This is a genomic window from Psychrobacter immobilis, from assembly GCF_904846065.1.
GTDB classification, from domain to species: domain Bacteria; phylum Pseudomonadota; class Gammaproteobacteria; order Pseudomonadales; family Moraxellaceae; genus Psychrobacter; species Psychrobacter immobilis_H.
Genome location: NZ_CAJGZV010000001.1, coordinates 2,306,860 through 2,364,530, shown reverse-complemented (window position 1 = coordinate 2,364,530; position 57,671 = coordinate 2,306,860). Strand labels below are relative to the sequence as shown.

Genomic DNA, 57,671 nt, shown 5'->3' with positions numbered 1-57,671 from the left:
GCGTGCCGCTGCCTGCAAAGGTCTTAATATTGTGATGTCCTGTGCCCAGCCTGCCAAATTCATCATGGTATAGCCATCTAAATGCTTCACTGACGTAAAGATGGACAGCAGACCTAAGTTCAGCTGGATGAATAACAGCACCAGTACCAGCTTGTCTGAGAATGATGAGGTGTTTGAGATACGGTCATCGGTAAAGCGTCGCCACATGAGCATGACCAAACCGAACCAACAAAATACCCCTGCGATACCCCCAACGACCACCGCTAATATCTGCTTATGCCCAGCGCTGATAAATCTGTCATAAAGAAAATGCGGCGTCAACATACCAAATAAATGACCGAGGAGCACCACGATAATGCCAACGTGGAATAAGTTGCTGGCAAGGCGCATGTTTTTGCTTCTAAGCATCTGCGTCGAGCCTGTCTTCCATGAATACTGAGATAAATCAAAACGTACCCAAGTACCAATGATAGCGATGGTCAATGCCACATACGGATAAACGCCAAAAAGGAAAATTTGTAGCCAGTTTAGGTTGGCTAAAGACTGCACACTAGGATCTGCGATATTCATGTCCTTTCTCCTTATTATGATTTAACCGGCTGGTTGGTTTTAAAATCTACCCAGTGCACTGGAGCATCGACCGCATTTGTAGCAGAGGCATTTTTTATACCAGCTTTTGCTGCAAGATTTTGGGTATTTGTCTGTGACGGGCAGCGCTCTTCTTGTTGCGCATCCAAAAACGTCACCACTTCTTCTTCCCATTCTTTGTCTAATGCCTCAAAGCTGTCATCACGCTTTTCTTTGCTGATTTTTTCTTGGTACTCTTCAACGATATCGAGCGGTTTACCAGCGATTTGCAATAGCGCATTGAAGCAGCCTTTATACAAGCTACCGCGACCCTCTAATCTGGCGGCAAGCAAAGCGAGGATATGGCTAACATCAGCGATATCCATACGAATTTGAATGTCGTCTTCAATAATGGTTGCTTGATACGCTAAAAATTCAAGATATAAAGGCAGATAATCAGGCAGCTCTTTGACGCTAATTTCAAAGCCCGCTTCTTGATATTGACCCATCAAATCGACCATCGCTTGACCACGGTCGCGCGATTCGCCATGTACATGCTCAAACAACCATAGTGATAAAGAACGCCCGCGCTCAAACAGACCGTCATAACGCGCTTGCGCCTCAAGAGAGCCGGTATCGATTAAATCTTCGATCAAGTCGATGATTTGCGTCCGTACTTCTGGGCTAATCAGCGTTGATCTGGCAACAATCTCTGTGCAATCAGCAAGCGTATCGCCTAAAAACAGCTCATTACTTGGATAGTCGATAAGTAGGCTGAGTACCTTGAGTAGCTTTAAGTCTGAAGCGCCAATCATCGGCGACTCAATCGCTGAATTAATTGGCTCATGCACTGAAGTGCTGTTATTGAGTTGAGTAGTTTGCATCTTATGACTCCCACTTTTGGACAGTATCGATGAAATCGCGGCGATTGGTTTTGCGTTGTCCAAACATGCTATTGTCCGAATGTCCTGAACAGCCTTCGCCAAAGGTGAATCCGCAACCATTACGCTCAGCGAATGCATCACTCAATGCTTCTTCACGATGCGCCGTTGGAATCACAAAGCGATCTTCGTAGTTGGCGATAGCCAAGTAGCGGTACATCTCTTCCACTTGCAGCTTGGTCAAACCCACATCATCCAAAATACTTTGGACTTCTTGTTTTTCGACCAATTGCATACGCTTGTAGCTACGCATAGCAAGTAGGCGCTTCAATGCTAGACGAACTGGCTCTTCATCGCCTGCGGTAAGCATGTTTGCTAAATAACGCAGTGGAATACGTAAGCTGTCGACATCTGGAATCAAACCATCCATACCGACTTTGCCTGCTTCAGCAGCATTTTGAATCGGTGATAATGGCGGTACATACCAAACCATCGGTAGCGTGCGATATTCAGGGTGTAGCGGTAGCGCAAGTTTCCAATCCATCGCTAGCTTATAAACTGGTGAGCGCTGGGCTGAATCAATGACCGATTGCGGTACACCGTCTTTTAATGCTTGGGCGATAACGGCAGGGTCGTTTGGATCTAAAAATACGTCTAACTGTGCTTGATAAAGGTCTTGCTCGTTAGGTGTGCTTGCTGCTTCAGCGATTTTGTCCGCGTCATAAAGCAGTACGCCCAAGTAGCGGATACGACCAACACAGGTTTCTGAACAAACGGTCGGCAAGCCAGCTTCAATACGTGGATAACAGAAGATGCATTTTTCAGATTTCCCCGACTTCCAGTTGTAGTAAATCTTTTTATACGGGCAGCCTGAGATACACATGCGCCAGCCGCGACATTTTTCTTGGTCAATCAAGACAATGCCGTCTTCTTCACGCTTATAAATCGCGCCACTTGGGCATGACGCCACACAAGTTGGGTTCAAGCAATGCTCGCACAGACGTGGCAAATACATCATAAAGGTGTTTTCGTACTCGCCATAAATCTCCGCTTGAATATTGTCAAAGTTCTTATCTTTGCGACGTTTTTCAAACTCTGAGCCAAGGATTTCTTCCCAGTTAGGACCCCATTCAATCTTTTGCATACGTTTGCCAGTAATGGCTGAGCGCGGGCGGGCGATAGGTTGATGGTTGCTGATAGGCGCAGTATGTAAATGCTGATAATCGAAATCAAACGGCTCGTAATAGTCATCAATCTCTGGTAGGTCAGGGTTGGCAAAGATATTGGCGAGTACTCTGAACTTACCACCGATACGCGGATTGATAGTGCCATTGGCATTACGTATCCAACCGCCTTTCCATTTGGTTTGGTTCTCCCACTCTTTGGGATAGCCGATACCGGGTTTTGACTCAACGTTGTTAAACCACGCATATTCCATACCTTCACGGCTGGTCCAGACGTTTTTACAGGTGACTGAGCAGGTGTGACAACCGATACATTTATCAAGGTTAAGCACCATGCCGACTTGCGAACGAATTTTCATGGATCTGTGCTCCAAATAATAGTAAAAAAGCAGCTTTATGTTCTTCCTAGATATCCTGAAATCAGGATATCTTTTCGATAGAAGAAACAGCTTTACCCTTCAATGCTGGTTGGTAATGGACGTGGCAATTCGTTATCGGGTTTGTCTTCTAGCCAGTCGATTTTTGACATTTTACGAATCACGACAAATTCATCACGGTTACAACCGACGGTGCCATAATAGTTAAAGCCATAAGACTGCTGGGCGTAGCTGCCAATCATATGCGTCGGTTTCAAAATCGTCCGAGTGACCGAGTTATGGATACCGCCACGCGTGCCTGTTTGCTCAGAGCCTGGAATGTTGACCAATTTCTCTTGGGCGTGATACATCATGGTCATGCCTTCTTTCACCCTTTGGCTGACGATGGCACGGGCAGTGATTGCCCCATTAGCATTGAACAGCTCAATCCAGTCGTTATCGACGATGCCGGCTTTTTGGGCATCGACTTCTGACATCCAGACACAAGGTCCACCGCGACTTAGGGTCAGCATTAGCAAGTTTTCAGAGTAGGTACTGTGGATGCCCCATTTTTGGTGCGGTGTTAAGAAGTTCAGTACAATCTCTTTATTACCATTTGGCTTAGCGTCTTTGAGCAGCTCAGTGGTCTTGGTATCGATAGGTGGACGATACTGCTGCATTTGCTCACCAAACGCCTGCATCCAAGGATGGTCTTGATAAAACTGCTGGCGACCAGTAATCGTACGCCATGGAATCAGCTCATGGACGTTGGTATAACCCGCGTTATAACTGACCTGATCTGACTCAATACCTGACCATGTCGGGCTTGAGATGATTTTACGTGGCTGTGCGACGATATCTTTAAAGCGGATTTTTTCGTGCTCGCTAGATTTGGCAAGATGAGTATGGTCGCGACCGGTGAACTCAGAGAGTGCAGCCCAGCCTTTTACCGCCACATGACCATTGGTTTCAGGCGCGAGCATCAAAATCATCTCAGAAGCATTAATGGCTGTATCGAGACGTGGTCTGCCTTCAGAGATACCCGTTTCAGTCACGCGGTGGTTTAAATCCCCAAGCTGTTTGACCTCGGTTTTCATGTCCCAATTCAAGCCTTTTGAGCCATTACCCAGTTTTTCTAAGGCAGGGCCCATAGAAGTGAACTTTTTATAAGTGCTCGGATAGTCACGCTCAACCACTTTAATCATCGGGCAGTTTTTACCCGGTACAGGTTTTTCGCCCGCTGTTTTCCAGTCAGTGCCACCAAATGGCTGTGCCAATTCACCTGGGGTGTCATGTTGCATCGGCAAGGTGACAACGTCAGTTTCAACACCTAAATGACCTTTTGATACTTCAGAGAAGCTCCTGGTAATGCCTTTATAAATTTCCCAATCGGTCTTAGATTCCCACGCAGGGTCAGTCGCGGCGGTTAATGGGTGAATGAATGGATGCATGTCTGAGGTATTCATGTCATCTTTTTCGTACCAAGTTGCAGTCGGTAGTACGATGTCAGAATACAAACAGGTGGAAGACATGCGGAAATCCAGGGTGACAACCAAGTCTAATTTACCAGTCGGGCCTTTTTCTACCCAATCGACTTCTTTTGGTTGCAGGTGACCTTCTGCATTTTCTTTATTGAGCAAGCCGTTTTTGGTGCCCAAGAAATAATGCAGCATATATTCATGACCTTTACCTGATGAGCCCAATAGGTTTGAGCGCCAGATAAACATGTTGCGAGGGAAGTTGGCTGGGTTATCAGGTGATTCACAAGCAAAGCGTAAGCTGCCATCTTCGAGAGAATCGACCACATATTCTTCCACGCCTTTGCCACTTTCTTTGGCTTTGGCAGCGATGGTCAGTGGGTTACGGTTGAGTTGTGGTGCTGAAGGCAACCAGCCTGCGCGTTCTGCTTGAATGTTGTAATCAAGCATATGCTCAGGGAAGAACTTTTTATCGACGAGAGGCGAGAGTATCTCATGGGCAGAAATGGTTTCGTGACGCCACTGTGAGCTGTGATTGTAGAAGAAGCTCGTGCCGTTCATATGACGTGGCGGACGATGCCAATCAAGCGCAAAGGCTAATGGCAACCAACCCGTTTGAGGGCGCAGTTTTTCTTGACCAACATAATGTGCCCAGCCGCCGCCAGATTTACCGATACAGCCACATAGCATCAGCATGTTAATCACGCCGCGATAGTTCATGTCTAGGTGATACCAGTGGTTCATACCCGCGCCGATGATAATCATCGATTTACCATGAGTCTTATGGGCATTTTCAGCGAATTCACGCGCGACTTGAATGACGCGCTCACGGCTCAAACCGGTGATGACTTCTTGCCAAGCAGGTGTGCCCGGTACGCTTGCATCGTCATAGTCGTCGGTGACGTGTTCGCCGCCAACACCATTATCCACGCCCAAGTTGGCAACGGTTAGATCAAAGACGGTCGCAACGATAGCGGTGCTGCCATCGGCAAGGGTAATGGTTTTACAAGGAACGGTTTTTTGCTGTATCGCTTCGCCCGGTACTGAGGTGAAATGTGGATGATCCACATGACCAAAGTAATCAAAGCCGACTTTGCAGGTCTCATTGCTGTCTTTTAAAGTCAATGTTAGGTCAATTTCTGCGCCTGTCGTACCATTTTTTTGCTCAAGGTTCCATTTGCCTTTTTCGCCCCAACGATAGCCAATCGAGCCAAGTGGAGAGACCAGTTCACCATCACTATTTAGACCGATGGTTTTCCATTCAGGATTGTTTTCTTGACCTAAATTATCGATTAAGTCAGAAGCGCGCAGGTAGCGACCAGCACGGCGCGCGCCTTTTTCACCTTCTAGCATCACAAGGACTGGTAAATCGGTATAGCGTTTGGCGTAATCTAAGAAATAGTCACTTGGCTGCTTAAGATAAAACTCTTTGATAATGACATGACAGAATGCTTGTGCGACCGCTGCGTCAGTACCTTGTTTTGGGTTTAGCCATAAGTCAGTTAACTTAGAAACCTCAGCATAGTCAGGGGTGATAGAAACGGTCTTAGTGCCTTTATAACGAACTTCGGTAAAGAAATGCGCGTCTGGTGTACGCGTTTGCGGAACGTTTGAACCCCACGCAATAATATAATCAGAGTTGTACCAATCGGCTGATTCTGGCACGTCGGTTTGCTCGCCCCAAACCATTGGCGACGCTGGTGGCAGGTCACAATACCAGTCATAGAATGACAAGCAAACACCGCCGATAAGTGATAAATAGCGACTACCAGCTGCGTAACTGACCATCGACATCGCAGGAATCGGAGAGAAACCGACGATACGGTCAGGACCAAAAGTTTTGGCGGTATAGACATTACTAGCAGCGATAATTTCATTGACTTCCGCCCACGTTGAGCGAATAAAACCGCCTAAACCGCGCTTGGATTTATACTGTTCTGCTTTGATAGGGTCTTGGACGATGCTGCCCCACGCATCGACTGGATCAGGATACTGCGCTTTGGCTTCACGCCATAATTTTAGAAGCGGCTTACGTACTTTAGGATATTTCACACGGTTTGCTGAATACATGTACCAGCTATAACTTGCGCCACGAGGACAGCCACGCGGTTCGTGGTTTGGTAAATCTGGACGGGTTTCAGGATAGTCAGTTTGCTGCGTCTCCCACGTGACCAAGCCGTTTTTTACGTAGATTTTCCATGAGCAAGAGCCGGTACAGTTGACCCCATGCGTTGAGCGCACGACTTTGTCATACTGCCAACGGCTACGATACACATTTTCCCAGTCACGAGACTCATCGCGCGTCTCACCATGCCCATCGGAGAATTCGCCCTTTTTACGTTTAAAAAAACGGAATTGGTCGAGTAAATGGCTCATTTCGCTATCCTCTGTATTATTGCCTATGGGGTATCTAAAGCTGAATGGCGTGGTAAAAACAACCCTTTGCCCAAGCTGTAAATGTTTTTCGATGGTATTATTTTAAGTAAGCCATCGCCCTCTTGCTATCCGCTAACATGAGCAGAGCACTACCACCTTAGTAGTAGCGGTAAATGATAAGATTTGCTTAAAAAATCGTTAAGTATTTATAAGTCGGGCTTATTTACAAGCAGAATATGGATTGGTGAAAATAAAAAAAGTGCTACTTACGCTGGCAAGTAGCACTATAAAGAGCGATGTTTTTAATTTGAAAATCTGTTTCCAAAGAATGATTTATACAAGGCTGCTTTAGCAAGGAATCTCAGCATTAGGGCGACTGTAATACCACCATGTCAACACAATACAGATCACATAAAAGACAATTAAAGCGATAAAAGTACCATCAACACCCAATCCTGAACCAAACATTTTTGGGACAAAGAATGCGCCATAGGCTGCTATCGCTGAGGTAAAGCCAACCACTGCTGCTGACTCTTTACGTATCTCGACAAACAAGTCCTCTGTACCTGCTTTTTGAGGTTCAAGGCGTTCATGAAAGGTTCTGAAGATAACGGGAATCATGGTAAAGGTAGAGCCGTTACCGATACCTGTGGTAATAAATAGCACCATAAAGGAGATGAAGTATCCGACAAAGCTGCCCTCATGGGTCTCGCTAGGGAGGAAATACATCACCGCCACTACCGCCAATACCATCACGATATAGTTCCAAAAAGTCACTTTTGCGCCACTGGTTTTATCAGATATCCAGCCACCTAAAGGGCGAAATAGCGCACCAACTAAAGGACCCAAGAAGGCAAACTTAAGCGCATCAATGGCAGGAAATGAGTTTTTAATCAGCATCGGAAACGCGGCTGAAAAACCAATGAACGAGCCAAAGGTTGCCATATATAGGATACACATGATCCAGTTATGTTTGCGTTTAAAGATAACGGATTGGTCTTTAAAGGAAGCTTTAGCAGTGGCAATATCGTTCATGCCAAACCATGCCAGTGCTGAAAATAGCAGAATAAAAGGTACCCAAATAAAGCCTGCATTTTGTAGATAAAACAGCTGACCGCTTGCAGAGACTTGTGGGTCGCCGCCTAAGCTACCAAAGGCTGCTACCAATATAATCATCGGTACAACGAATTGCATGACCGACACGCCAAGGTTACCCAAACCCGCGTTTAGCCCAAGCGCAGTGCCCTGTTCTGCTTTTGGAAAGAAGAACGAGATGTTGGACATGGAGGAGGCAAAGTTACCACCACCGAAGCCACAAAGTAGGGCAATGATGGCAAATATCATAAATGGCGTATCAGGGTTCTGAACCGCAAAGCCCATCCATAATGCTGGAATTAACAGGGATAAGGTAGATATCGCTGTCCAACGTCGCCCACCAAAGATAGGCACCATAAAAGAATAAAAAATTCGCAGCGTTGCCCCTGATAGTCCGGGCAGCGCGGCGAGCCAAAACAACTGTCCATCATCAAAATCAAAACCAATCTCTGGCAGACGGACGATGACGGCACTCCATACCATCCATACTGCAAATGCCAATAGCAACGATGGAATGGATATCCATAAATTTCTACGAGCGACTTTTTTGCCGCCTTCTTCCCAAAATTCTTCTACTTCAGGTCGCCAGTCAGTGATGAGCTTACCACCTTTGAAGTTGTAATTATTGCCCATGTTATTCCTCACTTAGTATCAGCTATGCCTAGTTATATTCAGTATTTTTTATCATCAAATGGCTGTCTAAACTTACAATAAACCGTAGCGCTTACTCTTGTTATTGTTGATAACAAAGAGCCGCCGTATTGGCTTATGAGCGCTATGAATCACTTGCTCTTTCAAAAAATGATAACTCACGGTACTGTGTTATCACGGTGAGTAGTATTCATACATAGTGGTATACTGATGACTAAAAGGGGTATATTGCGGACAGGTTTATCACTAAAATTTTGCGTGTCGATGGACTGCTAAGTGCGCTGTAGTATTTTTTATGCTGTATGTTTTTTGCTTTTGCGACGTTCAATTTTAAGATCTCAACTCTTTTGTGCAGAAAGTGTTTGATGGGAGCGCTATTAATCATGTCTAATCTACGACGGCAGTCTTTGTTCCTTCATACTTGGATTGCTATTACGATCATCGCTACTTTGTTCTTGATGTCAGCAATAGGCAGCGGTGCGCTCGCTTGGGTCGCAAAGTCTGATGCTGAGGCGATTAATACCGCAGGCTCGATACGCATGGCAACGTATCGCATTAGCTTTCAGTTAGCGACTGACTTTGCGGATAACCATCCCTTTAGCTCAAGCCTAAATATCAAACAAGATGGCTTAGATAGTGACAATGCGCCGCAGGTAGAAAAGCAAGACAGACTGGATTTCTCCAATAAAAGTGAGTCTGAAAAAATAGACATACTGGTTGAAGACATGGAGAGTCGTCTCAACAAATTACAAGCGTATCAACTGACCAGTGCCAACAGAGATAAGGCGATCAGTGAGCAATGGAGCCAGATAAAATCACAATGGTTTCGTGATTTAAAACCAGCATTGTTGGCACAAGACAAGCAAGGCTTTTATAGTGATTCAACCAAATATATTGACGATGTTAATCGTTTTGTTGGCGCGTTACAGGATAGAAATGAGCAGCGTCAGACATGGCAGCAAAACCTACAAGTACTATCACTGATACTGAGCATGATTATTATGCTGATAGGCGTACGGAGATTACAGAACTCAGTGCTAACGCCTATTCAACAACTCATTAAAGCCAATCGGGCGTTTAAAGAAGGCAAATATGATACGAGAGTGTCTATCAGTGGTTATAGAGAATTTGAAGCGCTTGGCAATTCTTTTAACGGTATGACCACTACCATTGAGAAATATCAGCGCTCACTTGAGAGTGAGGTACAGACAAAGACTCAGCATTTGGTCAAGACCAACCAAGCCTTATCATTGTTTTATGATTTCTCAAAGCAATTGACCAGTAGTCCTGTGAGCTTACATCGGCTTGATGAATTGATTACTGGCTTTGGGTGTATATTCCCATATTTAGATTTTACGCTGTGTATCCAAAGCAATATTCTCACCAATAAAAACTCTATAGCCCTGCACGATGATAGGATGAAGGAGCTATGTACCAAACTCACTTGTGACAGCTGCTCTATTAAAGAAGACGTTTATACCAAAACGTTTCCGATTATTCATCAAGATATAGAATTTGGTGAGCTAAAGGTCAGACCGAAATCTGTCTTAATGACCAATAAAGCTTATGCAGAAGATAAGAAAAAAAGCGAGGAAGATTCAACACGTATCAAGGTAGTAGAGGTGGATAGTAGTTATTTAATTGCTAAAAATAATGAGTTGATCGTTGTGCTGACCAATCTCGTCAGCACCGCCTTATCCCTACGCAGACAAAGGCAGCAAGACCATCAGCTTATTCTACTTGAAGAGCGCTCGACCATTGCTAGGGAGTTGCATGACTCTTTAGCACAGTCATTGTCTTATCTAAAAATACAAGTCAGCGTACTCGAAAAACATCTGCAACTGTCTGCTGATAAAGACAGTGGGCTGGTGGTATTTGATGAGCAAAGTCAAATCAAGGTTGGGCAGCATATTAGTCAAATAAAAATGGGTCTGAACTCTGCTTATCATGAGCTGCGAGACTTATTGACGACTTTTCGCTTGACGATTGATAGCGGCAATTTTGATGAAGCTTTGTATGAGGCGGCTGATGAGTTTGCTGTAAAAGGGCAGTTTGACATAAAGGTCAACAATCAAATCTTATCCTTGAATCTAACGGCAACCGAACAAGTGCATCTCATTCAAATTATAAGGGAGGCGCTGTCGAATATCAGTCGCCATGCCCATGCTAACAGCGTCACTATCGATTTGGTTTATGATGATGAAAGTAATTATGTAGCGATGATGGTTAATGATGACGGCGTTGGCATATCAGGGACTGTCAATCAGACCCAGCATCATGGTCTCATGATTATGAAAGAGCGTGCCTATAAATTAGGCGGTGATTTGATTATCTCTAATAATGTACCCGCAGGTACCAGCGTCATCGTCAGGTTTGTACCCAGTTTCTTTACGGATTATATGGCTGAGCAAAACTAAGTGAATCGGCTTAGTAAACGCTCTTAACCACTGCATTGTATTTTTTGTACCATTTTTCAATTTGTGAGTATTTTATGACTACTAAGGTTTATACGTCTGCTTCTCCGGCTCGGCTACTATTGGTCGATGACCATCCTATGCTGCGCCGCGGTGTCGCAGAACTGCTCAGTCTCGAAAGTGATGTAACGGTCGTTGGTGAGGCAAATAACGGACAAGAAGCGTTGGATTTTTTGGCAAACAATCCAGTTGATCTAGTCATTCTAGATCATAAAATGCCAGTGTTGACTGGTATCGAGACCCTAAGAGAAATCAAGGCCAGAAATATTGACGTGGCTACCTTGCTATTTACAGTTTCTGACAGCGGAGAAGACGTACAAGAAGCATTGAAATTAGGGGTGGATGGTTATTTGCTAAAAGACATGGAGCCTGAGTTAATCATCGTCGATATTAGAAAAGTGTTGCGCGGTGAGCTGGTTATCAGTCCCAATTTGGCCTCAATCTTGGCGCAAACATTACGTACACCAAGCATTGAAGATATCGCTGGCAATCTCACCACTAGAGAGTTGCAAGTGATTCAAATGATTGCGGAAGGCTTAAGTAATAAAATGATCGCCAACAAACTGGATATCGCAGAATCCACAGTAAAAGTGCATGTTAAGCATATTTTGAACAAAACTGGACTACGCACACGGGTAGAGGCGGCAGTATGGACCGTGAATCATTTGTCAAAGTAGTCGTTTGTCAAAATGGTTATTTATCGGAGTGGCTTTTTTTGAAATATCTACTTTCTGAAAGAGCTACTTTTCGAAAGAGCTACTTTTTATAAAAAAATCATGGGTCATCTGAATAACCCCTATGACATGTCTAGATAGTTCTCTATATCAGTCAAAAAGCCACCGAGCAGTAATGCTGGGTGGCTTTTTTATTTTATAAGCTAATCAAATTAGCCTTCTTCAGCGGCAATTTGACGATCGACCGAGGACATTTTGTATTCGTCACCAAAGGCATCTTCAGGCTCTTTTAACCAGAAGAAACAAAGTACCCAAGCGATAAATGCACCTATCGCAATGATAAAAAAGAACTGATTTGGTTCGACCAAGGTAAATATAAATAGGTAGAACACAGCGCCAACGTTGCCATAAGCCCCCGCCATACCAGAAATTTGACCCGTTAAGCGCCGTTTAATTGAGGGGATAATACCAAAAGTTGCGCCTTCTGCCCCTTGTACGAAGACTGAGCATAGAATCGTAAAGACGACCGCGATAAACAATGGCCACTCTGCATTCAGCAATCCCATCAATCCAAAGCCGATACCGATACCGAACATGTATACCAACATTACCAAGCGACGATTGCCAACCTTGTCAGAGATATAGCCGCCAAGTGGTCGCGCCCATAAGTTAACAAAAGCAAAGGTCGATGCGACTAACCCTGCGACGGTAGGGTCGAGCTTCCACGTTGCGGCAAAGAACATCGGTAGCATAGAGACGACCGCCAGCTCTGCGCCAAAGTTAGCAAAGTAGGTGACATTTAGGGCGGCAACAGAGGTAAAGGGGTATTTGTCATCCTCAGGGATACCCGCTTTGAGCATGGGTACGTTGACACTGATGGCTTTATAAATTTGATAAATAACCACCACAGCGATGAGAGTATAAAACCCCCAAGCGCCTGTTTCGCTCAGGAATCCCATGTTTTTGGTACGATAAACCAATACACCTAATACGCCATATAAAGGAATAATAAATAGGCAATATAATAATAAATCTCTCCAACTTGATACCTCTAAAGCACCCGCCTTACGTGCTTTTTTATGGGTATCTTGTGTAGGGCCATCGGTGATTAAAAACCAATAGGCCACCCCGTAAGCGGCCATCAGTAAGCCAGATAATGCAATTGCCCAGCGCCAACCGTCATCACCACCAAAGAACTGTAGCGCAACCGTGGGAATGGTAATCGCTGCGGCAGCTGAACCAAAATTACCCCAGCCGGCATAAAATCCTTCGGCAAAGCCAATGTCTTTTGGCTTAAACCAAAGGGCGGTCATGTGAATGCCAACGACGAACCCTGCGCCCACGATAGACATAAATAGGCGAGCGACGAACAGCTGCATCGCGGAATCACCAAACGCGAAGAACCATGTCGGTATCGCCATGACGACCATCAGTATGGAAAACACGCGACGCGGACCGAAGCGATCCAATGCCATACCGACCACCACTCGCCCTGGAATGGTCAAAGCAACGTTGGCAATGAGAAATAATTTGATATGTTCAGAAGTTAAATAGCTTTCGGCCTCTAGCATAGAAGTGGCTAGTGGCGCCATGTTGAACCAGACATAAAAGGTCAGAAAAAAAGCAATCCACGTATAGTGGAGCGCTCTTATATCACGGCGTTCAACCTCAAGTAGCTCTTTTGCATGCATGACAAGTATTCTCCACCGTCGAACTGGATAGTTTAGATGGAGTTAATGTAGCAATAAGTAAGCTCGCTAACCATTAGGCGAAAGCAGTATGAATGTCATTTCACATACTACTTAATGGGGATTAAAAAGTGGCTTTAATATCCTATATATTGATGGTTAACTAAGATGATATGAGGATAGCAATACATTTAAAAATATGATGCGCTATAGTAATAATAACCATTACTGTGCGTGCTTTTCTCGTTTATTAATAGAATTTTATTCACAAGTAAGCTGTTAATAAACAGGATTGGGATACACCCATCAAATTAGCCAAGGAGTTACCATGAGTCATACTGTCGCCTCAAACCCCGTCATACCCAGCCATTGGAAAATAAAGCGTTCGACCCACTTTTTTACTAAAGATAAAGTCCCAAAAGCCTTGTTGACTCATCACAATACAGCAGAGGGCGTATACGGCCAAATTTGTGTCATGCAAGGCACGGTTACTTTTTATGGCTTTGCTGATGAAGCCGCCACTGAACCTGAAAAAACCATTGTTATTAAAGCAGGGCAGTTCGCTGTCAGTCCGCCTCAATATTGGCACCGTGTAGAATTAAGTGATGATGCCCAATTCAATATTAATTTTTGGACAGAAGCGGATACTGGTAATAAGTCGCTGTTCAATAGCTCAAAGATACACAGCAAGCCTATCGAAAAGTTGTTTGATCAGTCGGATGAATCATAAGGGCTATATATATGCATCAGCTATTAAAAACATCATATTTATAAGCAAAAAAATAAGGCCACGAATGGCCTTATTGTATTAAGAGTTTTGATAATAAGGATAATCATTATAGCCAATTTCGGTGCCACCATACATCGTGGTAGGATCTGCCTCATTGAGTGGCCAATGATTGGCGATGCGCTCAGGTAAATCGGGATTAGCAATAAAGGGACGACCAAAAGCAAATAAGTCACCATAACCTTTAGCTAGCATATGAACCGATTTTTCCGTCGTGTATTTACCCGCATAGATAATACGTCCTGAAAACTCCGTTCTGACCGCTTGATAAAACGTCTCTGGTAAATCAGGAGCATTGTCCCAGTCAGCTTCTGCAATAGATAAATAAGCGATACCCGCTTGTTCAAGTACTTTAATCGCTTCAATATACGTATGATGTGGATCTGATTCCACTAGCCCTAAATACACGCGAGTTTCATCTGTGCTAGCAAACAGCGGTGCAAAACGTACGCCTAAGCGATCAGCACCAACCACTTCACTAACGGCAGCAACGATTTCTTTTAAGAAACGCAAGCGATTGGTCAATGAACCGCCATACTGATCATCACGTGTGTTGCTATGCTCAGAGATGAACTGATTCACCAAATAGCCATTGGCACAATGCAGCTCGACGCCATCAAAACCTGCCTCCAATGCATTGCGTGCTGCTGCCGCATACATAGCGACCAGTTCACTAACTTCATCAGTACTGAGTGCGCGTGGCTCACTAGGATCGGCTAACGCGCCTGCACCTGGTGCTGTTTCGATAAATACTTTTACATTATCAGCAGTGATAGCTGATGGTGCCACTGGCTGAGCGCCTTGTGGTTGTAAGCTAGTATGAGACACGCGACCCACATGCCAAAGCTGAGCGAAAATGATACCACCTGCTGCGTGTACCGCTTGAGTGACCTTTTTCCAGCCTTCGATTTGGGCATGCGAATGTATGCCTGGCGTCCACGCATAACCTTGACCCCTTGGCTCAATTTGCGTGCCTTCAGTGACCATAAAACCAGCTGAGGCGCGCTGTGTATAGTAGCTTGCCATTAATTCATTAGGAATATTGCCCGGTTGCGTGCTGCGAGAGCGTGTCAACGGTGGCATGACAATACGGTTTTTTAACGTATATGGTCCAAGTGTGACAGATGCAAATAACGGGCTGGTATCGATATTAGATGGTTCCATAAAACTCTCTTTTAAAACAAATAGACGGGGTTATTGTTTAAACCATTGAGCTTGTTTTGATGCTTTATTACTGCGTAAGTAAGGTTGGCAAGCATAGAGTTTTATGGATACAATTAGAAACAGGATTTTGTTGTTTAAGATACAACTATAAATGGTACATGTTATGAATGGCATTAACCGACTCGATATCAAGCAGTTGAGAGTGCTACATGCGTTGCTTGATCTAAAAAATCTCTCACAAGTCGCGCGCAAAATGGGGCTGACACAACAGGCAATCAGCGAACAGTTACGTAAGCTGCGTGATTTGTTTGATGATCGTTTGTTTATTCGTCAAGGCAATAGCATGGTAGCAACCCCCAAAGCGCTATCGATGCAGCAACCCATTAGTCGCATATTAGAGCAGTTAGAAGCACTGTTAGAGCCGGATGTGTTTTCGCCGCAGACTTATAAAGGCGTATTTACGATTAGCGCGACCGACTATGCGACGCAGGCATTATTACCGCAGTTGTTTCATATAACACGCCGCGACGCGCCTGATTTGAAGTTAATCGTACGTGATTTTGCCTCAGACAATGTCAATCAGCTTATTGCGGCAGGCGAGCTTGATCTGCTGATTACTTTCCCAGAATTTATTCCTGATAACTTGGCTTATGTGACGCTGCTTGAAGAACAACATTTTTGCATTACTGGTTGCAATAACGACTTTACAACAGAGCCGCTGTCACTGGCGCAAATTGCTGCACACTCGCAGCTGGTGGTGTCACCTTCACGCGCTAACTTGCGTGGTTCTCATGATCAGTGGTTTGCAGAAAAAGGTCTTAAACGAAATATCGTTATGTCTGTTCCTAGTTTTTCTGCAGTGCCAGATATCCTTTATACAACCGATATGATTGCATTTTATCCTTCGCGTTTACTGCCAAACAGTCGGGTTAAAGAGCTTAAAGTGGAAGCCCTGCCACCCACATTTAAGGTAATAGCAGCATGGCATCCACGTACCAGTCACAGTGGTATACACCGTTGGCTGATTGAGCAGTTACAGCAGTTATCCAAGTCTGACTAGGGCATGACCTCATTTCTATCTGCATTTTTAAAATGAATGCATCCCCTAGAGCGTTATCGCTTTTATTTTTCGTCATTAGTTTTACTAAAGCCATTTTCATCAAAGCTGCTTTTATCAAAACTAACATTACTGATGCCAGAGCTACTTATGCCAAAGCCCTTTGATTGCCTCCCACTGCTGAGTAAATATTGAGTCATTGCCGTTGGTGGATTGATTGGCTTTTGGCAATATGTGCTCGTAGTAAGTACCTTTAAGAAGCTTAGTTAATAGACCTTCGCCAATGAAGCCTTTACCATCGTTGAGTGTATTCGCGGCTTTCAATAATTGACGGATATCGTATTGTAATGGGTTTATATCGGGGACTTGTTTTTGCACATTTAGTAGCTCATAAACTGCGACACGAGCAGTACGAACAGAGCTCTCCATGGTAAATACCACATCATTATGTGTCTCGACGAACTGACCGACTAGAGCCATATTGACACAACCATCAGGGACTATCTCAGGACGATCGCCTTTAGCACGGGGCATAAACATCGAGGTAATGTAGGGCATATAAGCCGTTCTGACGATGGTATTGGCCATGATATTTTCTATATCATCGAGGATGCCAAGGTGATGACAGAGTTCGCTCAAGATCTCTTTGCCTGTACATTCTGTGATGGGTTTTTTGACATAATTGCCTTCTTTATCCATAAACAAGGCATATAGCCATACGACTAGCGTGTCTTCTGGCTGATCAGGGAAATGCGGTTGACGGTTACAAGTAAAGCTCATCAACCAGTTTGAATCCGTAATCGTAATGATGCCACCGGTCACTGTTTTACCCGTATAAGGATCGTTGACAGACAGAGTTTTGAGCTTATCAATAAAGGCAGACGGCTGGCAGGTCAACGTCGCCGACATCCAAGCAGATTTATCCACATGCTGATTAAATTTTTCTGGGTGACCAAAGACGGTAGATTGCTTAGCCAGATTATTCCATACTTTCCAACCAGACGATTGCCCCATGCTGTCTTTTTTGAAGTCTAGCGTCGGCGCAGTATTATCATCACCATAGCGGGTATCTTCGGTCATGGAGCCAGTCGTTACGATGACGAAATCATTGCTGCCCATAGGAATGGTGGTTTGCTCACTCGCTTTCTCCGTGATGATGGCTTTGACCTTTTTGGTGCCTGTTACCTTGTCAGCATGCTCAAATTCAATGTCTAAATCGGTAACGAGCGTTTCATACTGAAACTGCACGCCTTTATCTTTTAAATAATTTTGTAGTGGCTTAACAAAGCTATCAAACTGATTGTATCTTGGGAATACCAGCGCAGACATGTCGTTTAGACCGTCCAATGCGTGTAAAAATCGATGCGTATAAAGCTTAAACTCAAGTAAGCTGTGCCAGTTTTCAAAAGCAAACATGGTTCGCCAAAATGTCCAGAAGTTGCTACTCAAAAAGCTGTCATCAAAATAATCTTCAATAGTAATATCGTCTAGCTCTTCCTTGGGTTTTAATAGCAAACGAATTAAAGCGAGTTGGTTGGTTTTATTCAATCCCAGTTGACTGAAGTCTTTTATCTCACCTTGCTTATGGATCAGGCGTGCAATAGAGTAATTGGGATCGGTGTCATTTGCTATGCGATACTCATCCAAGGTGCTATAAGGCGCAGGCATTTCGAGAGCGGGGATATCTTGGAATAAATCCCAAAAGTTTTCGTAAGTGAAATCCATTTCACGACCGCCGCGCACCATATAACCCGTCTCAGGATTGCCGCTACCATCTAAGGAGCCACCTGCCACGTCAAGATGCTCTAAAATGGTAATGTTTTCAGCGGGTACTTTGCCATCTCGGATGCAGTAATAAGCACTGGCCAAACCTGCAATACCGCCCCCAACGATATAAACCTTACTGTCCTGATAAGCGTCAGTGGGCGTCCCAATATTGCGCTGATAATTACCAATTTGATCAGGGAAGGGTAAGCGTTTGCCTGGTATGTTTGCTACACGAGTTTTACTGGCATCAGGCTGATGGATAAATGTGTCGTGGTCTACCGGATTATTGATTTGAGTCTTTATAATTTTCATAGATTAATCCTTATTTAGTAAGACTGATATAAAAGGTTATTTGACTAAAATGAAGGGTTTATAGACAGACTATAGGGTATTTTTATTAAACAATAATGACATCGGTTGAAAGTAATATAAGTACTTATTTGCCAAATTATGCGTTATCCATTGGCTAATGGCTGGCTATTTATGATGGTTGCTAACCACAATAAATTCTATGCAATTACGTAGGCGCTGTTTCATACACTCCAGCAACGGCGCAACCTTGATAGCTTTTATTATCATAAGTTAACGTCACCGTAAATTCATTCTGATAGCCATTATCATCGGTACAAATCTGGCTATTTATATTCATAATAATAGGCTTGCCGCTAACGGTACTCACGTATTCCACACCTTCGGCATAGGTCGAACGAGAGACAACGATGGTCGTTGGTTTCAAGAAATCTGCTTCAATGCTGAGTTGGTTGCCATCAATTACTGTGCGCCAACTTTTTTCTGTATTACCAAAAGCGGTGAACGCTGATAACGGTTCTTCGGGGCTGGACGGCTCCATGCTTAGCTGTTCGTCAGCGTTCTCTTTTGCCGTGTTGTTAATGATAGCTGCTGATTCTTTTGCCGTGGTTGGTTGATGACTACTACAAGCCATTAGTGAAAGACTACTTGCTAAGCACAAAGTACTAAAAAACAAAGGACGCATCGCTTTTCCTTTAATATTTAAAAGAGAAAGACTTTGTGAGCGCCTTTCTTTAGGGTTAGTTGAACGGTATGAGCGAGTGATATTAAGCTCTGAGTGTACAGCAGACAGGCTTTGCAATCAGTGATAAGTGACGGTGCTCCGCGACATTATATAAAATACAAACACGCCCTCTATATTAGTATTATTAATATAACATATTTATAAAATTTCACAGTACAGAACAAGATAAACTTGGTAGACTCTATAATCATAGAAATATTGATGACATAAATAGAAAAATTAGCGACTGACTTGAATATGAAGAAGCCACTTAAACAATAAGTGGCTTTTTTGTGCCTTGCAATGGCTGATAGTACAGCTATAGTCAAGGAATTTTAGAATCGCTACAAGGCGACCGACCGCAGATAGTACACTGAGTACATATAGGGCGGGTAACACCGTAGCGGTTTAAAAGTGCTCTGACTATATGCGCTCAATAAGCTGCATGATGTTATTGATGATAAAAAGAGAGCAGCGCTAAATGAGTACAAGGTTGTATTTACCAACCGCAAGCTAATTGTTGTTAATTAAAAGATACTGGTCAACAGATAAGAAAACAAAACTTTTGTCATCATATTGTCATGACGGCATCGTATCCTTGAGCCCACTATAAATGGTGGTTTCGTATCACTGGTGTCTTTATTCATTAAGTGATGCATTGATGATGGTAGACGCATCAATATAAGGTTTATCTATGAGTGTTGCTGGTCGGCTTGGTAGTATTTCCACACGCATGCTGATTATTTTAGCATTGGCTTTTTTACTAATTATCCTGATGGTGTACTGGGTCATCGAAACCCAAGCTAAGCCGCGCATACTGGAGATGACCTCAGAGATAGTAGTTGAAACGGGTAACGAAGCCATTAATAGCATTATGGCGAATATCAGCCATGTCGACGGACTGGCAAAGGCAACCAGTGCGATGGCGGGCGGCTTGCCAAAAGAAGACAGCCTTTATAGAGAAACTTTTGGTAATCTCATGCAACAGACCGATCAACGGATTGTGGGCGGTGGCGTGTGGTTTGATCCAAATATGTACGCTCAAAACCGAGAGCGCCAGTCGTTTGTGTGGGCGCGGGATGACTCAGGCAACATGCAACCGTTAGAGCAGTATAATCAAGTGCGCCAAACGCCGAGTCTCTATTATAGAGAGTGGTGGTACATTCCTGCGATGTACGCACGTCATGACCACTGTGTCTGGAGCCGTGCGTATGTTGATCCGCAAAGCAATCAGCCGATGATGACGTGTGCCAAGGCATTGTATGACAGTCGCAATCAGGCTTTTGATGGGGTAGTGAGTTTTAATCTGCTATTAGATAACCTCGATGAAGCCATGAAAAAGTGGCAAGATAAGCTGGGTGGTTATGTCTTTTTGGTAGACTTGGACAATCGATTTTTGACCTTTCCTGATCAATCTATGGTCACGCAAGCGACTGAAGATAATCCCCAAGGCGAAATGGTAACCGCGCATCAATTGGCCGAGAAACATCCTAGCTTTGCCCCTATTGCGGACAGCCTAGATAGCATTAATCAAACACTCATCGATGAGGCTGTTGCCAAAGATGAGAGTCGTTATACGCTCGCGGCACGTAGTATTTTGAGTACGACCAATCTGAATAAAATCAGCGAACAAGAATCCAAGTTGCTGTCAGCATTGCTGCTATTGAATATTGACCAAACGTTTAATCTGGTAGACAGTCACTTGATTGAGACCATCGCTGTGCCCAATGACTTTGTGTTGCAGCAGCCCGCCACCGCCTTTGTGTTTCGCATGCCATTTACCTATTGGAAGATGGTCATCGTCAAGCCCAATAATGACATGATGAGCGTGGCAAATGCATTGTCGAACCAGCTGATTCAGACCATGCTACTGGGTTTTATTCCTATCCTGTTGTTGACCGCGTGGGTGTTTCGTCGCTACTTTACGCGACCGCTAAAGCATATGGCACTAGCAGTAGCGGATATGGGCGCATTGATTGAGCAAAAAAAATATCAACAATTAAGCGCGCTTAAACTGCCACATTCAAATGTCAGCGAGATTCAAATCATCAGTGAACAGACCAATCAATTGATCGACCGCGTCGTCGAAAATGAAGGCGCACTTGCTGAAATCAATGTTCATCTAGAAAAACAAGTCGCCGCCCGTACGCAAGACTTGCAGCAAGCCATGGATGAGTTAAAAGCCTCACAAGTGCATCTGGTGCGCTCTGAAAAAATGGCTACATTAGGTCAGATGGTGGCAGGCGTGGCACATGAGGTCAACACGCCGCTAGGCTATGTGCGTAGTAACATGGAGCTGGTCGGCGATAATCTCGTGCGTTTTGATGAACTGCTACAGCATACCGATCAATTATTGCAGGCGTTAAAAGCGCCAATTATCAATCAAGAGCAAGTCAAGATACTGATAGAAGAGACTTTACAATGTTGCGAGGAAATCAAAGAAGATGAAGTCAATGAAGATTTGGCAGATTTAATCAAAGATGGACTGTATGGCGTCGATCAAATTGCTGAACTGGTCGTCAGCTTGCGCGACTTTTCTCGAATTGACGAATCTAAGGTAAAAGATATCGATATCAATGAGTGCATCAATACCTCATTGATTATGGCTCGCAATAACTTAAAAACGCTAGACGTCAAAACCAATTTAGCTGAGCTACCGCTGATTCAATGTAATCCTTCGCAAATCAACCAAGTACTATTAAACCTATTTAATAATGCCGCCCAAGCCATACCGAGTGATCATAAAGGGACATTACAAGTCAGCTCGTCTGTCGATAAGGCGCAGCAATATGTAGTGTTACGCATTTTAGACAATGGATCTGGTATCAAAGAGGATGTCTTAAACCGTATCTTTGAGCCGTTTTTTACCACCAAAAAAGCAGGCGATGGCACAGGTTTAGGATTGGCCATTACGGCACAAATCATCGAACAACATAGTGGACGCATTGAGGTTAGCTCAGTCGTTGGCACGGGCACGACGTTTACCCTCATGCTACCGATACAGTCTATCGTTCATGAAAAGAAACCTTCACAAGCCTTATTTGAAAGTTGAGAGACTTCCAACCATTTATTTAAAGAGAGCGTCATGCAAAAACCAAAAATCGCTTTTATCGATGATGAGCCGCGTATCTTGCGCAGCTTAAAAATGCATTTTCGCCAGTCACATGACGTATTTATTACTACCGATGCCACTGAGCTAATGGAATATGTTAGCCAGAATGAAGTACAAGTGGTCATCAGCGACCAACGCATGCCAGATAAGCAAGGTACGGAAGTATTGAGTGACATCAAAGCAGCTTCACCAAATACTATTCGTATCTTGTTAACTGGTTATGCGGATCTAAATGCTGTGATGGATTCTGTGAATGAGGGCGAAATTTATCGCTATATCACTAAGCCATGGCAAAATGACGAACTCAAAAAAATCGTTAATAAAGCCACAGAAATTGCTCAGCAAACGCAAGAAATCACGCAAAATAATATGGAAAATGATGCAACTCAAAACTGTGTTAATAGTGGCACGGTTAGCAATCGCAATATATTGGTATTAGACGATGATGAGAGTGTCTATCAACAAATAAAAATTCATTTTAAGAGCGCTTATACCGTGAGCTGGGCGAGTAACCTTGAAGAGGCCGCAAAGTTATTACAAAAAAAACGCTTTGGTGTCACGATTACAGATTCGACGCTCAATAAAGAAAGTATTACGCCCATCGTTTATGCCTTAAAAAATATCCAGCCAGATCTGATGGTGCTGATGTTGACTGAATTCAAAGATGCCCATATGGTCATTGATTTAATTAATAAGGGTCAGGTATATCGCTGTCTACCACGTCCGACTAACTTCTCTATCATGAGTATCAGTCTTGATCGGGCTTTCGATCATCACGAAAGATTGGTGCAGCAGCCGATACTGGCAGCTCGTCATCATGTTGAAGAAGTGCCGGAGTCAGAGGCTTTTAACTTTTCTGAAAGGCTAAAAGGTTTCTTTGCTAAATTCAGAGGTTGGCGCATTAGTAGATAAAAAAATAGGGCACGCTAAAAATGCCCTATCTATGATTTAAACGTATCATTGCCTCCTATGTACATGAGAGACGTTTTTATTGCTCGTGATTCATTTGCTCGTGATTCATTTGCTCGTGATTCATTTGCTCGTGATTCATTTGCTCGTGATTCATTTGCTCGTGATTCATTTGCTCGTGATTCATTTGCTCGTGATTCATTTGCTCGTGATTCATTTGCTCGTGATTCATTTGCTCGTGATTCATTTGCTCGTGATTCATTTGCTCATGGTTCATTTGCTCATGGTTCATTTGCTCATGGTTCATTTGCTCATGGTTCATTTGCTCATGGTTCATTTGCCCGTGTCCACCATGCATATTGGCCATGACCATCGGCACCGCTATGACGGCTAAGCCAGATAGCATCATGATTGCGCCATTCACTTGCCTTAGGCGTAAACGCCCGATTTGATTGCGCATCCAGTTGACCGTTTCGTGCGTGGCGACGAGCATGGGTACGGTTCCTAGACCAAAGACAAACATTAACACGGCACCTGTGAGTGGGTCATGACCGACGACCGCAATAAGTAATGCGCCATAAACGAGACCACAGGGTAAAAATCCCCATAATAAACCTGCTGTTAATGCTCGAGGAAAGGTGTTTAAGGGGAAGACTTTCTGCCGCAGAGGTGATAAAGCTTGCCAAAAATGCATACCAAGACGTTCAAGCTTGTTTAAAAAAGGCAACCCTAGCATGGTTAATCCTACAAATACCAAAACCAACCCTAGTAGAATGCGAGGTGTGCTATTGCCAACCATCAGAGGGGTTAATACGGTGGTGCCAATCACTCCAGCAATTAAGCCCAATAGGGCATAACTGAGTAAGCGCCCCAAATGGTAAGTCGCAATGAGACCGCGTTTTTTTGCTGGACTGGTTTCTTTCATCGATAGCCCAAATGCGGTGACGATACCGCCACACATACCTAAGCAATGCGGCGAACCAAAAAATCCCATTAAGAATGCTGAAATTAATAGTGCCATAGTCATGAAGGTGCTTCCTAAGATATAAAATAAATAAAATCCGTTGAAGGTTTAATCGTTATGTTAGTCAGTTAATGACCTATCTTAATGACACCTAAAACTTATAGTTGACACCCATATACAATGATCGGCCCGCGCCAGGGACGGCAGTACCCCAGTTAGAACCGCTACCTATTTCGCCATTCATCGACATGGTTTTGCCTTGACCCATGTATGCGCCCCCTAGAGGTAGGGCATAGTTTTTATCGAATACGTTATCGATACCAGCCTCAATCGCTACCTCTTTAAACTGATAGCCTGTACTGAGATTTAAGAGACCATAACCCGCCGTTTTAATTTCGTTACGAGGGGTTGAGATATCATTTTTAGCCGCGACGCCCACCACTTCGATTTGGTTTGTCCAACCATTATTTTCCCGATTCAGGGCAACACTGCCATTGAATGGCATGATGTTATATAAGTCTGAGCCGCTGTCTTTATTTTCCCCTTTGGTATAGCTTAAGGAGCCTACTATATCCCAGTACCCCCAAGCATTTGCTGCCAGCTCCCGATTGGCTGAGATATCCATGCCATATATCTCAGCATCTTGATTGGTATAGCGCAGCACATTATATTGATTCGTTGTTTGAGTGCTAGCTGCTGTGTTTGCCATGGGGTTCCACTGTACGGCATCGACATAGTCATCAATTTTTGAATAGTAAGGAGTGGCTTTAACGCCCCAGCTATCATCAGCACCGCGCCAGTCTAGGGTGGCAGATAAGGTGTTGGATTTTTCTGAGCGTAGATTAGGATTACCAAAATAGCCATTGCCGTCACCAACGGTATTATTCATGATGGCCGCCATTTTCCAAGTGGACCAGGTATAGCGCTCATATAAGCTTGGCGTGCGCTCTTTGTGCGACAGACCTAAGGCTAGATTTTTTTGTGAATCAATGTCGTAGCGTGCGAGTGCAGTAATATCAAAGTTATTATCGGTGGTTCGGCGGTCACTGGCATTAAAGTTAGCGCTATCTCGCAGCTGATTGGTCATATTGTTTTGACCATCGATTTGATAGCCATGTACTTCATCAGCACTGGTACGTACGTTTTCATAGCGAGCGCCAAGCTGGGTGCTCCAGTCAGATGAGATGTCTTTTTCCCATTCGCCATAGATACCGATGCGCTGACGCTGACCATTGTTGATATTTTGAAAGTCGTTTGGCGACATCATACCGTCGCCAGATGCCGCCCACGTATCATCGAGCGTGTAGTCTTGATATTCAGCACCTATATTGAGCGTGCCTTGGTTGCTTAAATCGATAATACCTTTAAGATTGGCACCGATGGTCTCGCTACTGGTGTACATCGGCATACCTTTGGCATTACCGTACACGAACTGTTTGTCTTCCCCAAAGTTCATATAGTGATCGACATCTTCATGATACGCCTGTGCTTCTAGCTGCCCCCAATTTAACTCGCTTTTGTAGCGCAAATTAATGCGGTCAAGCTGATTGTCGAGCATGTCCATCCGCTGATTTGGATATAACTCTTTTGGGACGTTTTGCCACAAATAAGTGCCTTGTAGCAGATGATTGCCGTTCTTATAAGCCACATCTACTGACTGGTTTTTGCTTTCATAGGCGGTTGAACCAACTTCGTCTTTAGCTAAGGTTTTACCAGCGTTCCCTGTCTCTGTATAAGATTTAAAATCACCACCAGCTTTATAATTATCCGCCTGCGCAAAGCTGCCTTTATAGGTGAGGCTAAGCTGATCGTTTGCCGCTGTGGTAGATAAATTGGCACCATAAGCGTCACCATTACTACGATAAAATGTGCCAATTTCACCTGAGGTTAATATGTCGCTATCCGTTGAAAACATAGGCTCTGCTGTTTCGACAACGATAGTACCGCCAATGCTATTACCACCGACACTCACAGGCGTCACACCTGCATAGACGGTGGTCTTGTCTATAGCGCTTGGCGCAATATAAGACAAGGGTGAGTTCATACTGTTTGGACAGGAGGCGATTGAGTCAACGCCATCCACTAAGATACGCAGACGGTTGTCCGCCAAGCCTCTCATCACGGGCAAGTTCGAGATACCACCGGCACTTTGGACATTTAGACCAGGTATTTTTGTCAGTATGGTGGCCGTATCACTGCTTGCCACTTGTTTACTGTTAAGAAGTTTTTGATCAAGGGTGGCGGCTGTCCCGAGTGCATTGGTACTAGAGCGCTTATCCGCTGCTGTCGCATAAACGACGATTTCTGGCAATTGAATATGTGGCTCATCATCAGTAGTAGGCATGTGCGCCTTTACGGTTGTGGAATCCGCATAAGCGCTACTGATATGCAATAAAGACAAAGCTAAAACACTTAGTTTTAAAATAGGTACAGCGTTCATTGATGAAGATAACATCTTACTTTCCTAGAAATTCGCAAAAATATTTCATGAAATCGGTTATTCAGTTTTTACCAAGAGGTAAGCCAAGCCACTTATGGACTTAGACTAGGCACTTACTGAATATTTTCCGATATAAATAGATAGCATTTTGAGCACAATATTATGAGCACAGTTTTGAGCGCAATGTTTTAGGCAAACGCATACAAGTGCCTCAATCAGAGCTCAAATGAGCGCGTTGATTGAGAGCATTGTCACTAATGCTCTAGGGCGTGTCCTCAATTCAATTGATTACTTTCGAAATGGACTAAAAATGGCTAAATTTTGCCAAGCATCATCAAATAGCTTATTAATATCTCGATATTATTTGCGCTACTTTTCTTGTTTGACGGCAATTTATCTCATGTTTATCACCATTTTTAAAATGAGGACACGCCCTAAAAATATTGGACTATAAATGTAGATAGTTATGTGAGTGTGACTGGAGGAGCGCGTGCGAGGGGTCGTAAAAAATTACTAGGAGAGTAGGTATGTGAGCGATACAAAAACGTGACTGAGACAATAGACAGCTCAATCAAAGCCGAGTCAGTATGTGTAAAAGCGACTGGCAATAGTGCCGCAGACATGGCAGTGCAAAGGTCACAGCCAGTGTATTTTACGGTATCAGGGTTAGATTCAGAGCTTTCAACCTTATCTTTGCTATACAAAGCTTCGTGCGAAGGTGCGGCGTCAACCGTTATAACTGGCTCAACGGTCGCAGGCGATGCTAAAGATAAGGATGCATTATGATGAAGTAAATGACGGGCGGCACTATCAATGGGTATGTTGTGATTCGTTTGCGCAATATCAGTCTGTATTTGCTCATACTGCTTAGCTGCCGATACAATCGGTGCAAGCTCTGCACAGATACCATGACCTAAGTGGGCATTATCATCCCATAGAGGTGTGAGCAACAGCGTGATGTGCATGATCCAAGCAAAACATGCGACCAACATGCCGAACCACATCGTTACCGGTGATGAATATCGTAAAACAAGCTTACGGCGCTTAGTAGACATGATAGGGTCATCGTATTACCAGCATGCTGATGATGCATAGGTAACATTTATAAGTAAGGAGGTGTGCTAACTTGAAACGTCAGTTTAAAGCATTTTAGAAAGAATACTTAACAAAATAGACATTATCATTAACAATGCCATTCTAAGACAAGGGGTATGCTCTTTACAAGTCTTGTATAGAGATATATCGGGCATTCTAGAGAAATCGGTCACAGCGTCGTCATGTTTGCTCAGCCTGCTATTTGCCGTACTTTAATTTGTCGTACTATCCTTTGCTGTACCTATTCATCTTGTAATGAGAAGACTATATGACTGAAGTAGCTATACGATAACCAAGCAAATGGGAAAGAGCTAATAAAACCCAGCGGAAAAGATAGGCTAATGTAATGCGGAGTGCGATTTTTTATTTTACGCGACCAATATTGATGGTGCTAGCGACTTAAAAATAGTGAGATTTTTCGGTAAAAGAGAACACTTTAACAACTATTGCTCTCTATATTGTTTTTCTCGATAATATCGATTTTTCTCTCTAATTCTATAATCTGTAACTTACAGCTCTTATAGTGATCTTCTTGATTGCCCTCTATGTCCTTAAGGGTTTTTTGATAGATACGGTTATACAGTGCTGTCAGAGCTTTTTTAATTGCTTTGATTTCTTTCGAGGATAAATCCATGTGCTTATCAAAATCAGGTGCTTTTATTTTTGCACACAGCTCAAAAAGTGTGAGATTAAAATCTTGATAGTATTGTTGCACTGAGTTTTCTGTTGATTGATCGCTATATTGGATGTTTTTTTTCATCAGAATGAGCAAAGCACTATCAATCAAGTTTTTTTCATAATCTGTCAAACATAAGTAATGGTTCATTACATCGATTCTCAGTTATTTCAAAATTGCTATTCAGAAGGCCATCAGTTGGCTACTTTAAAAAAGCATAACCCCAACGACCCTTGCAAAATACTTATCTCGCCTGCTTAGTTTGGTCTTCACTCCTTAAAATTCTTTATTGTGATGCGGCATATCGTCAATGGCTTTGAATAATCAACGCATTTTATAGGGTGAAAATGAAAGTATCGTGACAACGTCTACGCTTTATAAAAAATATGCCAAAGCGAGTCATCATAATCTATATATAAGATATTTTTTTATTCGCTATTACTTGCCCGTCTAGAAAAGCGCCAATATGACGCCTATAGCGTACCACTTAAGAAACCTTGCCTCATTAAGGTTACCTTTCTTCAATCTTCATAAATCTACTTAACGTTTGAATCATTTATCATTCTCGTTGTCGATAGAGCAGATTTTTATCACGATGCTTTTTATCACGTGAATGCTTTACTCGATATTGAGTAAGGCAGTTTCAACCACAACTCATAACTAATATGACTTTATACGAGAAAAAATAATGAAAAAAATAATGATAAGTTCAATGCTAGCCATTACTGCTTGCTTCACAATGGTTAGCCAAGCAAGTGCTGCGCCGCAAATTGCTAAGCATCATGTTGCTCAAGTGAAGCATCAAAAGGTCAATGCAAAGTTTGATAATAAACATCAGCATGTTAAGAAAAAGGTAGTAGTGTCAAAGCATCAATCAAAAAAACCAGCGGCTCATCTCAAAGCAAAAAGCAAATATCAAGCTAAGCATACTCATGGACATCGTTCTTAATCGTTCAGCTGACTGATATAAAAATAGCGCCCATACTAGGCGCTATTTTTTTGTTTCGTTGTTATGTAATAAATGCTATGTGACGAAAGCTATGTAACAAAGCTATATGATAAAGGGCATGTCACCATGATAATCACTACTGACTGTTTAAAGTCACCGTCTTAGTACTACCATTACTACTAGGCTGACTCAGTGTCACTTTGCTTGCTAAGATATCGCCTTTGGCATTGATCTTGTAGCATTCTGATGAAGTACCTGCAGGGTCAAAGCTGAGTAATAGATTGCCTGAGGTTTCTATGCAGAACCATGCGGTATTATTCGTATCACGCGATAAAGACCAGTCTTGGTTATAAGTCCCTATCTTGTTACGCATGCTGCTATCGGCATAGACATTTTCCGTCAGCAGCTTACTAGAAGCACCCACCGTCGCCATTTTAGGAATGGTGGTCGTCTGGTTAGATAGTGAGTATTTACCTGTACCGTCTGTAAAACCATGGAATATCAGTGGATTCAGGGTGAAGTAATTGATAGCGACTGATTGATTGGTGATTTGATTATTCATCTTATTGATGGTATTTATTTCGGTACCTTGTACAGACTTATTATTAAATACCATACTGCCTTTAGGCGTCACTTGAATCTCTGCTGACACGCTTTGACTGCCGACAACCGCAACTAATTTATCACTGCGTTGTTTGGTATAGATGTTGAGCATGGCAGTCTCAACAGGGTATTGAGTGACGATACCATTGACATTATTGTTTTGACCCGTGTTCCCTGTCATTCCACCAGCACAAGCGCTTAAACCCAGTCCTGCTGCAATACATAAACTTAGTGTCTTCATTATTCTGTCCTCAACTTTTAAATGTATGATTTGATATCTACTATAATCGAATTTTTAAACAATGACATCTGCTAACTGTCTTAGACTTTGCTATTTTTAGTCCGCCCATACCAACGGTACTTCGTGAAGACACATCCTAGTTATGAGTTGGCTTTATAATAAAAAATATTTGGTTGAGAAAATCTGCAGACCACAAAAAAGCCAGACAATTTAAGTTGTCTGGCTTTTTGTGCAGTATTTCTTATCAGCTGTCTTAATTAGTTAACCATTAACCATCAATCTATAGTCGCGATACTGCTACCGCTTAGAACTTCGACCTTTTGCAGGGCGCTTACCATTTGTAGCAGGTTTGCCATTGCCCACAGCCTTCTTGCCATTACCAAAAGGACGTCTATCTTTACCTTTAGAACCCGCTGGTTTTCTAGCATCATCCTTGGCGTGTTTTTTATTGCCCTTTGCTGCCCCCGCTGATTTCGAAGACGTTTTTGTCTTTGATGAATCATCAGTACGAGCATTTTTTCGTGGCGCATTACGAGATTTCTTGCCCGGATTACTGGCATCTGAAGAAGAACCTTCTATGGACTTAAGTAAAACAGACAACTCTTTTTCGGTTAAATCTCGCCAATCTCCAACGGGAGTACCTTTAAGACTGACATTCATAATCCGCGTACGCTCAAGCTTCACCACTTCATAGCCAAAATGCTCACACATACGACGAATTTGACGGTTTAAACCCTGCACTAGCGTGATGTTAAACACCGTGGGTGCCACCTTAGTAACTGGGCATTTCTTGGTCATCTTCCCAAGCATTGGCACGCCACCAGCTAAACCTTCAATAAAACTATCTGTTATCGGCTTGTTCACTGTCACCAAATATTCTTTCTCGTGGTTATTACCAGCACGAAGTACCTTATTAACCAGATCACCATTACTGGTCAAAAAGATTAAACCTTGAGAGTCTTTATCCAAACGTCCAATCGGAAAAATACGTGTACTATGTCGAACGAAATCAACGATATTATCTTTTTCTGAAGCTTCTGTAGTGCTCACAATACCCACGGGTTTATTCAAGACAATAAACACAAAATCATCCGCCTCTCGCGGCTCAATGAGTTGCCCGTTGACTTTTACCGTATCTCCAGCAACCACTTGATCGCCTACTTGAGCACGCTTACCATTGATGTATACATTACCTTGTTCAACAAAGCGGTCAGCGTCTCGCCTGGAGCAAATACCGCTTTCGCTGATGTATTTATTTAAACGAGTTGAGGAAGCGTTAAACATAAAGCACCGTTTTACCTGATAAGAAGCATTTTTTTACTAAGAAAAAAGCCTAAATTAAAGGGGTTATCAATAAAGAGATGGCTCACATTATATAGGAAATTCAATATCCATTTCGGGAGAGAAGGGCAAAATCTTAGAAATATATTCAGTATCGTATTTGTACCTATTAAGATCAATATTATCCTATGTTTAAGTCTACGGATTTGATGGTAGAGGTCAATAACTCAAGCGTTGTTGATGCCCGATATGGTTCATTGGGATCGCGGGTACTTATATTATTGATAGCAGGTATAGTGATCATTTAAGCTTGTCCGTTAAATGTTGAGCCGTAAGTGCTTATCAAAACTTATCCCAGTACGGATTATCACCAAAACGCTTGGCAATAAAATCAATAAGATAACGGCAACGCTGCGACAAAAATCGATTTTTCGGGTAGACCGCATAAGCGTTTAAAGTGGGCAATTGATACTGCTGCATAATGGGCACCAGCTCACCACTGACTAAGGTTTTATAAGTGATAAAATTGGGTAAAAAAGCAATACCGTGCCCTTTTACCGCCATCTCCCGCAAAAAGTCCCCGTTATTGACTTTTATTTTTGAATTAATAGCGACTTGATGCTTCTTACCTTGCTCGTCTATCAGCTCAAGCATGCTAGATTTACTCAGACCGTATTGTAAAAACTCATGTTTGGCCAAATCTTCTATGGTTTCTGGCGTGCCCGCTCTAGTCAGATATTCAGGACTGGCACATAAGGTGTAACGAATCAGCGCCAGACGTTTGGCTTGATAACTGGAATCTTGCAACTCTCTAATCCGAATCGCTAATTCAAACCCTTCCTCAATCAAATCAGTATGCCGATCAGAAAAATCCAGCTCAAACTTTAAATCAGGATGCTTATTGGCGTATTCATCAATAACATCGTTTAAATGCATCAAACCGAAGGATAATGGTGCAGTCATCTTTAATGTCCCTTCGATACGCGTCGGAGTACCACTCGTCTCTTCATTCAGCGCATCTACTTCACTGAGTATATGGTGCACCTTTTGATAATACTGCTCACCGGCTTGGGTTAAGTTTGATTGACGCGTGGTTCGGCTAATCAGTTGACTGCCCAAGCGCGTCTCTAAATCCTTTAAACGCCGGCTTACCGCAGATTTTGCGATGTTCAGTTGTTCTGCGGCTTTGTTAATACTGCCTGCTTCGACAACACGCACAAACATTGCCATATCTTCTAACTGTCCCATGTAAACCACTCCTTAATTGTTCTACAAATAAGAACTTACATTTGCAATTATCACGGTTTATCTATGCATAAGCAACGAATACAATAAGACCATCGCATAATCAAATAAAATTTAAAAAAAACCAAACTATTATTGGAGAATACTTATGGACAAATTACAAGAGCTTAGCGCGCCAATTGGACGCCTGTTTTTATCAATGATTTTTATCTTTTCAGGCTTTACTAAAATTACCGGCTACGCGGCCACTCAAGGTTATATGGAATCAATGGGTGTGCCTGGAATGTTATTGCCGCTGGTTATCGCGGTTGAACTTTTCGGCGGCCTCGCTATTCTCTTTGGTTTTAAAGCGCGTTTCGTTGCTATTTTACTCGTTGGATTCAATATTATATCAGCGCTGATTTTCCATCAGTTCTGGATAGATGAATCACAGATGAACCCTTTCATGAAAAACATTGCGATGGCGGGTGGTTTCTTGATGATATTTGCTCATGGAGCAGGTGCTTATTCAATCGATAACAATAATCATCGCAGAATATAGTAAAGTAAATGGCTTAGAAAATATCGTCTTATCATCATAATCAAGGAGCCGCTATGAGCGCATCCCTAAACATCGTTTTAATTATTGGAAGCTTGCGAAAAGAATCTATCAATCGTAAATTTGCAGAGCTTATGGTATCGCAAATGCCTGAGAACGTAGTGATAGAAGAAGTACACATTGCGGATTTGCCTGTTTATAATCAAGATTATGATGACACGACCATTGACAGCTATGAGCGTGTCCGTAAACAGCTTAAAGCAGCCGATGCGGTATTGATTGTCACGCCAGAGCATAATCGAACCATGCCTGCTGCCCTAAAAAACGTCATCGATATCGGCTCGCGCCCTTATAAAGAAAGCGTGTGGACCCATAAAAAAGTTGCGGTAGTGACGGCCTCGCCAGGCAGTTTCGGCGGTATCAATAGTGGCCTTGATGTCAGAAAAAGCATGCAAATGCTCTCGGCACAAATGATGATTGATCCTGAAATTCATTTAAGTCGTGCAACTGACAGCTTAAATGATGATGGCAGTGTTAGCCCGCGCACACAGAAATTCTTACAGCGCTTTGTGACTGATTTTGTGGATTTTGCAGGGAATACCAGTGCCTAAAGCTGTCGCTGATAACAACACTCTAGATCGTAAGACATCAAGCTTCTGGCAACGCTATCAAGCGCCTATACTATTAACGATAGTTGGTGGGGCGATTGATACCATTGGCTTTATCACTTTATTTGGCTTTTTTACCGCTCATGTCACGGGTAACTTAGTACTGGCTGGTAGCGGTTTGGTTAAAGGTGAAGATGGCTTATGGATCAAGCTGGCATCGGTGCCACTTTTTATAGTAACGGTGGTTATTACCAAAATATACATTGATAAAAGCCGGAAGCAAACGTTAGTACTCAGTCATTTATTTTTGGCAGAAGCACTATTTTTGACCGCCTTTATGATAGCAGGATTGTCCTTTCAACCTTTCACTGAGGCTGGAGATATTACCGTCGCCATCACTGGTGGTCTAGGTTTAACAGCGCTAGCTATTCGTAATACGGCTAGTAAAACAGTCATCAAGCACATGAGTCCAACGGTATTAATGACAGGCAATACGACCCAACTGGGTATTGGTATGTCAGATTATATTGCCAACCGTAGCGCTGATAATGCCAAAAAATTAGGGCATAGCGCGGCATTGGTTATCAGCTTTGTGATTGGCGCGCTACTCGGCGCGGTACTGTACGTGAATCTCAGTTATTGGGCAGTCGGTTTATTTGTCATTCCTGTGCTGTACCTATCACTACTAGCGCGTAATCCAGAGTTCTTACAGCATATTAGCTAATAAAAGCTCTACCGTTATTGAGTAATGTCATTAATCGTAAAAAGCCATGATGATTTATCATGGCTTTTTTTATGCATATTGTCTTAGGCTTTCGCACCATGAAACACCGAATTGGCTTGGTATTCTGGATGCTTATCAATGTAAGACTTCACATAAGGACAAGTTGGCTTTACGCGCAGTTTTCTAGCGGCTGCACAATCTAAGATAACCTTAACTAAGTAGCCTGCAATACCACGACCACTAAGCGAATCAGGCACAAATGTGTGCTTATATTCAATACCTTCTTCACCTGTGGATGTGGTAAAAAACTCATAGTCTTCAAAGGCAATTTGATCATCAATATGAATCTCAAAGCGATTTTGGCTTTTGTTATCGATCACATCGTAATGCGTAGTATGTAGGTTTGACATTATTATTCTCTCTTTATAGTTAGAAGTGGATACGCCAAATTATCATAGCATCTGACATTTATCATAGCGAAAGTATTATCGTATAAATTCTTTATTCTATTGTTCTAATAACAAGAATAGTCAATTGTAATAATCACTATTTATCTATATATGGTCAACAATTATAATAGAACCATAGCTTAAACAAGCCAATTAAAAATAAAGGATAACTTATGAAAACGATCTATCATGCAGCAGATTCTCGCGGTAATGCCGATCACGGCTGGCTTAAAAGCCGTCACACTTTTAGCTTTTCCAATTATTATAATCCTGAGCGTATGGGCTTTGGCGCGCTGCGGGTCATTAACGATGATCTTGTGATTGGCGGTCAAGGCTTTGGTCAGCACTCACACCGCGATATGGAAATTATCAGTATTCCTCTAAGTGGGAAGTTAGCTCATGGCGATAATATCGGTAACGAAGGTATCATCGAAACGGGTGAGATTCAGGTGATGTCAGCGGGCACAGGTATTACTCATAGCGAGATGAATGGCGATGCCAATGAGCCTGTCAAGTTTTTACAAATTTGGGTGATCCCCAATAAAATAGGTGTGACACCGCGTTATCAGCAAATGCGTATGGACGAGCAAATGAAAGTTAATGAGTTCAACCAAGTGCTATCGCCAAACGCGGACGACGTTGGGGTTTGGATTCATCAGGACGCTTGGTTTCATATGGGTCATTTTGACAAAGGCGTTACCCAGACTTATGACTTAAAAGACGTCAATAACGGTGTTTATGTCTTGGTACTAGAGGGTAAAGTGACTATCAACGGCAATGTGCTTGATACTCGTGACGGTCTTGGCATTTCAGATACAAAAAGCTTCACGATGGATGCGAGCGAGGACGCTAGAGTCCTGTTAATGGAAGTGCCTATTTATTAAATACCTATTTATTAAATAACAATGTATCAAACACTTATATATTAAATAGCAGTATTAATCCATACAAAAACGTAGTAGTAATTTATAAGTGAGCATTCAATAATCTATAACTATCTATAATAAGAGGTGAACGATGAGTATTCAAACCCTAGAGCCAAGGATGGCTGATGTCGGCGGTATTCCGATTGCACGCTTGCTGCCTAATAAAGGAAAACAGCCTATTGGTGCCTGGTGCTTTTTAGATCACGCTGGTCCTGCTGAATTTGGTCCAGATGAATCAGGTATGCAAGTCGGTCGCCATCCACATATTAACTTACAAACCTTTAGCTGGATGCTTAATGGCGAAGTATTGCACAAGGATAGCTTAGGTAACGAGCAAGTGATTACCAAGAACCAAGTCAACGTCATGACCGCAGGAACTGGTCTAAATCAAGGTATTAGTCATACTGAACAAAGCGTCTTTCCAGATACAGGCGGCTCACCAGACGCAGCCCGTGCCCTCAGCATGATACAGCTGTGGATTGCGCTACCGACGGATCAACAAATTGAACGCGGTTTTCATCATTATCCAAAGCTACCAACTTGGACGGAGAATAATGTCGAGATGATCCTGACTACCGGTAGTTATACCAATGTGTCAGGTAAGCATTTTGAAGCGCCTACTATTCAATACTCAAAAATGGTCGGTATCGACGTTTACTTTACCCAAGATGGCGAGGTGACGCTCACTTTAGAACCAGGCTTTGAATACGGCATCTTAGTCTCAGAGGGTGAGACAGAATCTGAAGGAAAGGTATGTAAGCAGGATCAACTCTTTCGTTTCCACGATAGTGATGTTGCTAATAACGAAAGCATTAAATTGGTTGCTAAAAAAGGCACACGTGTGATGTTTATCGGCGGTGAACCATTAAATAACCAAGTGCTACTGTGGTGGAACTTTGTTGCGGACAATAAAGCAGAGATTGAGCAATCTATTATCGACTGGAATAATGGTCATGAGCGTTTTGGTAATGTCGATTCAGATATGAAACGTTTGCCAGCGCCTGAATTACCTGAAGGTTTTAAAGGTTGATTACCATTTAGCTTTATAATTGAGTTCTTAATTACTTAAATTCATCAATAATCACTGGAGAAAACAATGTCAAACCTAAAAGACTTACAACAATTGGCAGAAAAGCGCCGTTCTATCTATGCATTGAGCAATCAATTGCCAGTATCAAATGACGAAATCGTTAAGTTAGTTGAGCATGCGGTTTTGCATACGCCATCCGCTTTTAACTCACAATCGACGCGTATCGTGGTGTTATTCGGTGAAGATCATGAAAAATTATGGGATATTACTGAAGAGACACTCAAAGTGATTGTTGGCGATGACGAGAAGTTCCAAGGTACTAAAGATAAAATTGCAGGCTTTAGAGCGGGTGCGGGTACAGTATTGTTTTTCGAGGACAAAGGCGTCGTGAGAAACATGCAAGAAGCCGCCTCTTTATATGCGGATAAATTCCCAATCTGGGCACATCAAACCAGCGCGATGCATCAATATGTAATTTGGACGGCATTGGCGAGTTTAGATATCGGTGCTAACTTGCAGCATTATAATCCTGTCATCGATCAGAGAGTTGCCGATGCTTGGGACATCGCTGATGATTGGGAATTAAATGCGCAAATGGTGTTCGGCGCTATTGAGCAGCCAGCAGGCGATAAAGCGTTTCAGCCAATTGATGAACGTATGAAAGTATTCAGTAAATAATTTTTAGCGTTAAAGACCGTATAACCAATGAAAATGCTATGAAAATATCGTAGCGGTTTCATTGGTTTTTTTATAATTATAAACTGGGGTAATATGATGTTATAGCAGACTATAACTAATGTAGTAAATCCTACTAGCCCAGTTGTTTAAGATATGCCTATAGAAGAATTCAAGATCATCGAGCGCTTTAATCGGATGCTTCGGAATTTAAGAAGCGTCGGATTAAGGGTTATCTTGAATACTAGCGTTTATAAATATATTTAATAGCCAATTACTGTCAGCAGTCATTAAACTATCTTTATTAGATGAGGTGCTAAGCGCTAATGGCTATGTTCATCATCATGCCCAGCTTTCACACCAAACCAAGTCACATGAGAGGGTGTGAAATTCAGTGTTATTTTTGACTCGATTTCACCATCTTCAGCATCAATTTCGATGATTTGCTGGTTTGAGTCATCCATCATATAAATCATTTTCGTGTTTGGGTTAACAATAAATGAGGGAACCGCTTTGCCTTCGATGCCATTAGGGAAAACATTTAATACGGCGGTTTGCTTATAATTTTGTGCGACATCCAGTATGTATAACTTGCCAGTATCATCGAGTAGCATTAAATGCTCTCCGTGGGCATCAAAATCATAGCTGACAACACGGCGACGGCTGTCTGTTGTCCAGACAATCGGTGTCATGTTTTTACTGATAGGATCAACACGGTAAGGCTGACCGCAAGCGCTGCCAATGGCATAGTTATGATGGTGGTTAGTGATGAATGAGCCAATCCGAGCAGGACTACTACTTGTACCGTCACACTGCATATTGGTTAAGCTAATAGGGTAGGTGATTTTTTCGGCGCTGAAGATGTCTCCGGTTTGTTTGACGCTTAAAACGCCATCGCTACAGGCAAAGATGCTGTAATCGGTCATGCTGCCACTGCCATGCAACCCCATGCATTTTGTCTCAAAGGTTTGGCTTATATGATAGTGATCACCATGCTGTTCAAATACAGAGAGCGTATCAGCCAGTGAGCTACCGGTTGTCTGATAACGCTGTGAGGCAATCACATAATTGCCTCTAGGTTCCGCTGTACCGTGCATGCTGGTATTAAGCTTTTGATAAGGCAGTGTACCGTCAGCTATACCGGTATCTGTTACAAGTACAAATCCAGCTTCTTGCACAGGGTTTTCTATGGGATTGCCTGTCGCACCTAAGCCGTCAAAAAACAGCCCTGCTTGTTCTCCAAAAGTTTGAAAATGTACAGGACGGGTATAGTTTAGCTGTAATGGCATTTTTGCCGCATCACGAGCATATGGGTGATCATGATCGCCATGGTTTTCAATCTCAAGCCCACTATGATAAAAATTGACCGCGTTGTTAGTACGATCCATGATGACGGCGTAATGACCATCTGGACTACTTTGTACGGCATCGGCTTGACCTGTCAAAGGTAGGGTTTGTATCACTTTATCTTGAGCAAGGCTATAAATGTAAGCTTGACTGCCATCTTTTGCAGTGATGAATAAACGACCTTGTTCCATTTCAGTGCTGACAGCAGATTCATCATCATGGTCATGATCGTCTCCATGGTCGTGGTCGTGTTCTGAATCTACGATTGGTGTTTTCCTATCATCTGATGACCCGCAGCCGCTAAGTGCTGAAACGGCGATTAAAGAAGAGAAGGCGAGCGCGATGGCACGGCTCAAAGCATTTATTTGATTCATAAAGGACTCCAGTCATAAGTTATGAGGCTTATGACAATTGATTACGGATTGCTAGTTACTGGTGACTAATGAAAAGAGAGTAAGCTGTTAGAAGTTATAGGTGATACCTGCGTTTAACGAGCGTTCTGGCATTGGCACTTGTTCAGCCAAATAAGAGGCATGATTATAAGCAAGCTCGTTTAGAATGTTTTCGACTTGAAAAAAAGCGGTGTAATCATGAGCGCTCGAACTGTGATAGACAAGCTTGGCATCAACCATGTTGTAGCTCGGCGTATTGGTTTCAAAATCAGCAATGTGATCTTGCTCAAAACGATGATATCCAGACAGCACCAAGTCAAACTGACCAAATTGAGAGGTAATATCACCACCAATACGAGGCGCTACCAATCTTGGCGCGTATTTCCGTGTAAGGCTTGTATCATCTAGCGTTATCAGCGCAATGTCGGCAAAGCTGCCAATACTAATATTGTCATTAAGATAATAGCGTGATTGAATTTCACCACCATAATGTTTGGCATCGCTTTGGACATAATCCACTAAACGAAAACCTGCAGATTCTCCCTCAGTAGCAATGTCTTGAGTTTTGGCATAAATATAATTTGCGCTGTCGTTATAAAAGACAGAAATACGACTATCAAAACGATTGCCATTGTCGTAACGCAAAGTGAATTCTACGCCATCAGTAGATTCTTCTTCTAATTGCCCATTACCACGCTCCCAAGTATTGGTTGCAAGATGAGCGCCATTAGAGAATAACTCTTGTGGAGAAGGCAGTCTTTCAGAATGACTGATTCTGGCTGACAACTGCGTATTAGGCGTAAGATATTTGCCACCTTCTAAACTGACAGACGTTCCGGCATGTGTTTTTTCGATGTTATTGTCGTTATCTATTAGATTTTGAAAATCTTGACGACCGCCAAACTCAATATACCAAGGACTTTTGTCTTGTTTTCTTAAAATACTAGACGTATCGAGGGGAGCACTGGTGGTAGCCGTCGTCTCACCATGGTTGTGACCAGCATGGGCATCACTTGCAGATAATGATTGACCTACAAATTTATCAGCATTCTGTATTTTTGCGCTAAAATAATCTGGCGTGAGTCGTTCAATGAAGAATAAACCGACTTGTGTACGATCAGTTTGCGGCAAATAACCTTCTAGCCCAACAGCAGAAAACCGACTGTTTGTGTAATCTAGACCGACCACACCTTTCATAAAACCTAGATTGCCTGTTTTATACGTGCTATGTGTGGCTTGAGCTTGAGCACTAATGGCTTTGTTTTCAAAAGTTGTGCCCACCGCACCTTCATCTATTTCATCGTGACGGTAGTCTGTATAGCTGAGTTTCGTATTGATGCTATCGACGCCTATCATGGGTAATTTTCGCTCTGCATGGAGCTGATAGACGTTTGACGTCATATCGACATAGGGCGCTTCACCATGATCGTGGTCATGTTCGTGATCCGCCTCACAGCTCAGTTGGTTGGTCAGTACGCTATCAGGTGAGCATTCATTATGCACATGAAAGGGCAAGCCATATTCTGAAGACAGGCGCTGATATGATGCACCGATATAGCCCATATCAGTCACATAAGACAAGCCGATGCTACCGTTATCTTGCGTGTACCAACTGTTGGCAATCTCATCGGTATCTAAGTGTGGCACTTGGATATTGCCTTTATCCGTCTTTTGGTAATACCCACTCCATAGCCAGTTTTCACCGATACTGCCATTGAGTTCTGCATAACCTAAATAACCGTCTGTGGCTTGTTGACCAATCAATGCCAATTTTCCGCTGATGTTGTTTTTAGGCTTTTCTTTAGGAATAGTGTCATTAACAATATTGACCACACCACCGATAGCACCGCCACCATACATCAACGCTGACGTGCCTTTGATTACTTCAACTTGTTTGGCACCTAGGACAGGTACCGCCACTTGATGGTCTGGTGAGATTTGTGACGCATCTTGTACGCTCAAACCATTTTGCATGACTTGGACGCGCGGTGCGCTTTGCCCTCGAATAATTGGTCGGCTTGCGCCTTGCCCAAAACTATCAGTAGACACGCCAACTTCATTTGCTAGTGCATCACCAAGCGTACTGCTTGTCTGAGTAGTGAGCGCATCGCCAGTAACAATACTGGTTGCGGTTGCCATTTCATTCGCTTGTGGCAATAAAGGGTTAGACGTCACCACTATGGTGTCTAGAGTCACCGAAGGGTGGGTCGTATCAGGAGAGTTTAGGTGAAAAGATGAGGATGTCATAGGTTTGATATCTACCATCGTATCCTTCGCATTTACTGACAAACTTGCCATACCTAAAGCTGTCGTTACTGAGAATACAGTCGTTACCCGGCGAATACTAAAATTAACTGAAGATACAGAAGTATAATCAGGTTCTCTTAATCTGTTGATATGAAAAATTGGAGACATGAGATTACCAAAATAAGAAGTTATATAGGGATAAATAACGATAAGAGTAAATATTTTCGTTATGTTATAATATAACATAAAGATATACAAACTTTATATTTCAGTAAGGTGTGCATATTAGCTATGCTTACACGAGGTAACTTCAATATTTGACTTTCTTTGTGAGTGATAAATGTGACAGTCATTCAATGAATATGTTGGTACTGAGATAATAATGAGTATGTCGAAAGTTAGAAAAATGAATGTGTTAAGAACTATGGTTCAGGAGAATATCAATCATAAAAAGCCTTATAGGTCTCTGGTCAATGAATTGATACGTCTGAAATATAGAGCACTTTGTAAGCCAGTCTCTGAAGAAATAAGAACGGTAGGCAATAAATCAACAATAGATCGTCTGGACTAATGACAGTTTGCAGGAATTCAGCACCAGAGTTTAGGATTTCATATGGCTGAAAGTGTTATATTTTGGAAGTTTAAAACCAACTTTGAGTGATAACTTGAATAAAAAATAGCTAGTTTAGCTTTAACGACAGTTGCGAAGAACAAACGTCGTATGAAGGGGCAGGCTTTAAAGTAGGTTTGTCTTTATTTACGAATGCTACTCTATACGTTTGGCGCAATTGAATAGAGAGAACGTAGGCAAGTGAGACTAGTAATCCAGGTTTTTTGGATAATCGCAGTGTATTTGTTAAGCAGTTCAATATTATTTGAGTGACCTAATCACCTAATAGAATCAGCTCTATTGCTTATTTATGCAAGGTGTTACCTTTAATAGCGCCAGTGGCTGCTAGATTCATTAGACGTCAAAACCTCGGACACTCCAAGTGGCTAGGCGCTGTGTAAGTTGCCGCAAGTTGCAGCCAATCACGCATAGCGCTTGATTTTTGAATCGTTTCATCCAGTTCAGAGGCTTTGTTCAGCAACAAATCTCGATCAACATCTAGGGTTTTTTCAGACCCTAATATCCCAGTAATCTCATCCAATGAAAACCCTGCAACACGTCCTAAAGCAATTCAGGCCAGACGCTCTAATATATCTTTGCTGAAAACTCGGCGGATACCTTGCCGACCAACAGAGCGAATTAGGTATTTTTTCTCATAAAATCGTAACGTTGAAGCAGGAACACCAGACTGTTTAGCACCCTGCGAAATATCCATAATGCCCTCTGGACTTAAAATTGTATGCAATCATCATATTGATACTGAAACCAGTAAGAGAGTCATCATGGATAACGTCGTTTTTATAATATTAATCGGTATTGGCGCTACCGCTGTGATGGACTTATGATCATTACTCAGGAAGTATGTATTCAATATTCCACCGCGCAACTGGGGAATGGTGAGGCGTTGGATTGCTTACATGGATCAAGGGCAGTTCTGTCATGACGCTACTGCAAAATCTAATACTATTCATGGTGATCTTTTTATTGGGTGGACAGCCCATATTTCACGGACAAAAAAAGCCCCAATCGTGAGATTGGGGCTTTCTAAATATTTGGTAGGCATAAGCAGACTCGAACTGCTGACCTCTACCATGTCAAGGTAGCGCTCTAACCAACTGAGCTATACGCCTATTTAGGTTGAGTATTCTATCAAGTTTTTGAGACTTTGCAAGCTTTATTTCTAATAAATTTTTTTATTAGCATAATAATGATTATCACACTTTATATTAAGTGACTTTTAATATTTTTTTATGTAGTTATATTAAATAGTGATTGAAATTGGTTTATTTTTTATTGTCAGTAGAACTACAAACCCTAATAGCTAGGTGATATATAACTGGTATCATCATTCTCAAAATAAAGTGAGGATTGTGATAATAGTTTCACAGTACTCATAGTTCACAAAAATTATATCAAAATAGAATGTTGAGGAGAGTGTTATGGGTCTATTGGTTGATGGTCAATGGCAAGACAAATGGTATGACACAGAGGCGAGCGGTGGACGCTTTGAGCGAGAAGATGCCGGTTTTAGAAATTGGGTCACGGTCGATGGCAGCGCAGGCTCATCAGGTGTTGGCGGTTTTAAAGCCGAAGCTGATCGCTATCATTTATATATCTCGCTTGCATGTCCTTGGGCACATCGTACCATCATTTACCGTCAGCTAAAGGGTTTGCAAAACCTGATTTCGTTGTCAGTGGTGCATCCATTTATGGGCGACAAGGGCTGGACGTTTGCAGAGGGCGCAGGCGTGATAGCTGATCCTATTGTAAATGCGAATTACTTATATGAGATTTATACGGCGGCAAAGCCTGACTATACAGGACGGGTGACGGTGCCAGTATTATGGGACAAAAAAACCGATACCATCGTCAGTAATGAGTCCTCTGAGATCATTCGTATGTTTAACTCAGCTTTTGATGAGGTTGGGGCACTAGCAGGTGATTTTTTACCAACCGAGTTATTAGCAGAAATTAATGCAGTTAATGAGCTCGTTTATTCTACGGTCAATAATGGCGTCTATAAAGCAGGATTTTCAACCACACAAGAGGCTTACGAAGAAGCAGTGACGGAGCTATTCGATGCATTAGAGACGCTAGAGGCACGTTTGACAGACCAGCGTTATTTGCTAGGTAATACGATTACTGAGGCGGATTGGCGCTTATTTACTACGCTGGTGCGTTTTGATGCGGTATATGTCGGACACTTTAAATGTAATATTCGCCGCATTGTTGATTATCCCAATCTTTGGGGTTATCTGCGTGATTTATATCAAGTACCAGGTATTGCAGAAACGGTAAGCATCGAGCATATAAAGGCGCATTATTATACTAGCCATGCCAATATCAATCCCACGCGTATTATTCCTGTTGGTCCAGTGCTTGATTTTAATGAGCCACACGAGCGTAAACGGTTATAATTTTTAGTGAAGTTTTAAAATAAAACCAATAAAAATCGCGCCAGCTGATGGATCACAGTTGGCGCGATAGATTGACGGTATAAATAAAAAGCTGCTTAATTTATATTACGCATTATTCAACTGACGAGCGGCTTCTAGCGCAAAATACGTCAAAATTCCATCAGCGCCCGCACGGCGGAAACCAATCAACGATTCTAAAATCACCGCGTCGGTTAGCCAACCATTTTGAATCGCAGCCATGTGCATGGCATATTCGCCAGACACTTGATAAGCAAAGGTCGGTACGCCAAAGGTATTTTTAACTTCGCGAATAAGGTCTAGATACGGCTGACCCGGCTTAATCATCACCATGTCTGCACCCTCGGCTATGTCCATCGCCACTTCGTGCAATGCTTCAGCACGATTACCGAAATCCATCTGGTACTGTTTCTTGTGTCCGCCTTTTAGGTTGCCAGCACTGCCGACTGCATCACGGAACGGGCCATAGTATGCAGAAGCATATTTGGCAGAGTAAGCCATAATAGCGGTATTCACAAAGCCTTCGGCTTCAAAGGCGTCACGCATGGCTTTGATACGGCCATCCATCATATCACTAGGCGAGATGATATCAGCACCAGCGCGAGCGTGTACCAATGCTTGCTTGACCAATACTTCGACCGTTGCATCATTAACGACATAACCTGAGTCATCCAGCAGTCCATCTTGACCGTGTGAGGTATAAGGATCCAACGCCACATCGGTCATTACCACCATTTCAGGCACAGCATCTTTGATCGCTTTGACGGTACGAGCAGTAAGGGCATTTTCATCATAAGCTGATTTACCGTCGGGTGTTTTTAAGGAATTATCGATAACAGGGAAGATGTCGATAGTGGTGACGCCCTCGCTTAATAATTCTTTGGCATAGTTGATCAGCAGGTCAATCGACAAGCGTTCGACGCCTGGCATACTAGCGATTGCTTCGCGCTTGTTTTTGCCTTCTAGTACAAAGACAGGAGCTATAAAGTGCTTAGGATGCAGCTCAACTTCACGAATCATCGCGCGTACGTTATCGTTGTAGCGTAGTCGACGTAGACGAGTTTCAGGGAATTGACGATTAAAGGTATAAGTCATGATTTGTCCTCATTAGATTTTAGTCATTGTTATTTATCAGCTTGATTAAATAAGCTGTTTTGAAGCATATGTTTTTTTATATCACGGACATTAATAAGTGGATAAAAGTATGTGTAAGCTAATTTCTCTACTATAACTAAAAGCGCCTTACAAAAGCAAAAAGCCCTACCAAGTCGGTAGGGCTTTTTGTACTTATCGACTATCAATGTGAAGGAGATTACCTCACACTATTTATGAGTGTTTAAGGCTCAACGATCTGCGTGACCGGTACTTGCTCAACGCTGGTTTCGTTATACGTCGTCTGTTTGGTAACGACTCCTACGGCAGCATCTTTTTTACCATCATTATTGACGTCAACGACAGCGGTTGGCTCAAAGGTGGCCGTTTCCGATGGTTGCGCTTGTTTAATGGCGTTTGCTTCTTGTGTAGAAGCAACTCGCGCTGAGCTAGCCGCATCGATAGCATTTGCCGCTTTTGCTTTATTGCTATTGGCCGGTAGATTCACTAGTTGCACTAAGTTTTTATGCGGTACAGGAATCGCCGTTGGTACATCCAGATTAGCACCGCCACCCAGCACTTGGTATAGCTCGACTTGGCTCACAATTTTTTGTAGCTCTAAATCCAAAATACCTTGCTGCGTTGAGAACAATGAACGCTGTGCATCTAGCACATCTAGATAGTTGGCAATACCTGCTTTAAAGCGTGCATCTGCTATCTGGAATGTTTGTTCAAAGTTATCTTGTAGACGGTATTGTGCTTCGAGCTGCTCACCCAGTGTGGCTCGTGTCGCGAGTACGTCTGACACTTCACGGAATGCGGTTTGGATAGATTTCTCGTAGCCTGCGAGCGTTTGTTCACGCTCAATTTTAGCCACATCATAATTGGCGTCTAAGCGACCAGCGTCAAAGATAGGCACGCTAATGCTTGGACCAAACGACCAACCGACAGCGCCGCTTTTGAATAAGTCATCTAAACTGCCGCTACTAACCCCAATGCTACTGGCTAAGCTGATAGATGGGAAATAAGACGCGCGTGCCACTTCGATATTGGCTCCAGCGGCTTTTAGGTTGTATTCTGCTTGCAGTACATCTGGGCGATAACGTAGCAACTCACTTGGTAAGCCTGCACTAAATATCTGCTGGCTAGTGATGTTGCTGACTGCTGGTGTTGGAATTAGATTGGTTGGAATCGGTCCACCCACCAAGAATTGCAAGGCGTTACGTGATTTTAAAATGCTGCTTTGTGCCCGTAGGACAGCAAGTTTGGCATTTTCTAATGACGCACTGGCTTGCAAAGATGGCAGCTTCGGATCAATGCCGGCTTCAAAGCGTTTATCAGCGATAAACAGAGACTTTTCACGACTTTCAACCGTCGCTTCTGCCAGCTTTAACTGCGCTAAGCTATAGCTCAAGTTGGCATAGCTCTGAGCGATGTTACTAATCAAGCTGATTTGGGTCGAATCTTTGGCCGCTGTAGTGGCTAAGAAATTCTGTAGCGCTTGATCTTTTAAGCTAGCAATTTTGCCCCAAAAGTCCAACTCGTAATTAGCCAAGCCTAGGTTGACGTTATAACCACTATTGGGGTTTTTGTCGGTTCTATTTTGTGCTTGACGCGTGTATCCACCATTACCATTAATCGCTGGTAGATCATTAAGATCAGTAATTTGATACTGTGCGCGTGCTTTCTCGATTGCTAAACGAGCACTTTCAAAATCTTTGTTGTTCTCTAACCCTAAAGCAATCAAGCCCTTTAAACGCTCATCGCTATAAAAATTCTGCCAGCGTTGACCCGCAATACTTGCTTGATCAGCGCTACTAACCGTTTCTTTATCGAATGCCCCATAGGTTTGTTCGATAGGGATATTTGGCTCAGCAAGCACAGGGCGCATATCTGCTTTTGGAATCGTGTTACAAGCAGCCATGCTCATCGCTAAAACGGTCAAGCCGATTAGGCGACCAGCATTTCTGCGCATATGTGAGCATGCTGGTTGCGCAGTGATAGCAATATTTGCTACCGCTGCTGAGTTGGTGTTATATGTTTTCTGAGCACTCATTGTGTATTGTCTCCAAAGCTTGCAGGCTGATAATTCTCAGAAGGCGTTGGGTTTTGCGGGTCAGGCGTACTATTATCATCATCTTTATCATTTGGTTTATTATTCTCGTATTTGTACGGGAACATACTACGTACCCAAATATAAAACATGGGAATAAAGAAGATACCTAACAATGTCGCGGTCACGACGCCACCTAGTACACTGGTACCAATGGCATTTTGACTGCCTGAACCAGGACCTGTGGCGATAAATAATGGCACAACACCTAGTCCAAAGGCAAGCGAGGTCATGATAATCGGGCGCAAACGTTGACGCGCTGCTGTCATAACGGCTTCTCTCAGACTATAGCCTTCCTCTTGGTGCTCTTTTGCAAACTCAATGATTAAGATAGCATTTTTAGCGGATAGACCAACGACTGTGAGTAGACCTACCTGCAAATAAATATCGTTATTAAAGCCACGTAGCCAAGTAAAGATGACTGCACCTAATACCCCAAGTGGAATGACCAATAGCACCGAGAAGGGGATAGACCAGCTTTCATACAAGGCTGCTAGACATAAGAATACCACCAAGATTGAAAGCGCGTATAGCATCGGCGCTTGTGCACCTGACTTTTGCTCTTCAAGTGACATACCCGTCCACTCATAGCCCACACCTTCAGGCAGATTCTCCATCATTGCTTCCATAGAACTCATCGCTTCACCCGTACTTAGACCGGGTGCAGCACTACCTTGAATATTCATCGATGGTAAGCTGTTATAACGGGTCAGACGCGGTGAGCCAGATTGCCATTCGCTGCTAGAGAACGCATCAAATGAAATCATTTCACCTACATCGTTGCGTACATACCATTTAGCAATATCTTCAGGATTAGTACGGCTGCTTGGTTCACCTTGAACAAAGACGCGTTTAATACGCCCGCGATCGACGAAGTCATTAATATAACTTGAGCCCCAAGCGGTAGAAATAACGCTATTAATACTAGCAAGTGACAAGCCATAAGCAGCGGCCTGCTCTTGATTAATATTCACTTTTAACTGCGGTGCATCTTCTTGACCATTTGGACGAACGCCCGCGACTTTGTCGTTTTGCGCAGCCATGCCAAGCAGCATATTACGTGCTTCGAGTAGACCCTCATGTCCAAGGTTACCGGTGTCTTGAATCATTAAGTCAAAACCACTGGCGTTACCAAGTTCGGTAATGGCTGGCGGTACAATCGCAAATACTTGTGCTTCATTTAATTGGGTAAAGAAGTAACCCATGGCGCGATCAGCGACAGCCTGTGCAGTGTTTTCTTCACCGGGACGATCAGCCCAATCAGATAAACGTACAAAGGCCAGTCCCATATTCTGCCCTTGTCCTGCAAAACTGAAACCTGCGATCGTAAAGACTGAAGCGATATTATCGCCTTCTTGGGTACTGTAATAATCACTGACTTTATCGAGCACTTCTTGCGTTTCATCAAGCGTCGCGCCAGCAGGTAACTGAACCAAGGTAAACATAATACCTTGATCTTCTTCTGGTAAGAACGAGCCGGGAATACGTAAGAATACTACTGCCATAATACCGATAATGGCAGCATAAAGAATTAAGTATAGCCACTTCAAGCGGAAACTTTTGCCAACTAAATTCTCGTAACTACGACTGACTTTATAAAACGAGCGGTTAAACCAACCAAAGAAGCCTTTTTGCTCTTCTGTATTGCCTTTATCATGGCTCTTGCTACGCTTGAGTAAGGTCACACAAAGGGCAGGGGTAAAGATAAGCGCTACTAAGGCCGATAGCACCATACTGGTAATCAAGGTGATAGAGAACTGACGATAAATCACACCTGTTGAGCCACCGAAGAATGCCATCGGTACGAATACGGCGGATAGAATCAGCGCAATACCAATAACGATTTTACTAATCTCGCCCATCGATTGTACGGTAGCATCCTTAATAGAGATATCAGGATCTTCTTCCAAGATACGCTCGACGTTTTCGACGACGACGATCGCATCATCGACCAACAGACCGATGGATAGTACCATGGCAAACATGGTCAAGACGTTAATACTAAAACCAGCGATGTAAAGCACAGCGAAGGTGCCAAGTAGTACGACAGGTACGGCAAGAGTAGGAATGATAGTCGCACGCCAGTTCTGTAAGAAAACGAACATAACGATAAATACGAGAACAATTGCCTCAAGCAGTGTCATAACCACTTGTTCGATAGACAAGCGCACAAATGGTGTGGTGTCATAAGGGATAACGGATGTTAGACCTGCTGGGAAGTTTGCTTCCAGCTCTGCCATACGAGCCCCAACGGCTTCACGAGTTTCCAGTGCGTTTGCACCACCCGCCAATGAAATACCAAGACCAGCTGCTTCTTTACCATTGTAGAGCGACACTACGCCGTAGTCTGCACTACCAATCTCAACCTCTGCCACATCACCTAAACGCACTTTTGCGCCAGCAGTATCAGTTTTTAATAGAATGTTTTTAAATTCATCAGGCGTTTGTAGGTAGCTTTGAACCGTGACAGTCGCATTGATAACCTGTTGACTGGTATCAGCAGGTGCTTGACCTAGCTGACCGGCAGATACTTGGGCGTTTTGTGCACGTACTGCCTCAACCACATCCGCTGGCACCATGTTATAGCTACGTAAGCGCGCCGGATCTAACCAAATGCGCATGGCATAAGCAGAACCGAAAACTTGTACTTCACCAACCCCTTCCACACGGCTTAACTGGTCAACAACGTTTGAGTTGACATAATCGGCGATATCCGCACGATCCATGCTGCCATCTTCAGAAATAAAACCTTGCACCATTAAAAAGCTGCTAGAGGATTTATTAACGTTGACGCCTTGACGCTGTACCGACTCGGGTAGTGAGCTCATGGCGGCTTGGAGTTTGTTCTGTACCTGTACCTGTGCAGTATCAGAATCTGTACCATTTTCGAAAGTGAGCGTAATGGATGCAGCACCATTCGAGGAGCTCGATGACGACATATACATCAGACCATCAAGACCCTTCATGCGTTGCTCAATAATCTGAACGACTGAATCTTCAACCGTCTGAGCATTAGCACCAGGATAGCTTGCGCTGACTGAAATCGTCGGTGGTGCAATACGTGGATACTGCTCAATCGGTAAGTTAATGACCGATATCACCCCGATGAGCATGACTAAAATAGCCATAACCCATGCAAAAATAGGGCGATTAATAAAAAAACGTGACATAGTATATTCCTAGTCTTCCTATCTTTGAATGGAATTAGTTAGCGGTAGACTCTGCTGGTTTCTGAGCAGTGGCATCTTTGCTAGCTGGCTTATCCATCGCTTTAGCAGCTTGCGGCGGCGTCTGGGCATTAGGGGCACCTTCTTTAGCTGGTGCTGGGTTTGGATTCTCTAATGGCTTAACGACCACCTCTTGTTCAGGCTTAACTTTTGAGCCGCCGATAACAACTATCTTGTCCCCTGCTTGTAAGCCGTCAGTGACAACCCACTGGCCTTTATAGGTGCCATTAATAGTGACAGGACGTACTTGGATTTTATTATTCTCATCAACAATGTAAACTTGCGTCTCACTTTTCGGTGTACGCATTACGGCGCTTTGCGGTACCAATGCAGCATTGGTAATCACGCTCTGTGTCAAACGTGCCGTCACATACATACCAGGCAGCAAGATGTTATTGCTGTTAGGGAAAATAGCACGCAAGGTCACAGCGCCTGTTGACTCGTCAACCTTTGCTTCAGATAAAGCAAGCTTGCCGCGTGCTGGGTAGACTGAGCCATCTTCTAATACCAACTCAATTGAGTTCATTCCTGCTTGTGCTTTGCCTTCAGCGATTTGCTGACGCAGTTTTAATAGCTCAGAGGATGATTGACTGATATCAACATAGATAGGATCTAAGCGTGAGATAGTCACCAGCGGATCAGCCTGACCTGCGCTGACCAAAGTACCAGCGGTGACACTAGAGCGGTCAGTACGACCTGACAGCGGGGCACGTACGATGGTACGGTTAAGATCTAGGTTACTAGCATCTAAACCCGCTTGAGCAGTTTGAATGCCTGCTTTTGCACTTTCGATGCCTGCTTGTGTCTGTCCAACAGCGGCGACCGCACTTTGTACCGCTGCTTGTGCAGTACGTACTTGAGTTTGTGCCTGCTCATACTGCTGCTTTGAGATGGCGTCGATGCTGACCAAGCCTTGTAAGCGCTGTAAATCATTTTGCGCTTGTGCCAATGATGCCTGACGGCTGGCTAGCTCGGCTTTTGCATTGGCATTATTTGCTTGTGCTGTCTGGTAATTTGCTTGTGCTTGTTGCACTGCTGCTTGACCACTGGTGACAGAAGAAGCGTAGTTATCAGTATTGATACGATAAAGTGGCTGGCCTTTTTTGACGTTGCCGCCTTCACGGAACAATACTTCGTCAATAACGCCATTAACTTGTGGGCGGACGTCGGCAGTCTGATAAGCCGTGGTACGTCCAGAAAAAGTCTGTACTTGGGGTACAGTATCGAGCGTGACAGTCTGGACGTTAACAACCGCAGGCGGCATCTGCTGCTGTGCGGCATCTGCGCCAGCGGCGTCCTCGTTTTTGTCACAGCCAATCAGTACAGCTCCAGATAGTACAGATGCTATTACAAGCGCAAGAGTAGAGTGCTTCATCAATGTCCTCGGCAATAGGTATAAAATAAGTAATGACAGTATAAAAAGTTTATCAATAAATCTAAGCGTATTGAATATAAAAATGAGTATTGATTCTAATGATCTTTACTTTTTTGGCTAAATTTGTTCTTAATAATATGAATTTAGCCAAACATCATTATTAGAACCTCTAATAGCGATATAAGTATCAAGTATCGGTGTAAGAATCATAAGCATCAAAGCTGTAGCCAAACCACAACCTTGATTAGTAAAGTTAACGAGTAATTATAAACTATCGGGATAACCCCACAGTCAAGTAGTTGAGCGCAGGATTTATGGTTAGAAATCGTAATATCAGCTTTTGTGAATGCATTAAATGCTGTCATGGCAAGCGCCATCTTCATTAACAGCTAATGTACAGTCATACAATGGTCAGTGAGAAATAATTGTAAACTTTTGTGAAAATAGCATAACCATATAGATTGTAAGGTCTTTAATGAATGATAAATAAGGTTTGCCAACAAAACAAAAACTTTAGCAACTATTAACTGTGACCATTAACACAATTACTCATTAATGGTCTTTATCAACAGCTAATGGCTGCTAGCCGCAAGTATTGACAGCTGTTATGACGATACTGACTACAGCAAGCGCGCGCTAGCCAATTCAGTCAATTGATATAAGCCTGTGCGATAACGATTGTCAGGTAGCGTACTCAATGCTTGTTGCGCCAGCTTGGTTTCTTCCCAAGCTCGCTGCTTACAGTAATCTAATGATCCTGAGCGGCGCACTAACTCAATAAGCTGCTCAGCGTTCGGTGTCTTTCCAGTTTGTACAGCGACACGCAACTGCTCATAGCCTTCGATGTCGCTGTCTTTTAACAGCTCAAGCGCTTTTATGGTCGGTAGGGTAGGTTTACCTTCAGCAAGGTCGTCTCCTAGGTTTTTTCCCATTACCTCACTATCACCACTATAGTCGAGCACATCATCGATAATTTGAAAAGCATTGCCAAAGTGCTGACCAAAATCGCCTAAAGCCTGCATATGCTCTATTCTGTCTTGTAAAATTGCAGCGCCTTGAGTCGCCATCATAAACAGCCGCGAGGTTTTACCATCAATAATGCGCAAGTAATCCTCTTCTGTCGCGGCAGGGTTGTGCTGATGCTGGAGCTGTAATACTTCGCCTTCAGCGATATCGCAGGTGCCATCTGAGAATACTTGCAACAGTGGTAAGCTTTGGAAGCCAACTAATAAATTAAAGGCACGAGCTATCAGATAGTCACCGACCAGTACCGCGGTCGCATTATCCCATGTGGCATTAGCAGTCGGCTTACCACGGCGCTGTCCTGACTCATCAATCACATCATCATGAACCAAGGTCGCTGTATGCAGCATTTCAGTAATAGCGGCTAGATGCATGGCTTTTTCTGAGGGCTTGTCCTCAAACATGCGCGCACATAACAAGGTAATCAGCGGGCGCATGCGCTTACCACCAGCATTAATTACATGCTGTGAGACGCTCATTACCAGCTGAACTTTGGAATTAAGACTACCGAATACTTGCTTGTCCATGATCTCAAAATCATCCGCCACGATACTTTGAATATCAGCATAATTAGGCGTTGATTGAGTCATTGAATCTGTTTTATGTGAAGGGATGCTGGTCATAATAAATAGTCATATTAATAAGAATAAAGAGAATTTTTTATAGCCTTGGCTTTATAGATAGATAAGGCATTATTTTCTATAATAGCATAGCTAAGCCTTTAAATTGTCGGTTAAAACGTGCCTAAAACATCGCGCCTATCTTTTAAATAAGATTTACTATATATAGAAATTGACATAAGAACTGTAAAAATTGGCTGAAATTTCACTAGAATCAATGGTCATTTATCGGCGACATTTAAGGTCATCTAAGAGATGTATAAAAGGCTGTAAGTCGCTGATTATATAAGTTATAATAGCCGCTATTATTATATAGTGTTTTTTTGTTGGAGTAGCATCTTAGATGCGCTCCTAATCAGCAGTAGATATAATAAAAATTGAGGTGGTTATTCGTGTAACTGCCTTACAAAAACCAGTTAAACAAGTGAGATAGACGGCTTGCTTTTATGAGCAAAAAGCCGTAAAATCTTGCCTTTAATTTTTCCCTGTCGTGTTCGTCGTAAAAGCGTTGGTATAACATCAGCCACGGCACACGGGTTAAACGGAGTCATACAATGTACGCAGTAATCAAAACTGGTGGTAAACAGCACCGTGTAGTTGTCGATGAGTTGCTTAAAGTTGAACTACTAAAAGCAGAAACTGGCGCAACAATCAAATTCGAAGATGTATTGATGATTGTTGACGGCGAAACTGTCAAAATCGGTCAGCCTATCGTTGAAGGTGCTAGCGTTGAAGTTGAAGTGGTTGAACATGGTCGCGGCGAAAAAATCCGTATCGTTAAGCACAACCGTCGTAAGCATTATCACAAAGAGCAAGGTCACCGCCAATGGTATACCTTGTTAAAAATCAAAGCTATTAATGCCTAATTATCCACTTAGCAATTACTGCTAAATAGTGCACTAAACGCTTAAGAGTTATCGCATCAGCGATAAGTCAAATTAACAAGGAGATTTTCCCATGGCACATAAGAAAGCTGCCGGTTCAAGCCGTAATGGTCGTGATTCAAACCCAAAAATGCTAGGCGTTAAAATCTTTGGTGGCCAAGCTATCACAGCTGGTAACATCATCGTTCGTCAACGTGGTACAGAATTCCACGCAGGCGAAGGCGTTGGCATGGGTCGTGATCATACTTTATTTGCACTGAATGACGGTGTAGTAAAGTTTGCGACCAAAGGTAAGTTCAACCGTCGTTATGTAATGGTTGAAAGCGCATAATTGCCCATCTAGGTTGTTTTAGTCAAAGACTAAAATAATCCGATGACTAAAAGCCTCTATTACCGTTTGGTAGTAGGGGCTTTTTTTTAGTTATTTTCGTAGGGGTTAAGGATGCTAAATTGGCTTTATGCTGCTAAACAACATTAGTAAATAACGTTAGGAAATAATGAATAGTCAAAAAACTCACCATCCATGCGGTTTATTATTGTGTAGCCACTTATGATCACAAAAATGCTCAAAAGAGTAGTTACAAGCGTGTATGGCAGCGGTAGTAAAGATTGCAAATCATGACTAGGCGTGTAATAAAAAAACTGGCACACTGTTGTCATTGTTTATAAGCACCCGTTTTATGGTTGCTAGATAAACATTTATGGAAAACAAAAATTTTAATAAGATGTCTTATTTTAAAGCGACAATTTTTAAGCGATTATGCATTTTTAGAGAGGATTTATGATGACTTTATTAACCAACAAAAAAACTTTAAAACAAAAAATGATGAGCGGTGCTTTAGCTGGTGTATTAATGACATCGCTTGGTGTCGCAGCCCCGATGATGGTATTGACACAATCAGCTACTGCTGCACCAGCTGATAATTTGACCGCTGCCAAACGTTTAAACAAGCTGCTGACAAATACCAAAAGCATGACGGCTAACTTTAGCCAAACGACCAAAGGTGCCAACAGTGGTACTTTTACAGGTACGATGAGTGTACAACGCCCAAATAATTTCCGCTGGGAAACAAAGTCGCCATCACAGCAACTGATCGTCGCTAATGGTAACTCCATGTGGGTTTATGACAAGGATTTAGAGCAAGCGACCAAGCAAAACGTTGACAGCCAAGTTGGTAATACACCAGCACTGCTGTTATCAGGCGACCCAAGCCAAATTGACAAGAATTTCAAAATTACCCAACCATATGACAATAAAAATTACTACGTGCTGTACCCAAAATCAGACAGTGCCAGCTTTAAGAGCTTGTCAATGAGTTTTAGCGGTGGTAAACCAGTAATGATGGTGCTAAATGACAGCCTTGGTCAAACCACTTCCATCAAATTCAGTAGTATCAAACTAAACCCAAGCATCAGTAGCAGTCAGTTTAAGTTTACGCCACCAAAAGGTGTTGATGTTATCAATCAATAATAGGCCGTTGGCAAGAGCCAATTATTAATGGCTAATCAACGGCTTTATTGATTAAATAAAAAAGACAGATCCTATGTGGTCTGTCTTTTTTTTGAATGGAGATTCTCTGGAAAATCATGCTAAATCTCTTCTATATCATATTTTAAATGCTTAATGATTTTTAAAGGCTTCACGCTCTAAAGGCTTAAGACATTGCTTTGATGGCGCTCATATCTGGCATCGGTGGTAACTCGCTCAACTCACTCAGTCCAAAGGCATCTAAAAATTGTGGCGTGGTCTGTAGCAATGCTGGGCGACCCAAGGTTTCTTTGTAACCTTTCTCTTCAATCCAGCCTTTATCAAATAGTTGACGCAATATACTGCTTGATAGCGTCACACCGCGCACGTGCTCTATGTCGCTACGGGTCACTGGCTGCTTGTAAGCAATCACACTAAGCGTCTCAAGTAAGGCTTGGCTCAGGCGTTCTTGGCGTTGCGGGAAGACGCGTTGAATTAAGGCACTATAGTTATTCGCGATTTGTAGTCGATAACCGCTAGCAGTTTCGTGCAAGCTTAGCACGCCCATATCCAAGCGCTGTCTTAGTAGCGCCAAAGCCTGTGTTAGCTCTTTAGCCGTTAAAGACAGGTGTTTTCTTAAGACAGTAGCGGTTAGGGGCGTTTCTGACGCATGTAATAGCACTTCGATATGCTTGCTTAAGTCTTCTAGATGCTGTCGCTGTTCATCGGTCAATGACAGTAAAGCGGTAGATAATGAGGATGGTTTGTCATGATCTTGCTTGGTATTGTCAGTATCTGTCATTAGAAAGCGACTCTTTTTAAATGATAATGTGTATCGATATTTATAGGAATAGACAGATGGATAATAACTATGCCAACCACTGTAACGTTAAGGGTTTAATATGACGGTCTTCAGCATCATTATTGTCAGTGGTAGGGTGACTTTCTAAATCAGTATTTACGATACCAACCAACTGTCGTTTTATCAGCTCTAATATGGCGACGAAGCTGACAACCACACCTATTTTACCTTGTGTTTTATCTAGTAGCTCATAAAAAGAGCGCTCGCCATCCGTACTGAGCTGTCGGCTAATACTGGCAATACGATCAGCAAGGGGAACAGCATCGGCTTTAATGGTAT

General features: G+C 42.9%; 45 protein-coding genes, 1 tRNA gene and 1 pseudogene (2 of these 47 only partly in view). 18 read left to right on the top strand and 29 right to left on the bottom strand.

Going from position 1 to position 57,671, the window contains the following annotated elements:
* The 5 genes from narI to JMW64_RS09700 all read right to left on the bottom strand — a co-directional run.
* A protein-coding gene (narI, locus tag JMW64_RS09720) for a respiratory nitrate reductase subunit gamma (RefSeq protein WP_045447153.1) crosses the window boundary here: on the bottom strand, nt 1-570 show its 5' portion. 156 nt of this gene lie to the left of the window's left edge; only the first 570 of its 726 coding nucleotides appear in the window; it begins with the start codon at nt 568-570; its stop codon lies off the left edge, out of view.
* A 14-nt stretch (nt 571-584) separates the two neighbouring features.
* Nucleotides 585-1,382 (bottom strand): nitrate reductase molybdenum cofactor assembly chaperone, encoded by a 798-nt coding sequence (gene narJ, locus JMW64_RS09715; protein WP_201555114.1) that lies wholly within the window; start codon nt 1,380-1,382, stop codon nt 585-587.
* Between the two features lie 70 nt (nt 1,383-1,452).
* Nucleotides 1,453-2,991 (bottom strand): nitrate reductase subunit beta, encoded by a 1,539-nt coding sequence (gene narH, locus JMW64_RS09710; RefSeq protein ID WP_055125087.1) that lies wholly within the window; start codon nt 2,989-2,991, stop codon nt 1,453-1,455.
* 92 nt (nt 2,992-3,083) lie between these two features.
* Entirely contained in the window at nt 3,084-6,842 is a 3,759-nt protein-coding gene (locus JMW64_RS09705; protein ID WP_201554469.1) for a nitrate reductase subunit alpha, read from the bottom strand.
* A gap of 348 nt (nt 6,843-7,190) precedes the next feature.
* Nucleotides 7,191-8,570 carry a NarK family nitrate/nitrite MFS transporter gene (locus JMW64_RS09700; protein ID WP_201554468.1) on the bottom strand — a complete coding sequence of 460 codons (1,380 nt, stop codon included), beginning with the start codon at nt 8,568-8,570 and terminating at the stop codon, nt 7,191-7,193.
* A gap of 401 nt (nt 8,571-8,971) precedes the next feature.
* Here JMW64_RS09700 and JMW64_RS09695 point away from each other — a divergent pair, with 401 nt between their 5' ends.
* Both JMW64_RS09695 and narL read left to right on the top strand, forming a co-directional pair.
* The gene (locus JMW64_RS09695) at nt 8,972-11,005 is read left to right on the top strand and encodes a histidine kinase (protein ID WP_227694163.1); all 2,034 of its coding nucleotides are present in this window, start codon (nt 8,972-8,974) and stop codon (nt 11,003-11,005) included.
* Nucleotides 11,006-11,079: 74 nt separating this feature from the next.
* Nucleotides 11,080-11,739, top strand: coding sequence for a two-component system response regulator NarL (gene narL / locus JMW64_RS09690; RefSeq protein WP_045447151.1), 660 nt, complete (start codon nt 11,080-11,082; stop codon nt 11,737-11,739).
* A gap of 209 nt (nt 11,740-11,948) precedes the next feature.
* Here the strand turns inward: narL and JMW64_RS09685 are convergent, their stop codons facing one another.
* Complete coding sequence (locus JMW64_RS09685; protein WP_045455078.1) at nt 11,949-13,427, bottom strand: MFS transporter; 1,479 nt, start codon at nt 13,425-13,427, stop codon at nt 11,949-11,951.
* Nucleotides 13,428-13,752: 325 nt separating this feature from the next.
* Between JMW64_RS09685 and JMW64_RS09680 the strand changes: the two genes are divergently transcribed.
* The gene (locus JMW64_RS09680; protein ID WP_055125082.1) at nt 13,753-14,154 is read left to right on the top strand and encodes a DUF1971 domain-containing protein; all 402 of its coding nucleotides are present in this window, start codon (nt 13,753-13,755) and stop codon (nt 14,152-14,154) included.
* Between the two features lie 78 nt (nt 14,155-14,232).
* On the opposite strand, the gene JMW64_RS09675 is transcribed toward JMW64_RS09680, so the two are convergent.
* Nucleotides 14,233-15,360 (bottom strand): alkene reductase, encoded by a 1,128-nt coding sequence (locus JMW64_RS09675; RefSeq protein WP_265089821.1) that lies wholly within the window; start codon nt 15,358-15,360, stop codon nt 14,233-14,235.
* A 178-nt stretch (nt 15,361-15,538) separates the two neighbouring features.
* Between JMW64_RS09675 and JMW64_RS09670 the strand changes: the two genes are divergently transcribed.
* Nucleotides 15,539-16,435: a LysR family transcriptional regulator gene (locus JMW64_RS09670; RefSeq protein WP_201554465.1), complete on the top strand. Its 897-nt coding sequence runs from the start codon at nt 15,539-15,541 to the stop codon at nt 16,433-16,435.
* 141 nt (nt 16,436-16,576) lie between these two features.
* Here JMW64_RS09670 and JMW64_RS09665 read toward each other — a convergent pair whose 3' ends face one another.
* Nucleotides 16,577-18,511, bottom strand: coding sequence for an oleate hydratase (locus JMW64_RS09665; protein ID WP_201554464.1), 1,935 nt, complete (start codon nt 18,509-18,511; stop codon nt 16,577-16,579).
* Between the two features lie 205 nt (nt 18,512-18,716).
* Complete coding sequence (locus tag JMW64_RS09660) at nt 18,717-19,193, bottom strand: hypothetical protein (protein WP_201554462.1); 477 nt, start codon at nt 19,191-19,193, stop codon at nt 18,717-18,719.
* A gap of 733 nt (nt 19,194-19,926) precedes the next feature.
* Between JMW64_RS09660 and JMW64_RS09655 the strand changes: the two genes are divergently transcribed.
* Both JMW64_RS09655 and JMW64_RS09650 read left to right on the top strand, forming a co-directional pair.
* Nucleotides 19,927-22,284: an ATP-binding protein gene (locus JMW64_RS09655; protein ID WP_201554460.1), complete on the top strand. Its 2,358-nt coding sequence runs from the start codon at nt 19,927-19,929 to the stop codon at nt 22,282-22,284.
* 33 nt (nt 22,285-22,317) lie between these two features.
* Nucleotides 22,318-23,256 (top strand): response regulator, encoded by a 939-nt coding sequence (locus tag JMW64_RS09650; protein WP_201554458.1) that lies wholly within the window; start codon nt 22,318-22,320, stop codon nt 23,254-23,256.
* A 76-nt stretch (nt 23,257-23,332) separates the two neighbouring features.
* On the opposite strand, the gene JMW64_RS09645 is transcribed toward JMW64_RS09650, so the two are convergent.
* The 4 genes from JMW64_RS09645 to JMW64_RS09630 all read right to left on the bottom strand — a co-directional run bounded on the left by JMW64_RS09645 (nt 23,333) and on the right by JMW64_RS09630 (nt 28,578).
* Nucleotides 23,333-24,280, bottom strand: a complete 948-nt coding sequence (locus JMW64_RS09645; RefSeq protein ID WP_201554456.1) for a sulfite exporter TauE/SafE family protein — start codon at nt 24,278-24,280, stop codon at nt 23,333-23,335.
* Nucleotides 24,281-24,368: 88 nt separating this feature from the next.
* Nucleotides 24,369-26,672: a TonB-dependent receptor gene (locus JMW64_RS09640; protein ID WP_201554454.1), complete on the bottom strand. Its 2,304-nt coding sequence runs from the start codon at nt 26,670-26,672 to the stop codon at nt 24,369-24,371.
* A 449-nt stretch (nt 26,673-27,121) separates the two neighbouring features.
* The gene (locus JMW64_RS09635) at nt 27,122-27,712 is read right to left on the bottom strand and encodes a hypothetical protein (protein WP_201554451.1); all 591 of its coding nucleotides are present in this window, start codon (nt 27,710-27,712) and stop codon (nt 27,122-27,124) included.
* A 476-nt stretch (nt 27,713-28,188) separates the two neighbouring features.
* A complete protein-coding gene (locus JMW64_RS09630; RefSeq protein WP_201554450.1) occupies nt 28,189-28,578 on the bottom strand; it encodes a hypothetical protein in 390 nt (129 codons plus the stop codon).
* Between the two features lie 538 nt (nt 28,579-29,116).
* Here JMW64_RS09630 and JMW64_RS09625 point away from each other — a divergent pair.
* Nucleotides 29,117-29,377 carry a hypothetical protein gene (locus JMW64_RS09625; protein ID WP_201554448.1) on the top strand — a complete coding sequence of 87 codons (261 nt, stop codon included), beginning with the start codon at nt 29,117-29,119 and terminating at the stop codon, nt 29,375-29,377.
* A gap of 136 nt (nt 29,378-29,513) precedes the next feature.
* Here the strand turns inward: JMW64_RS09625 and JMW64_RS09620 are convergent, their stop codons facing one another.
* The 3 genes from JMW64_RS09620 to JMW64_RS09610 form a co-directional block, all read right to left on the bottom strand.
* Entirely contained in the window at nt 29,514-30,221 is a 708-nt protein-coding gene (locus tag JMW64_RS09620) for a hypothetical protein (protein ID WP_201554446.1), read from the bottom strand.
* Nucleotides 30,222-30,518: 297 nt separating this feature from the next.
* Nucleotides 30,519-31,505, bottom strand: a complete 987-nt coding sequence (gene rluF, locus JMW64_RS09615; protein WP_201554444.1) for a 23S rRNA pseudouridine(2604) synthase RluF — start codon at nt 31,503-31,505, stop codon at nt 30,519-30,521.
* Between the two features lie 339 nt (nt 31,506-31,844).
* Nucleotides 31,845-32,750 carry a LysR family transcriptional regulator gene (locus JMW64_RS09610; protein ID WP_201554440.1) on the bottom strand — a complete coding sequence of 302 codons (906 nt, stop codon included), beginning with the start codon at nt 32,748-32,750 and terminating at the stop codon, nt 31,845-31,847.
* A 145-nt stretch (nt 32,751-32,895) separates the two neighbouring features.
* Between JMW64_RS09610 and JMW64_RS09605 the strand changes: the two genes are divergently transcribed.
* The 3 genes from JMW64_RS09605 to JMW64_RS09595 are packed head-to-tail and all read left to right on the top strand — an operon-like array spanning nt 32,896 to nt 34,617.
* A complete protein-coding gene (locus tag JMW64_RS09605) occupies nt 32,896-33,288 on the top strand; it encodes a DoxX family protein (protein WP_201554438.1) in 393 nt (130 codons plus the stop codon).
* Nucleotides 33,289-33,341: 53 nt separating this feature from the next.
* On the top strand, nt 33,342-33,896 hold the full coding sequence (locus JMW64_RS09600; protein WP_201554436.1) for an NADPH-dependent FMN reductase: 555 nt from the start codon (nt 33,342-33,344) through the stop codon (nt 33,894-33,896).
* Nucleotides 33,889-34,617 carry a YoaK family protein gene (locus JMW64_RS09595; protein WP_201554434.1) on the top strand — a complete coding sequence of 243 codons (729 nt, stop codon included), beginning with the start codon at nt 33,889-33,891 and terminating at the stop codon, nt 34,615-34,617. The genes JMW64_RS09600 and JMW64_RS09595 overlap by 8 nt, the downstream gene beginning before the upstream one ends.
* Before the next feature lie 83 nt (nt 34,618-34,700).
* Here the strand turns inward: JMW64_RS09595 and JMW64_RS09590 are convergent, their stop codons facing one another.
* Nucleotides 34,701-35,027, bottom strand: coding sequence for a GNAT family N-acetyltransferase (locus JMW64_RS09590; protein ID WP_201554432.1), 327 nt, complete (start codon nt 35,025-35,027; stop codon nt 34,701-34,703).
* A gap of 212 nt (nt 35,028-35,239) precedes the next feature.
* Between JMW64_RS09590 and JMW64_RS09585 the strand changes: the two genes are divergently transcribed.
* The 3 genes from JMW64_RS09585 to JMW64_RS09575 all read left to right on the top strand — a co-directional run bounded on the left by JMW64_RS09585 (nt 35,240) and on the right by JMW64_RS09575 (nt 37,700).
* Entirely contained in the window at nt 35,240-35,950 is a 711-nt protein-coding gene (locus JMW64_RS09585) for a pirin family protein (RefSeq protein ID WP_201554430.1), read from the top strand.
* 133 nt (nt 35,951-36,083) lie between these two features.
* The gene (locus tag JMW64_RS09580; RefSeq protein WP_201554428.1) at nt 36,084-37,022 is read left to right on the top strand and encodes a pirin family protein; all 939 of its coding nucleotides are present in this window, start codon (nt 36,084-36,086) and stop codon (nt 37,020-37,022) included.
* Nucleotides 37,023-37,088: 66 nt separating this feature from the next.
* The gene (locus JMW64_RS09575; RefSeq protein ID WP_193007206.1) at nt 37,089-37,700 is read left to right on the top strand and encodes a nitroreductase family protein; all 612 of its coding nucleotides are present in this window, start codon (nt 37,089-37,091) and stop codon (nt 37,698-37,700) included.
* A 320-nt stretch (nt 37,701-38,020) separates the two neighbouring features.
* On the opposite strand, the gene JMW64_RS09570 is transcribed toward JMW64_RS09575, so the two are convergent.
* From JMW64_RS09570 to JMW64_RS14170, 4 genes are all read right to left on the bottom strand, one after another.
* A complete protein-coding gene (locus JMW64_RS09570; RefSeq protein ID WP_201554426.1) occupies nt 38,021-39,418 on the bottom strand; it encodes a YncE family protein in 1,398 nt (465 codons plus the stop codon).
* Nucleotides 39,419-39,505: 87 nt separating this feature from the next.
* Nucleotides 39,506-41,851: a TonB-dependent receptor gene (locus JMW64_RS09565; protein ID WP_201554424.1), complete on the bottom strand. Its 2,346-nt coding sequence runs from the start codon at nt 41,849-41,851 to the stop codon at nt 39,506-39,508.
* Between the two features lie 803 nt (nt 41,852-42,654).
* Nucleotides 42,655-42,864: a MerR family DNA-binding protein gene (locus JMW64_RS14280; RefSeq protein WP_406947503.1), complete on the bottom strand. Its 210-nt coding sequence runs from the start codon at nt 42,862-42,864 to the stop codon at nt 42,655-42,657.
* Nucleotides 42,865-43,008: a MerR family transcriptional regulator gene (locus tag JMW64_RS14170; protein ID WP_265089806.1), complete on the bottom strand. Its 144-nt coding sequence runs from the start codon at nt 43,006-43,008 to the stop codon at nt 42,865-42,867.
* 145 nt (nt 43,009-43,153) lie between these two features.
* Here JMW64_RS14170 and JMW64_RS14275 point away from each other — a divergent pair.
* Nucleotides 43,154-43,396, top strand: a pseudogene (locus tag JMW64_RS14275) (DUF2938 family protein); the annotation flags it as partial.
* Here JMW64_RS14275 and JMW64_RS09550 read toward each other — a convergent pair.
* A tRNA-Val gene (locus JMW64_RS09550) sits at nt 43,347-43,423 on the bottom strand. The pseudogene JMW64_RS14275 and the gene JMW64_RS09550 sit on opposite strands and share 50 nt — an antisense overlap.
* A gap of 309 nt (nt 43,424-43,732) precedes the next feature.
* On the opposite strand from JMW64_RS09550, the gene JMW64_RS09545 reads away from it, so the two are divergent.
* Complete coding sequence (locus JMW64_RS09545; protein WP_201554422.1) at nt 43,733-44,710, top strand: glutathione S-transferase family protein; 978 nt, start codon at nt 43,733-43,735, stop codon at nt 44,708-44,710.
* A 105-nt stretch (nt 44,711-44,815) separates the two neighbouring features.
* On the opposite strand, the gene hemB is transcribed toward JMW64_RS09545, so the two are convergent.
* The 5 genes from hemB to JMW64_RS09520 form a co-directional block, all read right to left on the bottom strand.
* Complete coding sequence (gene hemB / locus JMW64_RS09540) at nt 44,816-45,823, bottom strand: porphobilinogen synthase (protein WP_055123778.1); 1,008 nt, start codon at nt 45,821-45,823, stop codon at nt 44,816-44,818.
* A 241-nt stretch (nt 45,824-46,064) separates the two neighbouring features.
* Nucleotides 46,065-47,876 (bottom strand): efflux transporter outer membrane subunit, encoded by a 1,812-nt coding sequence (locus JMW64_RS09535; RefSeq protein WP_201554407.1) that lies wholly within the window; start codon nt 47,874-47,876, stop codon nt 46,065-46,067.
* Nucleotides 47,873-51,103: an efflux RND transporter permease subunit gene (locus tag JMW64_RS09530; protein ID WP_201554406.1), complete on the bottom strand. Its 3,231-nt coding sequence runs from the start codon at nt 51,101-51,103 to the stop codon at nt 47,873-47,875. Before JMW64_RS09530 ends, JMW64_RS09535 begins: the two co-directional genes overlap by 4 nt.
* Nucleotides 51,104-51,137: 34 nt before the next feature.
* The gene (locus tag JMW64_RS09525; RefSeq protein ID WP_201554405.1) at nt 51,138-52,535 is read right to left on the bottom strand and encodes an efflux RND transporter periplasmic adaptor subunit; all 1,398 of its coding nucleotides are present in this window, start codon (nt 52,533-52,535) and stop codon (nt 51,138-51,140) included.
* A gap of 620 nt (nt 52,536-53,155) precedes the next feature.
* Nucleotides 53,156-54,181: a polyprenyl synthetase family protein gene (locus JMW64_RS09520; RefSeq protein ID WP_227675969.1), complete on the bottom strand. Its 1,026-nt coding sequence runs from the start codon at nt 54,179-54,181 to the stop codon at nt 53,156-53,158.
* 551 nt (nt 54,182-54,732) lie between these two features.
* Between JMW64_RS09520 and rplU the strand changes: the two genes are divergently transcribed.
* The 3 genes from rplU (at nt 54,733) to lolA (ending at nt 56,533) form a co-directional block, all read left to right on the top strand.
* Nucleotides 54,733-55,044, top strand: coding sequence for a 50S ribosomal protein L21 (gene rplU / locus JMW64_RS09515; RefSeq protein WP_010199185.1), 312 nt, complete (start codon nt 54,733-54,735; stop codon nt 55,042-55,044).
* Nucleotides 55,045-55,135: 91 nt separating this feature from the next.
* On the top strand, nt 55,136-55,393 hold the full coding sequence (rpmA, locus tag JMW64_RS09510; RefSeq protein WP_055123782.1) for a 50S ribosomal protein L27: 258 nt from the start codon (nt 55,136-55,138) through the stop codon (nt 55,391-55,393).
* A 453-nt stretch (nt 55,394-55,846) separates the two neighbouring features.
* A complete protein-coding gene (gene lolA / locus JMW64_RS09505) occupies nt 55,847-56,533 on the top strand; it encodes an outer membrane lipoprotein chaperone LolA (protein WP_201555109.1) in 687 nt (228 codons plus the stop codon).
* 184 nt (nt 56,534-56,717) lie between these two features.
* On the opposite strand, the gene scpB is transcribed toward lolA, so the two are convergent.
* Nucleotides 56,718-57,269, bottom strand: a complete 552-nt coding sequence (scpB, locus tag JMW64_RS09500) for an SMC-Scp complex subunit ScpB (RefSeq protein ID WP_227694244.1) — start codon at nt 57,267-57,269, stop codon at nt 56,718-56,720.
* Nucleotides 57,270-57,399: 130 nt separating this feature from the next.
* Nucleotides 57,400-57,671, bottom strand: the 3' portion of a protein-coding gene (locus JMW64_RS09495; protein WP_201555107.1) for a segregation and condensation protein A. It continues 535 nt past the right edge of the window; only the last 272 of its 807 coding nucleotides appear in the window; its start codon lies off the right edge, out of view — the gene reads right to left on this strand; the stop codon is at nt 57,400-57,402.

Excerpts from the sequence above, each read along its gene's own strand:
- narJ (WP_201555114.1), bottom strand. The coding sequence starts at position 1,382 with ATGATTGGCGCTTCAGACTTAAAGCTACTCAAGGTACTCAGCCTACTT.
- narH (WP_055125087.1), bottom strand. The coding sequence starts at position 2,991 with ATGAAAATTCGTTCGCAAGTCGGCATGGTGCTTAACCTTGATAAATGT.
- JMW64_RS09705 (WP_201554469.1), bottom strand. The coding sequence starts at position 6,842 with ATGAGCCATTTACTCGACCAATTCCGTTTTTTTAAACGTAAAAAGGGC.
- JMW64_RS09700 (WP_201554468.1), bottom strand. The coding sequence starts at position 8,570 with ATGGGCAATAATTACAACTTCAAAGGTGGTAAGCTCATCACTGACTGG.
- JMW64_RS09695 (WP_227694163.1), top strand. The coding sequence starts at position 8,972 with ATGTCTAATCTACGACGGCAGTCTTTGTTCCTTCATACTTGGATTGCT.
- narL (WP_045447151.1), top strand. The coding sequence starts at position 11,080 with ATGACTACTAAGGTTTATACGTCTGCTTCTCCGGCTCGGCTACTATTG.
- JMW64_RS09685 (WP_045455078.1), bottom strand. The coding sequence starts at position 13,427 with ATGCATGCAAAAGAGCTACTTGAGGTTGAACGCCGTGATATAAGAGCG.
- JMW64_RS09680 (WP_055125082.1), top strand. The coding sequence starts at position 13,753 with ATGAGTCATACTGTCGCCTCAAACCCCGTCATACCCAGCCATTGGAAA.
- JMW64_RS09670 (WP_201554465.1), top strand. The coding sequence starts at position 15,539 with ATGAATGGCATTAACCGACTCGATATCAAGCAGTTGAGAGTGCTACAT.
- JMW64_RS09665 (WP_201554464.1), bottom strand. The coding sequence starts at position 18,511 with ATGAAAATTATAAAGACTCAAATCAATAATCCGGTAGACCACGACACA.
- JMW64_RS09660 (WP_201554462.1), bottom strand. The coding sequence starts at position 19,193 with ATGCGTCCTTTGTTTTTTAGTACTTTGTGCTTAGCAAGTAGTCTTTCA.
- JMW64_RS09655 (WP_201554460.1), top strand. The coding sequence starts at position 19,927 with ATGAGTGTTGCTGGTCGGCTTGGTAGTATTTCCACACGCATGCTGATT.
- JMW64_RS09650 (WP_201554458.1), top strand. The coding sequence starts at position 22,318 with ATGCAAAAACCAAAAATCGCTTTTATCGATGATGAGCCGCGTATCTTG.
- JMW64_RS09645 (WP_201554456.1), bottom strand. The coding sequence starts at position 24,280 with ATGACTATGGCACTATTAATTTCAGCATTCTTAATGGGATTTTTTGGT.
- JMW64_RS09640 (WP_201554454.1), bottom strand. The coding sequence starts at position 26,672 with ATGTTATCTTCATCAATGAACGCTGTACCTATTTTAAAACTAAGTGTT.
- JMW64_RS09635 (WP_201554451.1), bottom strand. The coding sequence starts at position 27,712 with ATGTCTACTAAGCGCCGTAAGCTTGTTTTACGATATTCATCACCGGTA.
- JMW64_RS09630 (WP_201554450.1), bottom strand. The coding sequence starts at position 28,578 with ATGAACCATTACTTATGTTTGACAGATTATGAAAAAAACTTGATTGAT.
- JMW64_RS09625 (WP_201554448.1), top strand. The coding sequence starts at position 29,117 with ATGAAAAAAATAATGATAAGTTCAATGCTAGCCATTACTGCTTGCTTC.
- JMW64_RS09620 (WP_201554446.1), bottom strand. The coding sequence starts at position 30,221 with ATGAAGACACTAAGTTTATGTATTGCAGCAGGACTGGGTTTAAGCGCT.
- rluF (WP_201554444.1), bottom strand. The coding sequence starts at position 31,505 with ATGTTTAACGCTTCCTCAACTCGTTTAAATAAATACATCAGCGAAAGC.
- JMW64_RS09610 (WP_201554440.1), bottom strand. The coding sequence starts at position 32,750 with ATGGGACAGTTAGAAGATATGGCAATGTTTGTGCGTGTTGTCGAAGCA.
- JMW64_RS09605 (WP_201554438.1), top strand. The coding sequence starts at position 32,896 with ATGGACAAATTACAAGAGCTTAGCGCGCCAATTGGACGCCTGTTTTTA.
- JMW64_RS09600 (WP_201554436.1), top strand. The coding sequence starts at position 33,342 with ATGAGCGCATCCCTAAACATCGTTTTAATTATTGGAAGCTTGCGAAAA.
- JMW64_RS09590 (WP_201554432.1), bottom strand. The coding sequence starts at position 35,027 with ATGTCAAACCTACATACTACGCATTACGATGTGATCGATAACAAAAGC.
- JMW64_RS09585 (WP_201554430.1), top strand. The coding sequence starts at position 35,240 with ATGAAAACGATCTATCATGCAGCAGATTCTCGCGGTAATGCCGATCAC.
- JMW64_RS09580 (WP_201554428.1), top strand. The coding sequence starts at position 36,084 with ATGAGTATTCAAACCCTAGAGCCAAGGATGGCTGATGTCGGCGGTATT.
- JMW64_RS09575 (WP_193007206.1), top strand. The coding sequence starts at position 37,089 with ATGTCAAACCTAAAAGACTTACAACAATTGGCAGAAAAGCGCCGTTCT.
- JMW64_RS09570 (WP_201554426.1), bottom strand. The coding sequence starts at position 39,418 with ATGAATCAAATAAATGCTTTGAGCCGTGCCATCGCGCTCGCCTTCTCT.
- JMW64_RS09565 (WP_201554424.1), bottom strand. The coding sequence starts at position 41,851 with ATGTCTCCAATTTTTCATATCAACAGATTAAGAGAACCTGATTATACT.
- JMW64_RS14170 (WP_265089806.1), bottom strand. The coding sequence starts at position 43,008 with ATGGATATTTCGCAGGGTGCTAAACAGTCTGGTGTTCCTGCTTCAACG.
- JMW64_RS09545 (WP_201554422.1), top strand. The coding sequence starts at position 43,733 with ATGGGTCTATTGGTTGATGGTCAATGGCAAGACAAATGGTATGACACA.
- hemB (WP_055123778.1), bottom strand. The coding sequence starts at position 45,823 with ATGACTTATACCTTTAATCGTCAATTCCCTGAAACTCGTCTACGTCGA.
- JMW64_RS09535 (WP_201554407.1), bottom strand. The coding sequence starts at position 47,876 with ATGAGTGCTCAGAAAACATATAACACCAACTCAGCAGCGGTAGCAAAT.
- JMW64_RS09530 (WP_201554406.1), bottom strand. The coding sequence starts at position 51,103 with ATGTCACGTTTTTTTATTAATCGCCCTATTTTTGCATGGGTTATGGCT.
- JMW64_RS09525 (WP_201554405.1), bottom strand. The coding sequence starts at position 52,535 with ATGAAGCACTCTACTCTTGCGCTTGTAATAGCATCTGTACTATCTGGA.
- JMW64_RS09520 (WP_227675969.1), bottom strand. The coding sequence starts at position 54,181 with ATGACCAGCATCCCTTCACATAAAACAGATTCAATGACTCAATCAACG.
- rplU (WP_010199185.1), top strand. The coding sequence starts at position 54,733 with ATGTACGCAGTAATCAAAACTGGTGGTAAACAGCACCGTGTAGTTGTC.
- rpmA (WP_055123782.1), top strand. The coding sequence starts at position 55,136 with ATGGCACATAAGAAAGCTGCCGGTTCAAGCCGTAATGGTCGTGATTCA.
- lolA (WP_201555109.1), top strand. The coding sequence starts at position 55,847 with ATGACTTTATTAACCAACAAAAAAACTTTAAAACAAAAAATGATGAGC.